The organism is Pseudomonas sp. GW821-FHT09H03, assembly GCF_059415945.1.
The window spans coordinates 115,343-173,013 of the sequence record NZ_JBWKOF010000006.1; the positions used below are offsets into that span (position 1 = coordinate 115,343).

The window sequence follows — 57,671 nt, forward strand, 5'->3', positions numbered from 1 at the left end:
CGTGCGCCCACTAAACAAATCCACCCCCTGACGACCCACCACAAAGTCGCCCCTATTATGCGGTACAACTGTAGGAGCGAGCATGCTCGCGAAGGTCATCAGGGCGCCACGCTTACCCAGCCAATCCTCAAAATCGTTAGCGTAGTCCATCACCAAAACCTAAAAATTATCCCCCAACATGATAACAACGCCATAGTGAAAGGGTCTGTCAGCCATTGCTCGAGTAATATGGGATGCGCATTTAAGCGAACTCTTTCCGGTCGACTTTATGCCATGGGTTCGTTGAGGAATTGTTTGCGGCGTAAATGCAAAAGGATCAAATTCTTTTGCCACTTTAAGGCTCGTGGAAAACTCGAATGCCTCGTTCGCGCTTTGATAAGAAAAACTGTGTTTTGCCTGCGTTGAAAGTTTTCCCCTGGCAAAAGCTGGAATCTCCTCGCGCAGCACAAACGAAAGGTAGTCCCAGGGCCTAATGACATACTTTTCATCAAGCCCATTGACGTCCCAACTGGCAGCGGTGAGCCTGAAGGTCTCTGCGCTAGCGTTGCAAATATAGAACATGACGTGACTGTGTGAAGTCACCTGCATTACCTTTTTCCATACTCCCTCCTCTTCTTCCGTTGCCTCATCGATAGCTGCTTGAAAATCTCCGCTATTGTTATCGCCCGTATCGTCCATGATATTTTCTCTGGGGTTATTGGTTTACCTGAAAATAGTACACCCTCGACTTTCAAGACATAGTGCATGTGTAATGACTTATTGCGCATGCGTCGTTCATGGGGGCGCGGGATCGGTAATGCATTGTTTTAGTCGATGGGAATCTGTGCCACTGCCTTCGCTGCGATCAATGTGACCGTTGGCATCCAGGTAAATATGCGTATTTGGCCACTTGGGTGTAATGTTAACGCAGTGTCGAAGAGTGCCATCGTCCCACCAGGAAATTTCCATGAAAAACTTCTCATCTGGAAAAAGAAAACCATAATCGCGCGTACCGCCTCCCGGCTGCATACGCCCCTTGAAAACCCGGTCCTGTACATTCCATATATATTTAAGTTCGCCCTTAGCATCTTCGGGATAGTAAATATTCACAGTCGGCAATGCAATATCCCAGTTAGTGATCACCAGAAACACAACTGGAACCCAAACCCAACGCCTATACCATTTTTTGTATTTAGTTGCACTCATGGACACGGACCCCCTCCCCCCATTTAGCTGGCGCAATGGCAAGCACTTCATCCATGATCATCATCGCAGTGATCCGCCCTTGAGGGTGCTGCATATAAAGTTTAATACCAATGCTTATTGAAACTCTATCAGCTACATCATCCCAAGACCGCAGCTTCGTCCAAGGGCTTGCTGTAGCTCGAGGACCGGGAAGTTCTCTCTCCTCGTTTGGGTTTAACAGATCAACGACCTTCCTCGCGGAGTCCGATACAATCTGCTCGGCTCCAGCGCCATCCAATAGGACACTTTCTGAAAGTCCACCCGAAACACCAACGTATCCATAGTGAATATTCGACCATATATCATAGTAATATTCATATTCCCCTTGCTTGTGCCTGACCGCACCGTTGTACATCGCCCGAAGTTTCGGCTTATGATCCCACTCCATGTTCTGCCCCACCTGCTTCGTCCAGAGCGCCATCGCCTCAAGCTTCTTCGCCCAGGCGATGGCTTTGAAATCCGGTGGCCCCGCCAGCCTCGCATACCACGGCAGCTCCCAAAACTTCTTGGCAGCCGCTTCACCGTCGTAGCTAATTAGTTCTTTCATTTTCAATACAGATGGGTGCCTGATGTTCCGATTCATCTCGCCAGCAATATAGCTGGCCAACTCTTCCATTTGATCTGGATGGTTACAGACTTTGCTTCCACCAAGGTCGCCGAACGGGCCAGGGACTTTATCTGCCAGCTTCTGATCAATCGCCTGGCGCGTGGTTGTAAAGCTGTTAGCCACCGGGGTCGCCGATGAACTTGCGACCCTGGTGGCCGGCTGCGCGGAGCCCTCCCTGCTTTGATAGGTGGCCGTGAGCACCGAGGGGATCAAGCGGGCTTTACATGGGCAATTACTGTAACTATCCAGCGTGCCAGCCATGGCCTTGCCATGACTGATCATGTGCGAGATGCCACCGACGATCCGATAGGTCTTCCCGTCTTTTCCGCAGGTAACTCGATCACCATCGCGGGCGTGGGCAATGCCATACATCATGAGCCGGGTGTCACCATCGAGAACCTTGCCATCACAGGTGGTTCGGTCATCCAAACCGATGAAATGTCCTTCTCTCATTGAATTTCTTCTCCATGACTTCCGGCCGAGCCCAGAAGGTTTACGAGCTTGGGTTGTGATCGTCAGCTGCCCGATCAATCAAGTGGGTACCGCCAGACTTCATCGCTCAGTCCGCAATAGATGGCAGAAAATCTTCGGCGATCGACACGCCTTCACGCGCAATAAACGAGAAGCCGTCTTGCAGGGTATTGATGATCTCGTCGCCATTGCTGAGCAGGCTGCCGACCAGCGCCACATCATTGTTGCCTTGGCCGGCGCCCGTGATGATCTGTGCCGTACTGCCATCGGCATACAGGACGTAGTCGCCTTTGCGTGCTCCACGCACCGACCGCCCATCTTCCAGGTTGAATTCCAGCGGCCCTGTCCCTTGCTCGATCACCCCGCCGTTACGAGTGTGGCTGCCTTCTGTGGCGCATCGGAAAATGGCGATAGCGGGATGAGTGTCGATATAAGTCTGCTGCTCACAAACAACCGCCCGGGCTTGTTCATTGAATTGCGCAATTTGCTGCTCAGTGAAATGAGGTTTGTCCAGACTGCGCAGATACTCTGGGGAAACATCGTTGGTATACGAAGGATGCAAGGGTGCATTCATTTCAACTCCTTATTTTTTGCAAGGGTGTTAAGAAATAATGCGACGGACGCTAACAGCGACGCGACCCTCACGGCAGGGTCAAAAGAACGAATAAGAAGTTTCGCCATCAGAAACAATCCTTTTCCTACAAGAGTGTTTCCAAGACAGAGTTATTCGGTAAGAAAAGTCTAAAAGGCTCACAAACAAAAACGCCCCGACCAAAGTCGGGGCGTTTTCAGGTACCGCTAGTGCTTAGCGCGGGAACGCTGGCGGGTTTACACCGGCCATGTCTTCCATCACGCGAACGACCTGGCAGCTGTAGCCAAACTCGTTGTCGTACCACACGTACAGAACAACGCGGTTGTCCTGGGTGATGGTCGCTTCTGCGTCCACCACGCCTGCGTGGCGCGAGCCAACGAAGTCGGTGGAAACCACTTCCTGCGAGTTGACGTAGTCGATCTGCTTGTGCAGATCCGAGTGCATGGCCATCTGGCGCAGGTACTCGTTGATCTCTTCGCGGGTGGTGGCTTTCTCAAGGTTCAGGTTGAGAATGGCCATCGACACGTTTGGCGTCGGAACGCGGATCGCGTTACCGGTCAGCTTGCCCTTGAGCACTGGCAGTGCCTTGGCGGCTGCGGTGGCGGCACCGGTCTCGGTGATTACCATGTTCAGCGGCGCGGCGCGGCCACGACGGCTGCCCTTGTGGAAGTTGTCGATCAGGTTCTGGTCGTTGGTGAACGAGTGAACGGTTTCGACGTGGCCGTTGACGATGCCGAACTTGTCATTCACAGCTTTCAGCACCGGCACAATGGCGTTGGTGGTGCAGGAGGCCGCCGAGATGATCTTGTCGTCAGGGCTGATGTCGCCATGGTTGATGCCGTGAACGATGTTCTTCAGCGCGCCCTTGCCAGGTGCGGTGAGGATCACGCGGGCAGCGCCCGGGCAGTTCAGGTGCTGGCCCAGACCGTCGGCGTCACGCCATACACCGGTGTTGTCGACGATCAGAGCGTTTTCGATGCCGTACTGGGTGTAGTCGACTTCGGCCGGGCTCTTGGCGTAGATAACCTGGATCAGGTTGCCGTTGGCAGTGATGGTGTTGTTGGCTTCATCAATGGTGATGGTGCCATCGAACGGACCGTGTACGGAGTCACGACGCAGCAGGCTTGCACGCTTGACCAGATCGTTTTCGGCGCCCTTGCGGACAACGATGGCGCGCAGACGCAGGCCGTCGCCACCACCGGTTTTCTCGATCAGGATGCGCGCCAGCAGACGGCCGATACGACCGAAGCCGTACAGGACAACGTCGGTGCCTTTGCGGGCGCAAGCGTTCTGCTGGCCAACCACGTCAGCCAGTTCTTCACGGACGAACTGCTCGGCAGTACGGCCATTGGCTTCGGCCTTGAATTTGGCTGCCAGCTTGCCCAGGTCTACCGAAGCAGAGCCCAGTTTGAGCTCGCTCATTGCCTTGAGCAGCGGGAATGTTTCGTGGACGGACAGCTCACTGTCGTCGGACTGACGGTGACGAGCAAAGCGGTGAGCTTTGAGAATCGCAATGACTGAACGGTTGATCAGGCTGCGGCCATAGATCGAGCTCACCACGTTGTTATTGCGGTAGAGCTGACCGATAAGCGGAATCATCGCTTCTGCGAGTGCTTCACGGTCGATCCATTCACCAAGACACTGGTCGGGCTTCTGAGTCACGGGAACCTTCCACATGTAGGGGCAGAAAAAAGGGGCTACATTATGCCGCCGAGTGACGCGTGTAGCAATGCGCGCCTGTCGTGCGATCCGTAACATTTTCCCGTCCAAAAAATTTTCGCAGCGCTAAGGCCCAATAAAACCGGGGCTTTCAGAAGAGTCAATTTTTTGGAGGCGCTGCTACCTTGTCCGTAACCCTCCGTAACACCCGTTGGTTTTATCACTACATAATCGGTTTTTATTGTTAAAAAACCGGGTTTATTTGTCTTTACCACTACATTTCGCCAAACCTGTGGATTAGACACAGTCTGCAACTGACAGGCGGCACTCCGGGCCGCTACACTTACCGACTTTGTCGCAACGCTTGGAGCTCAACCTTCCGTGCCCGTTCTGCGTCTACCGCTTCTCCCTGCCGCGGCAGGTAAACAGCACTGGGGCAACCTGCCCGGTGCCGCCCTGAGCCTGGCCATTGCCGAGGCCGCCAGCGCTGCCAAGCGCTTTACCCTGCTGCTGACCGCCGACAGCCAAAGTGCCGAACGGCTGGAACAGGAGCTGAGTTTCTTCGCCCCGGATTTGCCGGTACTGCATTTCCCCGACTGGGAAACCCTGCCCTACGATCTGTTCTCGCCGCACCAGGACATCATCTCCCAGCGCATCGCCAGCCTTTACCGGCTGCCGGAGCTTGCGCACGGCGTGCTGGTGGTGCCGATCACCACGGCCCTGCACCGCCTGGCGCCGACCAAATTCCTGCTCGGCAGCAGCCTGGTACTGGATGTGGGCCAGAAGCTCGATGTCGAACAGATGCGTACCCGCCTCGAGGCCACCGGCTATCGCTATGTCGATACGGTGTACGAGCATGGGGAGTTCACCGTTCGCGGCTCGCTGATCGACCTGTTCCCGATGGGCAGCAAGCTGCCCTACCGGATCGACCTGTTCGACGACGAAATCGAAACCCTGCGCACCTTCGACCCGGAGAACCAGCGCTCCATCGACAAGGTCGATTCGGTCAAGCTGTTGCCGGCGCGGGAATTCCCGCTGCAAAAAGATGCGGTCACCCGCTTCAAGGCACGCTTTCGCGAGCGTTTCGATGTCGATTTCCGTCGCTGCCCGATATTTCAGGACCTGAGCAGCGGAATCACCCCGGCCGGTATCGAGTACTACCTGCCGCTGTTCTTCGACGAAACCTCGACGCTGTTTGATTACCTGCCCCAGGACACCCAGGTGTTCTCCTTGCCGGGCATCGAACAGGCGGCGGAAAATTTCTGGAACGACGTGCGCAATCGCTACGAAGAGCGTCGCGTCGACCCGTCCCGTCCTTTATTGCCACCGGACGAACTGTTCCTGCCGGTAGAGGATTGCTTCGCCCGCCTGAAAAGCTGGCCGCGAGTGGTCGCCAGCCAGCAGGATGTCGAACCCGGTGTTGGCCGCGAGCGCTTCCCGGCCCGGTCGCTGCCGGACCTGGCCATCGAAGCCAAGGCCACCCAGCCGATGGCGGCGCTGGCTGGTTTCCTCGATCAATTCCCTGGGCGCGTACTGTTCACCGCCGAGTCTGCGGGCCGGCGCGAAGTGCTGCTGGAGCTGCTGGAACGCTTGAAGCTGCGACCGAAAACCGTCGATAGCTGGCCTGACTTTGTCGCCGGCAAAGAGCGCCTGGCGATCACCATCGCACCGCTCGATGAAGGCCTGCTACTGGACGATCCGGGCCTGGCCCTGGTCGCCGAAAGCCCATTGTTCGGCCAACGGGTGATGCAGCGTCGGCGTCGCGAAAAACGTGCCGACGCCAACAACGATGCGGTCATCAAGAACCTTACCGAGCTGCGCGAAGGCGCGCCGGTGGTACACATTGATCACGGCGTAGGCCGCTACCTCGGATTGGCGACGCTGGAAATCGACGATCAGGCCGCTGAGTTCCTGACCCTGCAATACGCCGAAGGCGCCAAGCTCTACGTGCCGGTCGCCAACCTGCACCTGATCGCCCGGTATACCGGCAGTGACGACGCCTTGGCTCCATTGCACCGTCTCGGCTCGGAAACCTGGCAGAAAGCCAAACGCAAAGCCGCCGAACAGGTGCGCGACGTGGCTGCCGAATTGCTCGATATCTATGCCCGTCGCGCCGCCCGCGAAGGTTACGCCTTTGCCGACCCGAAAGCCGACTACGCCACCTTCAGCGCCGGCTTCCCGTTCGAGGAAACACCGGACCAGCAAACCACCATCGAAGCCGTTCGCGAAGACATGCTCGCACCGAAACCGATGGACCGCCTGGTGTGCGGTGACGTCGGCTTCGGCAAGACCGAAGTGGCCATGCGCGCGGCGTTCATCGCCGTGCATGGCGGCCGGCAAGTGGCGATCCTGGTGCCGACCACCCTGCTCGCCCAGCAACACTACAACAGCTTCCGCGACCGCTTCGCCGACTGGCCAGTGACCGTGGAAGTGATGAGTCGCTTCAAGTCGGCCAAGGAAGTCAACGCCGCGGTCGCCGACCTCGCCGAAGGCAAGATCGACATCGTCATTGGCACGCACAAGTTGCTGTCCGACGATGTAAAAATCAAAAACCTGGGGCTGGTGATCATCGACGAAGAGCACCGCTTCGGTGTCCGCCAGAAAGAACAGCTCAAGGCCCTGCGCAGCGAAGTCGACATCCTCACCCTGACTGCCACGCCGATTCCGCGCACGCTGAACATGGCGGTGTCGGGCATGCGCGACCTGTCGATCATCGCCACACCGCCGGCCCGGCGCCTGTCGGTACGCACCTTCGTCATGGAGCAGAACAAAAGCACGGTCAAGGAAGCCCTGCTGCGCGAGCTGCTGCGCGGCGGCCAGGTCTACTACCTGCACAACGACGTGAAGACCATCGAGAAATGCGCCGCCGACCTCGCCGAACTGGTGCCGGAGGCACGGATCGGCATCGGTCACGGGCAGATGCGCGAACGCGAACTCGAACAGGTGATGAGCGACTTCTACCACAAGCGTTTCAACGTGCTGATCGCCTCGACCATCATCGAGACCGGCATCGACGTGCCGAGCGCCAACACCATCATCATCGAGCGCGCCGACAAGTTCGGCCTGGCACAATTGCACCAGCTGCGCGGCCGGGTCGGACGCAGCCACCACCAGGCCTATGCCTATCTGCTGACGCCGCCGCGCCAGCAAATCACCCCGGATGCGGAAAAGCGTCTGGAAGCGATCGCCAACACCCAGGACCTCGGTGCTGGCTTCGTGCTCGCCACCAACGACCTGGAAATCCGCGGCGCCGGCGAGCTGCTCGGCGATGGCCAGAGCGGGCAGATTCAGGCAGTCGGCTTTACCCTGTACATGGAGATGCTCGAGCGCGCGGTGAAGTCGATCCGCAAGGGCGAACAACCGAACCTCGATCAACCGTTGGGGGGCGGCCCGGAGGTCAACCTGCGTGTTCCGGCGCTGATTCCCGAGGACTACCTGCCGGATGTTCACGCCCGTCTGATTCTCTACAAGCGCATTGCCTCGGCCACCGACGAGGAAGGGCTCAAGGATCTGCAGGTGGAAATGATCGACCGCTTCGGCCTGCTGCCGGAGCCGACCAAGAACCTGATGCGCATCACTGCGTTGAAATTGCAGGCCGAGCTATTGGGCATCAAGAAGGTCGATGGCGGTCCGCAAGGCGGTCGCGTCGAATTCGCGGCGCAAACCCCGGTCGACCCGCTGACCCTGATCAAACTGATCCAGAGCCAGCCAAAACGCTACAAATTCGAAGGGGCCACGGTATTTAAGTTCATGGTTCCAATGGAGCGCCCGGAAGAGCGCTTTAATACTGTAGAGGCGCTGTTCGAGCGCCTCGTTCCGAAAACTGCTTGAAGGACGCCACATGCGCCTGTTTCGTTCACTGACCCTGTTGATGACCTTGGTCACCCCAACGGCATTTGCCGATGACCTGTATCAGGTCGAAATGATTCTGGTACGGCAAAACGCCGTGCCGGCCATTGTCAGCCGCGCCGCGCCAGAGGACTGGGCCGCCGGTGCCAAGCCGATCGGCGCTGACAGCCTGCGCACACCGAGCCTCAACGGCGAGGTGGAAAAACTCACCGCCAGCAACGAATACACGGTGCTGCTGCACAAGGCCTGGCAACAGAACCTCGGTGAAAACGCCAGCAAAGTCGCGATCAGCGACGGTCAGGAACAATACGGTCAATTCCCGATCGAGGGCACGCTGAGCCTGAAACTGGGACGCTTCACCGACGTCGATGCAGACTTCTGGGTCAATCAGATCGACACCAATGGCATGGTGACTGCCAGCGAGCGCCTGAAACAGGAAAGCCACACCAAGAACGGCCAGCTGAACTTCCTCGATAACGGCCACCTGGGCCTGCTGATCAAGATCACCTCGCTGACCGCGCCTGCACCCCGGCCAGCCCCCGATGAAATTCCGGACTGATTGAAGTCCTTATGTCCGCAACCCTGAGCAAACCCCTGGCACCTTCCTGGGTCAGCCGATTCAAGGAACAGAGCCTGGAGCGTGGCCGCCGCTACGCACTGGAGAACCGCGTAAGGATTGTTGAGGCGGGCGACGCCACTATCATCGCTGCCTGCGAAGGCTCTGGCAGTAACGTTTACCGCCAGACCATTCGCCTGCGCGAATCGGCCAAGGGCACCTTGCTGATGGTCGACGCCACCTGCAGCTGCCCCGTGCACAGTAACTGCAAACATTGCGCGGCGGTTCTGCTGCAAGTACAGGAAACCCTCGATTTCCCGGCCGCCGCCAAAGATGCCAACCTGTTGGAAAAGCTTCAGGCCGTACTGGAGAACCGCGGCCCGAAAGCGCCGCCGCAAGTGCTGGTGGACAACGTGCAACCAGTGCCGCGCCTATGGCTGGCAAGCATCGAATTCAGCGCCTTCGAGCCACGCAATGGCAGGATGCAGCGCTATATACAGCATCGCGCGGCGCTGTCCTTCAGTTACCTGGACGAGTACGTTTCAGGCCAGAAAAACACTGACATCCTGATTCGCCAGGAGACACAGACGCTGCGGATCAAACGTCATCCTGATGTCGAACAGTCCTACCGGGAGCAATTGCGAATCCTCGGTTTCAGGATCGCCACCCGGCAAAGCAAAGCGCTTCCTGAAAGCGCCGGCGAATTGTTCGAGATGGTCAACGACAGCGCCTGGCTGACCTTCACCCTCAATGAACTGCCGAAGCTGCGCGACCACGGCTGGGAACTGCTGATCGACGACGACTTCGGCTTCGACCTGACCGCCGTGGACGACTGGTACGCCACCGTCGACCAGGCTCCGGAACGCGACTGGTTCGACCTGGAACTGGGGATCATCGTCAACGGCGAGCGCCTGAGCCTGCTGCCGATCCTGCTCAACCTGATGCGTTCGCACACCGAAATCCTCAACCCGGAACGCCTGGCCCGACGCCGCGATGACGAACTGATTCTGGTGAACATCCCCAATCGCCCGAATTCCGAGCACGGGCCGCTGCAAGTCGCCCTGCCCTTTGGCCGCTTGAAGCCGGTACTGGCGACCCTCGGCGAGTTTTATCTGCAGGAACCCAGCGAGACCGCCCTGCGCCTGAGCAAGGCCGATGCCATCCGCCTCAATCCCCTCGAGGACATGCCATTACTGTGGGAAGGCGGCGAACAGATTCGCACCTTTGCCCAGCGCCTGCGCGACATCAAGGACTACACCGCCGCCGCCCCGCAAGGTTTGAATGCGACCCTTCGCCCCTACCAGCTCGAAGGCTTGAGCTGGATGCAGTCGCTGCGTCAGCTTGAGGTGGGCGGGATTCTCGCGGATGACATGGGCCTGGGCAAAACCCTGCAAACCCTGGCGCATATTCTTAGCGAAAAAATCGCCGGGCGCCTGGACCGGCCGTGCATGGTGGTGATGCCCACCAGCCTGATTCCCAACTGGCTCGACGAAGCAGCGCATTTCACACCACAGCTCAAAGTGCTGGCGCTGTACGGCGCCAGCCGCAAGAAGCATTTTGACAAGCTGGCCGAGTACGACCTGATCCTCACCACCTATGCACTGCTGCCCAAGGATGTCGAACGCCTGGCCGCGCAGCCGTTGCACGTACTGGTGCTGGATGAGGCGCAGTACATCAAGAACCCCAACAGCAAGGCGGCGCAGGCAGCCCGCCAATTGAATGCGCGGCAGCGCCTGTGCCTGAGCGGCACACCGCTGGAAAACCACCTGGGCGAACTGTGGTCGCTGTTCCACTTCCTGTTGCCCGGCTGGCTGGGCGACGTCAAAAGCTTCAACCGCGACTACCGCGTTCCAATTGAGAAACGCGCCAGCGAAGTACGCCTGCAACACCTCAACGGCCGGATCAAACCATTCCTGCTGCGCCGCACCAAGGAACAGGTGGCCACTGAACTGCCGCCGAAAACCGAGATCGTTCACTGGGTCGAGCTCAACGAAGCCCAGCGCGACGTGTATGAAACCATGCGCCTGGCCATGGACAAGAAAGTCCGCGACGAGATCACCCGCAAAGGTGTCGCGCGCAGTCAGATCATCATTCTCGAAGCGCTGCTCAAGCTACGCCAGGTGTGCTGCGATTTGCGCCTGGTCAATGACGCGCCTCTGCCCAGCCGTGGCAGCACGTCGGGCAAACTCGACAGCCTGATGGAAATGCTCGAAGAGCTGTTCGAGGAAGGACGGCGCATCCTGCTGTTTTCGCAGTTCACCTCAATGTTGTCGCTGATCGAAGACGAATTGAAGAAACGCGGGGTCGCCTACGCGCTGCTGACCGGCCAGACCCGCGACCGACGTGCGCCGGTGAAGGAGTTCCAGAGCGGCAAGCGTCAGATCTTTCTGATCAGCCTGAAGGCCGGTGGTGTTGGCCTGAACCTGACCGAAGCGGACACGGTGATTCATTACGACCCCTGGTGGAACCCGGCGACAGAGAACCAGGCGACCGACCGCGCGTACCGGATCGGCCAGGAGAAGCCGGTGTTCGTATACAAGTTGATTGCCCGAGGCACAGTGGAGGAGAAGATTCAGCACCTGCAGAAAGAAAAATCCGACCTGGCGGCCGGCGTGCTCGATGGGCGCAAGACCGGGGATTGGAAACTGCAGAGCGATGACATCGAAGCGCTGTTTGCGCCGTTGCCGGACAAGCTCGAGAAGCGCTGAAATACACGGCGCCTGTTAGGTCGAATTCGCGAGCAAGCCCGCTCCCACAGTGACCGCGTCGAACACTAATATTTTGAACGACACTGAACCTGTGGGAGCGGGCTTGCTCGCGAAGGGGTCAACTCGGTGTTGTGCCTGGCTCAGCCCCTGAGAACCCGCGCCAATGTCGACTTCACCTTGCCCATCCCATCATGCAACGCCTGCTCGATCTCGGCCATGGTGATTACCGCCGTCGACTTGCCCGCCGCCGGGTTCACCACCAGTGCCAGACAGGCGTAATCCAGCTCCAGCTCACGGGCCAGCGCCGCTTCCGGCATGCCGGTCATGCCAACGATGTCGCAGCCATCACGCTCTAGCCGGGTGATTTCAGCGACGGTTTCCAGCCTTGGCCCCTGGGTGCAGGCATACACGCCGTGGCTGCTGTAGCCAACGCCTTCTGCAGCCAGCGCCGCGATCAATTGCTGACGCAGCGGTTCGCTGTAGGGGTAGCTGAAATCGATGTGGGTAACCTGCTCCAGATCATCGGCGAAGTACGTGTGCTGGCGACCGCTGGTGTAGTCGATCAACTGATGCGGCACGCAGAAATGCCCGGTGCCCATGGCGGCATGAATACCGCCCACGGCATTGACCGCAAGAACCGCGTCGGCCCCGGCCTGCTTCAGCGCCCAGAGGTTGGCGCGATAATTCACCTGATGTGGCGGCAAACGATGGGGATGGCCGTGACGGGCGAGGAACAGCACTTCCCTGCCGGCATATTCGCCGATCTGCACTTCAGCAGAAGGCACACCGTAAGGCGTATCCACCGCCAATGACTGACGAATGCTCAGGCCTTCGAGCTGAGTCAGGCCGGTGCCACCAATAATCGCGTAAACCGTCATAACGAACAGTCCTTAATCTATCAATTGAGCTTCTTTGAGCGCACCGACGGCTGCCAGCCAGCGCGGGTCCTGACGGTATTCGGTGCTGGCGAACGAACGGCCGCGCATCCGCGCAATGCGCCCGGATGGTTTGACCTTCAGACGCTGGGCCGCGCTCAGGGCGAGCTCCGCCGCCGCGCGATCATTGCACACCAGGCCCATGTCGCAACCAGCGGTCAGTGCCGCCTCGATGCGACTGGCAGCATCACCGACCACGTGCGCACCGGCCATGGACAGGTCGTCGCTGAAAATCACCCCGTCAAATTGCAGCTCACCGCGCAGGATGTCCTGCAGCCAGCGCCGGGAGAAACCGGCAGGCTGGGAGTCGACTTGCGGATAGATCACATGGGCCGGCATGACCGCGGCCAACTGCTTGCTCAACCGGGCGAACGGCACCAGGTCGTTGGCACGAATCTCTTCCAGGCTGCGCTCGTCGTTCGGGATCGCGACGTGGGAATCCGCCTCGGCCCAACCGTGACCGGGGAAGTGCTTGCCGGTGGCCGCCATGCCGGCGCTGTTCATGCCGCGAATGAATGCACCCGCCAACAATGCCGCGCGCTCAGGGTCACCCTCGAACGACCGGGTGCCGACCACGGCGCTGCGCTGGTAGTCGAGGTCCAGCACCGGAGCGAAACTCAGGTCCAGGCCAACGGCCAGCACTTCGGTGGCCATGATCCAGCCACATTGCTCGGCCAGGTATTCGGCATTCGGGTTATCGGCAATCGCACGCATGGCCGGCAACCGCACAAAGCCCTGGCGCAGACGCTGCACCCGGCCACCCTCCTGGTCCACCGCCAGCAGCAGATCGGGACGAATGGCACGGATTGCCGCACTCAATTCACGCACCTGGCGTGGATGCTCGATGTTGCGCGCGAAAATAATCAGGCCGCCCACCTCGGGCTGGCGCAACAATTGGCGATCTTCGGCCGTCAGCCAGGTACCGGCGACGTCCACCATCAACGAGCCTTGCAGGCCAGCAGTCATAGCAATTCCTTGGTTACGAGGAACCCGGCCCGCGCGAATTCGCCGCCATGGGCAATGCCCGGCAGGTCGGCGATATCAATGGGGGAAGGATTCAAAACGAGAGTCGGCATGGGCGGCTAGCTTAACGGATGTCAGCTGCCGCGCCCACCCGTGCGCGGTCAAACCTTGGCGGCAACCGTCGAGGACTTGCTGCGCGGACGCAACTGCGCAGTAGCCATGGCCGTATCAGTCACCCCGGTTTCGGCGCGCATGCCGGCGGCCAGGAACGGCACCATCAGGCGCATGACCTGCTCTATCGAAGTGTTCACACCAAAGTCGGTCTCGGCAATCGCCCGCAAGGCCTTGATCCCGGACATGCTGAACGCCGCCGCACCCAGCATGAAGTGCACACGCCAGAACAGTTCGATCGGCGGGATCCGCGGCGCCGCTTCATTGACCAGCATCATGTAGCGGCGAAATACCTTGCCGTACATATCTTCCAGGTAACGCCGCAAATGCCCCTGGCTCTGACTGAAGGCCAGGCCCAGAAGGCGCATGAAAATAGATAGATCGTTACCGCTGCGTGGCTGCACCACCAGGGCCTGCTCGACGAGGATCTCCAGCAGTTCTTCGAGTGTCGGCTTGATTTCGGGCTTGGCCTGGCGCCGCTCCAGCTCTTTATCGAGGCTGATGCAAAACGGTCCGAGGAAACGCGAGAAGACGGCCTGGATCAGGGCCTTCTTGGAGCCGAAGTGATAGTTCACCGCTGCCAGGTTGACCCCGGCCTTGCTGGTGATCAGGCGCAATGAGGTTTCGGCGAAACCTTTTTCCGCGAACAACTGCTCGGCAGCATCGAGAATGCGTTCAACGGTTTCCGACTGGGCCATGGCTACTCCGCCTGACAAACACTTGTTTGAAACATACGTTTCAAACCCCGCCTTGTCAAGCATGGCCACGCGTTTCGCCGCGTGCGTCCCTACATTTAACCATAGATCAGTAAAGCTTCCATCCGTACGTTGACACACCGTCCGGCGCCCTGTGAAAAAACGAGCATTGCCAAGATCGCGCCACTGTATATAATCCCAGTCACTGTATAAAAAAACAGAGCGATCAATATGCTAAAGCTGACGCCACGCCAAGCCGAAATTCTGGCCTTCATCAAACGCTGCCTGGAAGACAACGGCTATCCGCCCACTCGCGCGGAAATCGCTCAGGAACTGGGGTTCAAGTCACCCAATGCCGCGGAAGAACACCTCAAGGCACTGGCCCGCAAGGGTGCAATCGAGATGACCCCCGGCGCGTCCCGCGGCATTCGCATCCCCGGCTTCGAAGCCAAGGCGGACGACTCCACCCTGCCGATCATTGGCCGGGTTGCAGCAGGCGCCCCGATTCTTGCGCAGCAACACATCGAAGAGTCGTGCAACATCAATCCTGCCTTCTTCCATCCACGCGCGGACTACCTGCTTCGCGTCCACGGCATGAGCATGAAGGATGTCGGCATTTTCGACGGCGACCTGCTGGCGGTACATACCACCCGCGAGGCCCGTAACGGCCAGATCGTGGTTGCCCGGATCGGCGACGAAGTCACCGTCAAGCGCTTCAAGCGTGACGGCAGCAAAGTCTGGCTGATCGCCGAGAATCCCGAGTTCGCCCCGATCGAAGTGAACCTTCAGGACCAGGAACTGGTGATCGAAGGCTTGAGTGTCGGCGTGATACGCCGCTAAAGGAGGCATCATGCAGTTTCCACAGACATCGCCACAGCAAGCCCAACTATCGCTGTTCGAAGCGTTCATGGCCCAGCCATTGGCGCCGATCCTGAAAGACGTGGTCGAAGCGCCCTGGAGCGCCGAGCCTGAAGTTTTCAGTGAGCTGTCACTGCGCGGTGCAGCCGGAAACTGCCTGAACCTTCTGGCGCCGATTCTTCGGGAATTGAGCCAGGACCAGGATGCGCGCTGGCTGACACTGATAGCCCCGCCCGCCAGCCTGACCCAGGCCTGGCTACGCGATGCCGGCCTCAACCGCGAACGCATTCTGCTGCTGCAACCACGGGGCAGCCAAAGTGCCCAGCAACTGACCTGTGAAGCCCTGCGCCTGGGCCGCAGCCATACGGTGGTCAGTTGGCTCAACCCGTTGAATGCCCAATCTCGGCAACAACTGATCAGCGCCGCACGCACCGGGGACGCTCAGAGCCTGAATATTCGACTGGGTTAAACGGCAGGCAAGACGCGTTTTGATCCGCGTAAGGCTTCTCCAAGGGACGGAGAAGCCGATATGTGGCGATACAGGATAATGCGACGGACGGGGATCAGTGCAGAACCCGCGATCCCTCTTCCTTTTCGAATTCGCCCTCGACAAGGCGACCCGCCATCTGCACGCCGACGCTCAGCATCGCCTTGGCGACCTCTACGTGCTGGCCTTGCAGAAACACCTTGGCATCCTCGGAGAAATCCAAAGTAACCAGAGAACCTTCGTCCTCGGCCCTGCGCAGCTCGATTCGGCCGTCTGGTAACTCGACAATTTCTAGAAAGGACGTTGGCATAAAGGACTGTTCTCCACGAAAGGCGGGCATTATATAGGCATCGTTCAGGCTTCGCTTGGTATCTTGACCAGCTGTCATTGCCTGGACGCTTCTTTCAGCACTCGTTCAGGCCTTCGCGAAACCTGATCGCCAACCCTTTCAGGTTTTGACGCCAGCTCTCCAGCTCTTCCCGACCAAGCTCCTCGACTGCCTCCTCTTCGTCCAGGTTTACCGCCAGGATCAACGGTTGCGTCACATCGCCTTTTGGCTTGCGCGGCGCTCTTGGCGGCTGGAACAGCGCAGCATGGGCCGCCAACAGCTTGGCCAGCCAGGTTTGCGGATTGTGGGCCAGCTCGACCATCTCGGCCATTTCCGGAATGGCGATGGTTTCCAGCACTTCTCGAGTCAGCAACAGCTCTGCACGGGGCGCATTGGCTTGTGGCAGACGATAGAAGCCGGCGATTTCATGGCACAGCCCCAGTAAGGCGCCATACAGGTGAAACAATGCCGACTCGCGTCCGGCCTGGATCAGCGCCAGGGAGTTCATTGCCCGCCCCTCCTCCGCCCGCGCGAGCGCCTCAAGCGACAGGCCGGCGAAATAAATCTTCTGATTGGTACGGGTATAGAGTTCGTGGGCCATGACGGCAGCCTCCACAACGAATAAGGGCTTCTAGCAGGTCAGACAGTGTCGTGGATCGGCCGATGCGACTGCAAGCCCTACCATACAAGCGAGCCTGCTCCGGGCGGCGTTCCGACGATGGACGTCAACGATAACGCGAGCTTTCTGGATAAATGCGTCGCCCTTGCGTTTTTTCGCGAGCATGCTCGCTCCTACAGAAAGAGACAGCAGACAACCAACAAAAAGGCCGCATGAACACCCTAAGGTGCTCATGCGGCCTTTTTGCTACCGCAGGCCGTTAAGCCTTGGCGGCCGGACGCTTGTCTTCAACCTTCCACTTGCCACCGTCATAGAACGCTTTCCAGCCAGTCGGCTTACCGTCGACTTCGGTCTGCACGTACTGTTCCTTGGTCTTGCGGCTATAGCGGATTACCGCTGGCAGGCCATCCGGGTCCTTCTTCGGCGCTTCGCAGAGGAAGTGATACTTGGGATCGATCTCATCCTTGTGCGGGATGATTTCCAGCACCAGAGGAGCACGGGTCTCACGGTTTTTCGGGAACTGGCTGGCCGCCAGGAACAGTCCGGATGCACCATCGCGCAGGATGTAGGTGTCGTTGACCTTTTCGCATTTCAGCTCGGGCATCTTCACCGGGTCCATCTTCGGCGGCGCCGCATCACCACTTTTCAGCAGTTTGCGGGTGTTCTTGCAGGTCGCATTGGTGCAACCGAAGAACTTGCCGAAACGGCCGGTCTTGAGCTGCATCTCGCTGCCACACTTGTCGCATTCCAGGCTCGGGCCTTCATAGCCTTTGATGCGGTAGGTGCCTTCCTCGATTTCGTAGCCATTGCAATCGGGGTTGTTACCGCAGATGTGCAGCTTGCGCTTCTCATCCAGCAGGTAGGCGTCCATCGCCGTGCTGCAGATCGGGCAGCGATGCTTGCCACGCAACACCAGCGACTCCGACTCACCCTCGTCGTCCGCGGCGATTTCATCGCCCGGCACCAGGTTAACGGTGGCCTTGCAGCGCTCTTTCGGCGGCAGGCTGTAGCCCGAGCAACCGAGGAACACGCCGGTCGAAGCAGTACGAATCTGCATCGGACGACCGCAGGTGGTGCACGGAATGTCGGTCATTACCGGCTGGTTGGCACGCATGCCGTTGTCCGGGCTTTCGGCAACTTCCAGTTTCTTTTTGAAGTCGCCGTAGAACTCGTCCAGCACGTTTTTCCAGTCGCGTTCGCCCTGGGCCACGTCATCGAGGTGCTCTTCCATGCCGGCGGTGAAGCCGTAGTCCATCAGGTTGGAGAAGCTTTCGGACAGGCGCTCGGTAACGATGTCTCCCATCTTTTCCGAGTAGAAGCGGCGGTTATGCAGCGCCACGTAGCCACGGTCCTGGATGGTCGAAATGATCGCCGCATAGGTCGAAGGACGACCAATACCGCGCTTTTCCATTTCCTTGACCAGGCTGGCTTCCGAATAACGCGCCGGCGGCTTGGTGAAATGCTGGGTCGGATCAAGCTTGATCAGCTTCATCGCATCGCCCTGGGCCATGTCCGGCAATACATCGTCGTCGCCTGGCTTGGCAATTTGCGGCATGACACGGGTGTAACCGTCGAACTTGAGGATGCGGCCCTTGGCGCGCAGCTCGAAGTCGCCGGCACCGACGGTGACGGTAGTCGACAGGTATTGCGCCGGCAGCATCTGGCAAGCGAGGAACTGGCGCCAGATCAGCTCGTAGAGCCGCTCAGCGTCACGCTCCATGCCCGACAGCTTGCTTGGCTCGGTATTGGCGTCGGAAGGACGAATCGCTTCGTGAGCCTCCTGTGCGCCTTCCTTGCTGCTGTAGACGTTCGGCGTTTCCGGCAGGTACTTCTTGCCGAACTCGCCTTCAATATAGGTACGCGCCATCGCCACGGCGTCAGCCGAGAGGTTGGTGGAGTCGGTACGCATGTAAGTGATGTAGCCGGCTTCATACAGACGCTGGGCCATCATCATGGTCTTCTTCACGCCGAAGCCCAGGCGGTTGCTCGCGGCCTGTTGCAGGGTGGAGGTGATGAATGGCGCCGACGGCTTGCTGCTGGTCGGCTTGTCTTCGCGCTTGACGATGCTGTAGCTGGAAGCCTTGAGCTTTTCCAGCGCGGCCATGGCCTGGGCTTCATTGAGCGGCTTGAAGGCTTCGCCTTTCTCGCGAGCCACGTCGAAACGCACGTTCGCGCCCTTGGCGGTGCCGAGGTCAGCGTGGATTTCCCAATACTCTTCAGGGTTGAAGGCACGGATTTCGCGCTCACGCTCAACAACCAGCTTTACCGCTACCGACTGCACGCGACCGGCGGACAGGCCGCGAGCGATCTTGGCCCACAGCAGCGGCGAAACCATGTAACCCACTACGCGATCGAGGAAGCGACGCGCCTGCTGAGCGTTGACACGATCGATGTCCAGTTCGCCCGGCTGGGAGAAGGCTTCCTGAATCGCCTTCTTGGTGATTTCGTTGAACACCACGCGCTTGTAGCGGCTGTCGTCACCACCGATGGCTTCGCGCAGGTGCCAGGCAATGGCTTCCCCCTCGCGATCCAAGTCGGTTGCGAGATAGATGGTGTCAGCATCCTTGGCGAGCCGGCGCAGCTCTTCGATGACTTTCTCTTTGCCCGGGAGGATCTCGTACTTGGCTTTCCAGCCATGATCCGGATCGACACCCATGCGCGCGACCAGCTGCTTGCGCGCCTTTTCTTTCGGCGAGAGCACCGGACCTTCACCTGCGGCGGCCTTGCCACGCTTGGCAGCTGGCTCTTTGCTGGCGCTAGCCGAACCGCTGGTGGGCAGGTCTCGGATATGGCCGATGCTCGACTTCACCACGTATTGGTTACCCAGATACTTGTTGATGGTCTTGGCCTTAGCCGGGGATTCCACAATGACCAGCGATTTGCCCATGGATCAGAAAATTCCTGAATTCGAGAAGTGAAAGGCGATTGGCGCCTGACGCGGCACCGCTATATATAGTGGCAACAAGGTGAGGTCAAGCGCAGGGTTTTGCGCGCCCTCGGCTTATGGCCTGTTAAAAAGGCTTTCTTCGGCCTGCACCAGAGCAAAGCGCGGCACCTGTTCGCCGTCAACCTCGACGGACTCCAGGAACATGCTCAAGGGACGTACCCAAAAGCCGTAATCGCCATACAGGGCTTGGTAGAAGACCACTTCTTCTTCGCTTTCCGAATGCCGCGCGACACTGAATACGCGGTACTGCGGACCTTTGTAATGTTGGTAGAGCCCAGGTTGTATCAGCATGCTTTGGCCCTCACTCAAATTTTTTCAAAATAAAAACAAAAATAAATCCGGAAAAACAAAAACCGGGGCACTTGGCCCCGGCTTCCATCAACGAGACGCTTAAACGCGTTCGAAGACGGTGGAGATGCCTTGGCCGAGACCAATGCACATGGTGGCTACCCCAAAGGTGCCGCCATTTTGCTTCATCACGTTGAGCAAAGTGCCCGAGATACGCGCACCGGAGCAACCGAACGGGTGACCCAGGGCAATCGCGCCGCCGTGCAGGTTAACCTTCTCGTTCATCTTGTCGAGTACTTTCAGATCTTTCAGCACTGGCAGGGCCTGTGCGGCGAAAGCTTCGTTGAGCTCGAAGAAGTCGATATCGGAAATACCAAGACCCGCACGCTTCAATGCTTTTTGTGTGGCCGGTACTGGACCATAGCCCATGATCGCCGGGTCCACACCTGCCACTGCCATCGAGCGAATCACCGCCATAGGCTGGATGCCCAGGTCCTGTGCACGCTGCGCCGACATCACGATCATGCACGAGGCACCATCAGTGATCTGCGACGAAGTACCGGCTGTCACGGTGCCGCCCTTTGGATTGAACGCTGGCTTCAACGCTGCCAGGCTTTCCAGAGTGGTCTCCGGACGAATGGTTTCGTCGTAGTCGAAGGTTTTCAGGAAACCGTTCTCGTCGTAACCCTGCATCGGGATGATTTCGTCTTTGAATTTGCCTTCCACGGTCGCCTTGTGGGCGAGTTGGTGGGAGCGCAAACCGAAAGCGTCCTGTTGCTCGCGGGTGATGCCGTGCATCTTGCCGAGCATTTCCGCGGTCAGGCCCATCATGCCCGAGGCTTTCGCCGCGTGCAGCGACATGTGCGGGTTCGGATCGACACCGTGCATCATGCTCACGTGGCCCATGTGCTCGACGCCGCCGACAACGAACACGTCACCGTTGCCGGTCATGATCGCTTGCGCGGCAGTGTGCAGGGCACTCATGGACGAACCACACAGGCGGCTGACGGTCTGGCCGGCCGAGGTGTGCGGGATCTGGGTCATCAGGGACGCCATGCGGGCGATGTTCCAGCCCTGCTCCAGGGTCTGGTTCACGCAGCCCCAGATCACGTCTTCGACTTCGTTCGGGTCGACCTTGACGTTGCGTTCCAGCAATTTGCTGATCAGGTGCGCCGACATGTCTTCGGCGCGGGTGTTGCGGTGCATGCCGCCCTTGGAGCGGCCCATCGGAGTACGACCGAAGTCGACAATCACGACGTCTCTAGGATTCAAGCTCATAAGTTCACTCTCACTCTGGTTGGGGGCACTTAACCGAAGAAGCTCTGGCCGTTCTTGGCCATTTCACGCAGCTTCGCGGTCGGGTGGTACAGCGCGCCCAAATCAGCGTACTGGTCAGCCAGGGCAACGAACTGGGCAACACCGATCGAATCGATGTAGCGCAGCGCACCGCCACGGAATGGAGGGAAACCAATACCGTAGACCAGACCCATGTCGGCTTCGGCAGCGGTTTCGACAATGCCGTCTTCAAGGCAACGCACGGTTTCCAGGCACAGCGGGATCATCATCCAGTTGATGATGTCTTCGTCAGTGACTTCGCGCTGCTCGTAGACGATTGGCTTGAGCACTTCCAGTACCGCCGGGTCGGCGACTTTCTTCTGCTTGCCTTTCTTGTCGGTCTCGTAGGCGTAGAAGCCCTTGCCGTTCTTCTGGCCCAAACGCTTGGCTTCGTAGAGCACGTCGATGGCCGTACGACGGTCATCTTTCATGCGATCAGGGAAACCTTCAGCCATTACGTCACGGCCGTGGTGGCCGGTGTCGATGCCGACCACGTCCATCAGGTAGGCCGGGCCCATCGGCCAGCCGAATTTTTCCATGACCTTGTCGATACGCACGAAGTCCACACCGGCGCTGACCAGCTTGGCGAAACCGCCGAAGTACGGGAACAGGACGCGGTTGACCAGGAAGCCCGGGCAGTCGTTGACGACGATCGGGTTCTTGCCCATTTTCTTGGCGTAGGCAACGGTGGTGGCAATCGCCAGCTCGCTGGACTTCTCGCCACGGATGACCTCAACCAGCGGCATCATGTGCACCGGGTTGAAGAAGTGCATGCCGACGAAGTTTTCCGGACGCTTGAGGTTTTTGGCCAGCAAGGTGATGGAAATGGTCGAGGTGTTCGAGGCGAGGATGGTGTCCTCTTTGACCTGGTCTTCGACTTCGGCCAGAACGGCTTGCTTGACCTTTGGGTTCTCGACGACAGCTTCAACCACCAGGTCGACGTGACCGAAATCACCGTAGGACAAGGTAGGACGAATGCCATTGAGTACTTCGGCCATTTTTGCAGCGGTCATGCGGCCTTTTTCAACGCGGCCAACCAGCAGTTTGGCGGCTTCGGCCAGCCCCTGCTCGATACCGTGCTCGTTGATGTCCTTCATCAGGATCGGCGTGCCTTTGGAAGCCGACTGGTAGGCGATGCCGCCACCCATGATGCCGGCGCCCAGTACGGCGGCCTGCTTCACGTCCTTGGCGATTTCGTCGTAGGCCTTGGCCTTTTTCTTCAGCTCCTGGTCGTTCAGGAACAGGCCGACCAGGCTTTGTGCAGCAGAGGTCTTGGCCAGTTTGACGAAACCGGCAGCTTCGACTTCCAGCGCCTTGTCACGACCGAAGTTCGCAGCTTTCTGGATGGTCTTGATCGCTTCAACCGGCGCCGGGTAGTTCGGGCCAGCCTGACCGGCCACGAAACCTTTGGCGGTTTCGAAGGCCATCATTTGTTCGATAGCGTTCAGCTTGAGTTTCTCAAGCTTGGGCTGACGCTTGGCCTTGAAGTCAAACTCACCGGAAATGGCGCGCTTGATCAGTTCCAGGGCAGCATCTTGCAATTTCTCAGGAGCAACCACTGCATCGACGGCACCGACTTTCAGCGCGTCTTCAGGACGGTTTTCCTTGCCAGCGGCAATCCACTCGATGGCGTTGTCGGCACCGATCAGGCGCGGCAGACGCACGGTACCGCCGAAGCCCGGGTAGATGCCCAGCTTGACTTCCGGCAGACCGATCTTGGCCTTGGTGGACATGACGCGGTAGTCCGCCGCCAGGCACATTTCCAGGCCGCCACCCAACGCGATGCCGTTGATGGCCGCTACGGTCGGCACGTTGAGGTCTTCGAAATCGCTGAAAATCTTGTTGGCTTCGAGGTTGCCAGCAACCAGCTCTGCATCCGGCAGCTTGAAGTTGTCGACAAATTCAGTGATGTCGGCACCGACGATGAACACGTCCTTGCCGCTGCTGACGATCACACCCTTGATCGAATTATCTGCCTTGATGGCGTCCACGGCCTGACGCAGTTCGTTCAGGGTTAGACGGTTGAACTTGTTGACGGACTCACCCTTGAGGTCGAACTTCAGTTCGACGATGCCACTTTCAAGAGCCTTAACCGTGATGGCTTTACCTTCGTAAATCATCAACTGATCTCCACGATATGGAAGCTGAACAGTACACGTCGGACGCAGGCGAATGGTTCGGCAGGGACGGTTTCCGTCGATGCCACGCCCATTCCCCCGACACACCCGCCAACGCGATATTCGGGATTCTGTAGGAGCGCTCTGTAAAACAAACGCTCAATTCATACGCCCGTTTGATTTGGGTACGTCACCTTCACGGAATTTCCGACAATTGTCAATCGCCTGAAACAGGGGATGGAGCGCGACTTTACGGTCATTTCCGTACTACGAGGCCTTAAACACGCCGAAGCATGTGAACGCATTCATAGGATCAATTGTTAGAAAAGTCGCCCTAATTCCCTGCAGGCCGCGTTTAACGAGCTACGCTGGCGAAAAGCGGGATAAACATGAATGCTTTTTGGCAATGCCTGATGCAAATTCAGCCCGAACCGATTTACCGGCCTGCCTGGCCAAACCGGCCCGATGATACTGTCGGGCTTTTTTTTGCCCGACTCCTGCAGGAGCCAGCATGCTGGTGATGGTGGTCAACGATGACGCGGCAAACCTGACGCTCCGAGGCGTTCTCTGGTTTTTCGCGAGCATGCTCGCGCCTACGCCAGCGTGAGCAGGAGGGAGTTCAGGCGAGCGCCTTCAAGGTGGCGTCGATCTGTTGCAATACCTCGGCTTCACCCTTCTCGCCCCAGTACAAAGCGATCATCTGCCTGTCCGCCTCGACCTTGTAGACATTGCCTGGCAATTTTTCGAAATGATTGAGTAACGCCGGATCTTCGCAGATTTCCTGCCACTGATTGACCCAGACACCTGGCGATTTCTGCCAGTAACTCCAGCACGCAGGCTGACTGCCCCGGCGCGGGCGATGGTACTGCGCACACGGGCTTGGCGGCTCCTGGCTGAGCCAGTGCGGCCACTCCTGAGGCGCCAATTGCATGGCCAGGCCGATGCGTCGGGCCTCCATGCGCAGGGCTATCCGGCCACTCTGGGCACGGGACGGGCGCAACCATGCCAGTGGACTCAGCACCACCAGCAGGATTGACAGCACTATCCAGACCGTCATATCTGTACTCCCGATTCTTGATGGGCACATTGGGTCACTTTGGAACCAATGCGCTTGAAACCAGCCATACTTACCAATATTGCAATCCCTCAGGAGGAGCATCTCATGCCCTACAACCACATTCTGGTCGCTGTAGATCTAACCGAAGAGTGCGATCCTGTAATCCACCGCGCTCGCGAACTGTCGGTAAGTAGCGGTGCGAAGCTGTCGCTGGTGCACATTGTCGAGCCGATGGCCATGGCCTTTGGCGGTGATGTGCCAATGGACCTGTCACAACTGCAACAACAGCAGTTCGATCAGGCCAAAGAGCGCCTTGACCGGCTGATCGTGAAGTATCCGGAGCTTACCCGGGAATACAGCCACCTGACCTACGGCCAGCCACGCCAGGAGATTCACCATCTGGCCAAGGAACAGACCTGTGACCTGATCGTGGTGGGCAGCCATGGCCGGCATGGCCTGGCACTGCTGCTGGGCTCCACCGCCAACGACGTGTTGCATGGCGCCCCTTGCGATGTGCTCGCTGTACGCCTGCAAAACAAAAGCTGACAATACAAATCATTGTGGGGGCGGGCTTGCTCGCGAAAGCGGTGTGACAGTCGACACATTCGTTGAATGTTAAACCGCCTTCGCGAGCAAGCCCGCTCCCACATGGAATCTGCGATAATCCGCAGATCGCATTGCATATGAAAAGCCCGGCATTCATCACTGAACGCCGGGCTTTTTTATTGCCGGATCAATCAGGCATCCAGCTCGGCCCAGCGCTCGACCATCACGTCCAGTTCAGCCTGCAACTGTTCCAGCTGAGCGATCACCGCAGCCGTCTCGGCAGCCGGACGCAGGTAGAAACCGGCATCGGCCATCTGCGCCTCAACGGCGGCAATCTGCTGTTCCATGGCTTCGATCTGCCCCGGCAGCGCTTCCAGTTCACGCTGCAACTTGTAGCTGAGCTTCTTCTTCGCCACGGGTGTCTCGACTGCCGCCGCGACTGGCGCAGGCTCGGCCTTGACCACTGCCGAATTGAGGTCGGCCTTGCCGGACTTGCTTTCGGTCACACCCAGCAGGCGTGGTGAACCGCCCTGACGCAGCCAGTCCTGATAGCCACCGACATATTCGCGAACCTTGCCTTCACCTTCGAAGACCAGGGTGCTGGTAACCACGTTGTCGAGGAATGCCCGGTCGTGGCTGACCATCAGCACGGTGCCGTTGAAGGTCAGCAGGACTTCTTCGAGCAGCTCCAGGGTTTCAACGTCGAGGTCGTTGGTCGGTTCGTCGAGCACCAGCAGGTTCGCCGGCTTGCTGAACAGCTTGGCCAGCAGCAGACGAGCGCGTTCACCACCAGACAGCGCCTTGACCGGCGTGCGCGCACGCTGCGGGCTGAACAGGAAGTCGCCGAGGTAGCTCAGCACATGGCGGCTCTGGCCGTCGATATCGATGAAGTCGCGACCTTCGGCGACGTTGTCGATCACGGTCTTTTCCAGATCCAGCTGGTGGCGCAACTGGTCGAAGTAGGCCACATCGATCTTCGTGCCCTCTTCCACCTTGCCGCTGGTTGGCTGCAGGCCGCTGAGCATCAGCTTGAGCAGCGTGGTCTTGCCGGTACCGTTGGCGCCGAGCAGGCCGATACGGTCACCGCGCTGCAGCACCATCGAGAAATCCTTGATCAGGAACGGGCCACCCGGGTGAGCGAAGCTCACATTCTCGAGGACCATCACCTGCTTGCCGGACTTGTCGGCGGTTTCCAGCTGGATATTGGCCTTGCCGGTACGCTCACGACGCTCGCTGCGCTCCACGCGCAAGGCTTTGAGGGCACGCACGCGGCCCTCGTTACGGGTGCGACGGGCCTTGATGCCCTGGCGAATCCACACTTCTTCCTGGGCCAGGCGCTTGTCGAACAGGGCATTGGCGGTGGCTTCCGCCGCCAGTTCGGCTTCTTTGTGCACGAGGAAACTGGCGTAATCGCCATTCCAGTCGATCAGGCCGCCGCGATCCAGTTCGAGGATGCGGGTCGCCAGGTTCTGCAGGAAAGAACGGTCGTGCGTGATGAACAGCACGGCGCCCTGGAAATCCTTCAGTGCTTCTTCAAGCCAGGCGATTGCACCGATGTCCAGGTGGTTGGTCGGCTCATCGAGCAACAGCAGGTCCGGCTCGGACACCAGGGCCTGGGCCAGCAGCACGCGACGACGCCAGCCGCCGGACAATTCGGCGAGGGTCTTGTCCGCAGGCAACTGCAGGCGGCTCAGGGTGCTGTCGACCAGGGTCTGCAAGCGCCAGCCATCACGGGCTTCGAGGTCGTGCTGAACGTGCATCAGCTTGTCCAGGTCGGCATCGGTGACGCAGTTCTGGCTCAGGTGGTGATATTCGGCAAGCAAGGCACCGACGCCGTCCAGGCCTTCGGCAACCACGTCGAACACTGTCCGCTCGTCGGCCACCGGCAATTCTTGCGGCAATTCGCCGATCTTGAGCCCGGGTGCACGCCAGACAGAGCCGTCATCGGGCTTCTGGTCGCCCTTGACGAGCTTCATCATGCTGGACTTGCCAGTGCCGTTGCGGCCGATGATGCACACCCGCTCACCACGGGCGATCTGCCAGGACACCTTGTCCAACAACGGCATAGCGCCGAAAGCAAGGGACACATCGCTGAATTTGAGCAGGGTCATGAGCTTCTCCAAAAACCGGGCGCGCATTCTACCTGACTTGGGGCGTCAGAAGGCCGGCAATTTCATTCTCGTAGCACTCTGCATGACAAATGTTGCTAACTGATGCCGTGACGCCGGCAAAGCTTTCGCGCGTTGCTGGCAAAAGGCTAAGCTACAGATAATTCAGTGGGGGCCTGACCCGCACTTGTCATGATTTCTCTGCCCGGATGTCTCATGCGCAGTCGCCTTTTCAGTCTCTTATCCTGCTTTGTTCTTTCTGCCGCTGCCGTTCAATCCGTACAGGCCGTGGATATTTCCACCCAACGCCAGTATTACGATGAAGCCAAGCGCGCCCTGGCCAAGGGCGACTCCGGCCCGTACTTTCGCTACAACCAGGCCCTGGCCGATTATCCGCTGGAGCCCTATCTGGCCTATGACGAGCTGACCGCGCGCCTGAAAACCGCGAGCAACGCCGAAATCGAGAAATTCCTCGCCGAACATGGCGATCTGCCGCAAGCCAACTGGATGAAGCTGCGCTGGTTGCGCTGGCTGGCCGACCGTGGCGACTGGGCGACCTTCGTCAAGTATTACGACCCGAAAATGAACTTCACCGAACTGGACTGCCTGAATGCGCAGTACCAGATCAGCCATAACCTCAAGTCCGAAGGTTACGCCAACGCCAACAAGCTCTGGCTGACAGGCAAATCGCAGCCCGAGGCCTGCGACACGCTGTTCGCCATGTGGGCTGCCGACGGCCAGTTGACCGAGCAAAAACGCTGGGAGCGCCTCAAGCTCGCCGCCCAGGCACGCAACTATCCGCTGGCAAACAGCCTGACCAACGGCTTGACCACCCTCGCCCCGCGCGGTCGCTTGCTGATCGACGTGGCGCAGAAACCGGAAATGCTCAACCAGCCTTCGCGTTTCACTCCGGCCGATGAACCCATGTCTGACGTGGTCAGCCTCGGCCTGCGCCGCCTGGCCCGCCAGGATCCGGACCGGGCCATGAACCTGCTCGACGGCTATGCCAGCAGCATGCATTTCTCCCGGGATGAAAAAGTCGCGATCGCCCGGGAAATCGGGCTGACCCTCGCCAAACGGTTCGACGGTCGGGCACTGAACCTCATGACCCAGTACGATCCGGAACTGCGCGACAACACGGTGTCCGAGTGGCGCTTGCGCCTGCTGCTGCGCCTGGCGCGCTGGGACGAGGCCTATCAGTTGACGCGCCGCGTGCCGCAAGACCTGGCCACCGCCAACCGCTGGCGCTACTGGCAGGCCCGCAGCCTGGAGCTGGCGCAGCCACAGAGCCCGGAACCCCAGAGCCTGTACAAGAACCTGGCCCGCGAGCGCGACTTTTATGGCTTCATGGCGGCCGATCGTTCGCAATCGCCCTACTCGCTGCTCAACAAGCCGCTGGCACTCAGCCAGGCCACCATCAATAAAGTACGCAACACACCCGGCATCCGCCGGGCCCTGGAGTTCCACGCCCGCGGCCAGATCGTCGACGGTCGCCGTGAGTGGTACCACGTCAGCCGCCATTTCAGCCGTGATGAAATGGTCGCCCAGGCCAAACTGGGCTACGACCTGGGATGGTATTTCCCGGCGATCCGCACCATCAGCCAGGCGCAATACTGGGATGACCTGGACATCCGTTTCCCCATGGCCCATCGCGAAACCCTGGTGCGTGAAGCGAAGAATCGCGGCCTGCATCCGAGCTGGGCGTTTGCCATCACCCGTCAGGAAAGCGCCTTCATGGACGATGCTCGCTCCGGCGTCGGTGCAACGGGCCTGATGCAGCTGATGCCCGCGACCGCCAAGGAAACCGCACGCAAGTTCAGCATTCCTTATTCCTCGCCACAGCAGTTGCTCGACCCGGACAAGAACATCCAGCTCGGTGCCGCCTTTTTGAGCCAGGTACACAGCCAGTTCAACGGCAACCGCGTCCTCGCCTCCGCCGCCTACAACGCCGGCCCCGGCCGCGTGCGTCAGTGGCTGCGCGGCGCAGACCACCTGAGCTTCGACGTGTGGGTGGAGAGCATCCCGTTCGACGAAACCCGCCAGTACGTGCAAAACGTGCTCTCGTATTCGGTGATCTACGGCCAGAAACTCAACTCACCGCAACCGATCGTGGATTGGCATGAGCGGTATTTCGACGATCAGTAAGAGCTGCAGCAGCAAATTTTAAGCCACAAGCTGCGAGCAGTTCTCCCTAGCCGTAAAAATGCCCGCATTTGAAAGATGCGGGCATTTTTTATTGATCCATTTGGTCGCTACTTAGTCGTTTACTGGATCGAATACTTCCTGGCCATCATTGAACTGCAACGCCGCCAACCGCGCATACAGCGCATTACTGGCGATCAGCTCCAGGTGCGTGCCCACCGCTACCAGTTTCCCTTGGTCCATCACCGCGATCCGGTCGGCGTTTTTCACGGTGGCCAGGCGGTGGGCGATGACCAGGGTGGTGCGGTTTTTCATCAGGCTTGGCAGGGCTTGCTGAATCAGGTGTTCACTCTGGGCATCGAGGGCGCTGGTGGCTTCGTCGAGCAACAGGATCGGTGCATCCACTAACAAAGCCCGGGCGATGGCCAGGCGCTGGCGCTGGCCGCCGGACAAACCCAGACCGCCGTCGCCCAGGTGCGTCTGGTAGCCATTGGACATGGCCTCGATGAAGTCATGGGCATAGGCGATTTTCGCCGCTTCCCGGACCTGCTCCGGGGTTGCTGCCGGATTACCGTAACGAATGTTTTCTTCGATGCTGCCGAAAAATAGCGCCGGGTTTTGCGAGACCAGGGCGAAGCAGCGGCGCAAGTCCAATGGGTCGAGCTGTACCAGCGGCACGCCATCGAGCAGGATGCACCCCTCGGCGGGGTCGTAGAAACGCAGCAGCAGATCGTACACCGTGGACTTGCCGGCGCCGGAGGGACCAACCAGTGCGAGGGTTTCGCCGGCATTGATCGAAAGGCTCAAACCATCGACGGCATAGCTTTCAGGACGTGACGGGTAAGAAAAGCGCACCGCTTGCAGCTGCAGATTGCCCCGGACTCGCTCCGGTAGCGCCACTGCCCCGGTAGCTGGCGGCTGGATGATGTTTTCCGAGCGCAGCAACTCGGCGATCCGCTCGGCGGCCCCGGCCGCACGCTGCAATTCCCCTATCACCTCGCTCAATGTGCCGAATGCACTGCCGACGATCAGGCTATAGAAGACAAACGCGGCCAACTCGCCTGCGGAAATCCGCCCGGCGATCACGTCCATGCCGCCGACCCAGAGCATCACCCCGACCGCACCGAGCACCAGCACGATCACCAGGGTGATCAGCCAGGCGCGCTGAAAGATGCGTTTGCGCGCGGTGTCGAACGCATCTTCCACAGTTCTGGCGAAGCGCCGCTCGTCCTGCGCCTGATGGTTGTAGGCCTGCACGGTTTTGATCTGGCCCAGGGTTTCCGAGACGTAACTGCCGATGTCGGCAATCCGGTCCTGGCTCAGGCGCGACAGGTTGCGCACCCGGCGCCCGAAAATCAGGATCGGCGCGATCACCAATGGCAAAGCCACCACCACGATACTGGTGAGCTTGGGGTTGGTCACAAACAGCAGCACTATCCCGCCCAGCACCATCAGCAGATTGCGCAGGAACAGCGACAACGAAGAACCGATAACCGATTGCAGCAGCGTGGTATCGGCGGTCAAGCGTGACTGGATCTCCGAGCTGCGGTTGTCTTCATAAAAACCCGGGTGCAGGTAGATCAAATGGTTGAACACCTGGCGCCGGATGTCAGCGACGCAACGCTCGCCGATCCACGACACCAGGTAAAAACGCGCAAAGGTGCCGACCGCCAGCCCCATCACCAGCAACAGGAACAGACCGATGGACTGATTGAGCAGGTGTGGCGACTGGGTCATGAAACCCTGGTCCACCAACAGGCGAATCCCCTGCCCCATGGACAAGGTGATTGCAGCGGTGACGATCAACGCGAGCAAGGCACCCAGGGCCTGCCAGCGGTACGGGACGATGAAACGACTGGCCAGGCGAATCGCACGGCGTTGACGGGCAGAGAGCATCGCAATCATCCACGGAGGTCATTAAGGTCAGCCTACACGCTCGTTGGCCGAGGAACTTTGTAAATCACAATGCGTCAGGTTAATTATGACCGGCAAGACTAGTGACTAGACGCTAATGGTCTAAAGTTCGAGTAGCCAGATGATGGCATTTCTGGTGGACTGGTAACGCCGTTTCGGAAAGACCGCAGGGAGTTGTCATAGCCCGGTCACCTGACGGCTTTAAAGTAGGCACACACCTGAAGAGGAGACAGGCCATGTCCTTGCAAAACAGCAGCGATGACAAGATTCAAGTGATCCGCACGCAGCCAGACCAGTCTCTGGGTTGCTCGATTATCGACGAACAGGGCCGCGAGGTACCGATCACTGAAGCAATGATCCAGTGCGCCTGCCGCGAACTGGAAGACCGATTGGTCAAGCCTGCCGAACAAAAGTGATGTAGCCACCGTCTTCTTGACCCGGCCCGTTGTTGGCCGGGTTTTTTATGCCCAGTGGTGTATCAGACCGCTGTTGAGCCAAGGGCTGCCACTATTTGCCGCAACGCCGCTGAGTCGCCCTCGATACGCACCTGCAATCCGTCGATCTCACGACGCGGCGGATAGTTCTTGCGCAGCACATCGAATGCCGCACGCTGCTCGCTGACACTGCCGACAAGGCTGCGACGAAAATCCGCATCGTCGCGGCGCGGGTCGTACACACCACGGCACAACGTCGCCAGGGCCCAGGCCGGATCGGTTTGTGCGTTCAGGGTCACGTGCGCCAGCCAGGGTGCCGGCAATAAATCGCTCAAGCTGACCACGGCCGGTTGTCCGAGAAACTGGCAATACGCCTGATAGATCTGCGCAGTCCCGCGCTGCTTGCCATCGAGGCTGTAACCGGCAATGTGCGGTGTCGCCAGCACGCACAGATCAGCCAGGGCAACATCGACTTCCGGTTCGCCTTCCCAGACATCCAGCACCGCCTGGAGGTCTTCGCGCTCCAGCAGCACTTCGCGCAGCGCTGCGTTGTTCACCACCGGACCACGACTGGCGTTGATCAGCCAGGCGCCTGGCTTGAGCTGCTTCAGGCGTTTTTCGTCAAACAGATGCCAGGTCGGCTGCGCGCCTCGCTTGCTCAACGGCGTGTGCAGGCTGATGACGTCGCATTCTTCAATAATCCGCTCGAGGCTGACGTAATCGCCACCTTCAGCAACTTGCCGGGGCGGGTCGCAGACCAGCACCTTCCAGCCCAGGCCTTGCAGGACGTTGACCAGCCGCCCGCCCACTTGTCCGGCACCGACCACGCCGTAGGTGCGTTGTGTCAGGTCGGCGCCCTCTATCTCGGCCAGGGTCAGCAGGCTGCCGAGCACGTAGTCAACCACCCCGCGGGCATTGCAGCCCGGGGCGCTGGACCAGGTGATGCCGGCCTGATGGAAGTACTCCAGGTCCAGGTGGTCGGTGCCGATGGTGCAGGTGCCGACAAAACGCACCTTGCTGCCTTCGAGCAATGCGCGGTTGACGTTGGTGACCGAACGCACCAGCAGTACATCGGCCTGTTCGACGGTAGCACGATCGATGGAGCGACCCGGTACCCGGCGGATTTCACCGAAGCCTTCAAAGAAGGCATCGAGCAGGGGGATGTTTTCGTCGGCAACAATCAGCATGGCAGGCTCCTTGGGCGGATCGGCAGTGTAGGCGTAGATACCTTCCAGCGCCTATCCCTCTGTGCTGCGGCTGGAATTTCGGGAGATTACAAATAGGTAACACTGTCTTTTCCTGACTAATGCGTCAAGGCGTAGAATGCGCGACTGTACTTAGCACCCCTTGGACGTTTCGCCTTTGAATTCCGTGACTGACCGCCCTGCCGCCCTCTCCCTTTCTCGCCCGGCCCGGGTCCGCCTTGAGCTGAAGAATCTGCTCGGCCTGGCCCTGCCGATCATGATCGCGCAACTGGCGACCACCGCCATGGGCTTCGTCGATGCGGTGATGGCCGGCCGGGTTGGGCCACGTGACCTCGCTGCCGTGGCCCTGGGCAACTCGATCTGGGTGCCGGTGTTCCTGCTGATGACCGGCACCTTGCTGGCGACCACACCAAAAGTTGCCCAGCGCTTCGGTGCCGGCACCCACAGTGAAATCGGCCCGATCGTACGTCAGGCGCTGTGGCTGGCACTGGTCGTCGGACTGCTGGCGACCGGCGCGCTGTTCAGCGCCGAACCGATCCTGCACGTCATGAAGGTCGATCCCGAACTGATCGGCCCATGCATGCAATACCTGCATGGCATTGCCAGTGGCTTGCCTGCCGTCGCGTTCTATCATGTGCTGCGCTGTTTCAGTGACGGCCTGGGCCGCACCCGGCCGGCGATGGTGCTGGGCCTGTGCGGCCTGGCCTTGAACATTCCCCTCAATTACATCTTCATCTACGGCCACTTCGGCGTCCCGGCCATGGGCGGCGTTGGCTGCGGTTGGGCCACCGCCATCGTGATGTGGGTGATGGCCCTGGGCATGGCCGGCTGGGAGCGCTGGGCACCGGCCTACCAGTCGAGCCAATTGTTCAGCCGCTTCGACTGGCCGCAATGGTCGGTGATCAAGCGCCTGCTGGGGATCGGCTTGCCGATCGGGATTGCGGTGTTTGCCGAGTCGAGCATCTTCGCCGTGATTGCCCTGCTGATCGGCAGCCTTGGTGCCACTGTGGTCGCAGGACACCAGATCGCCCTGAACTTCAGCTCGCTGGTGTTCATGATCCCCTACTCCCTGGGCATGGCAGTCACCGTTCGGGTCGGCCAGGCCCTGGGCCGTCAGCAACCGCGCGAAGCACGCTTCGCCGCCGGGGTCGGCATGGGCACGGCGCTGGCGTATGCCTGCCTGTCCGCGAGCCTGATGCTGTTGCTGCGCGAGCACATCGCCGCGATCTACACCGCCGATCCAACGGTGATCCAGGTGGCGGCGATGCTGATCGTGTATTCGGCGCTGTTCCAGTTTTCCGATGCGATCCAGGTGACAGCCGCCGGCGCACTGCGTGGTTATCAGGACACGCGGGTGACCATGATCCTGACGCTGTTTGCCTACTGGGGGATCGGCTTGCCGGTGGGTTACGCCCTGGGCTTGACCGACTGGTTCGGCGCACCGAGCGGCCCGAGCGGACTGTGGCAGGGACTGATCGTGGGCTTGAGTTGCGCGGCGCTGATGCTGTCTATTCGCCTGACGCGCAGTGCACGCAAACGGATCCGCATCAGCCATTCGGCGGGTTAAGCGCACAAAAAAGGCCTGCAAATGCAGGCCTTTTTTTGGCTTCTTGTTACCCAGACTTCTTGCGAATCCAGTAGAGGTAGGTGCCTGCCTCTTCATGCTGCGCGATCAGCTCGTGGTCGAGAAAAACGCAGAACTTGGGGATATCGCGACGGGTCGACGGATCGGTGGCGATCACCTTGAGCAGGCCGCCGGGCACCAGGTCACGGATGTGCTGGTGCAGCATCATCACCGGCTCAGGGCAGTTGAGGCCGGTGGCGTCGAGGGTGCCGTCTACCGGCGTATCAAGCATTTCACTCATGATTTACTCCTGAAACTTGCCGGCATTGTCGCGCATAGCCGGGTGTTCGGTCATCGGTATCGTGGCTAGGGGGCTTGTCGGAACGCCACATCGCCCCGTTGGACTACGCAGTAGTCCCATCGCAGTTTTGGACCCATAACAGTTTTGGGGCCGCTTCGCGGCCCAACGGGGGCAAGCCCCCTCGCCACAAAGGCTCTCCCACAGGGAGCCGTGTGAATCAGCGGGATTTGGGCTTCTTCACGTCCAGGCGGCGCAAGTGGCAGGTCACTTCTTCACGGTCGTGATACAGCTGCTTGCAGCCGATCTCGACCCGGATGCCCCGTGCCTTGAAGCCGTCGGCAATCCGTTCCAGCAAGCGTTTCACTTCGGCATAGCGCTGCTTCATCGGCAGCTTCAGGTTGACCACGGCCTCGCGGCAATGCCCATCGCCAATCCACTCTTCCAGCATCGCCGCGTTACGCGCAGGTTTTTCGACGATGTCACAAACCATCCAGTCCACCGGCTGCTTGGGCTTGAAGGTAAAACCATCAGCCATCAAGTGTTGCACCAGCCCGGTGTCCATCAGGCTTTCGGCCATCGGGCCGTTGTCGATGGCGGTCACCAGCATGCCGCGATTGACCAGTTGCCAGGTCCAGCCACCGGGGGCGGCACCCAGGTCGACGCCGGTCATGTCGCCGTGCAGGCGCTCGTCCCACTGATCCCGTGGAATGAAGTGGTGCCAGGCTTCCTCCAGTTTCAGGGTCGAGCGGCTTGGTGCCTCACGGGGAAATTTCAGGCGCGGGATGCCCATCGGCCACATCGCCGAGTTGTTCGACTCGGCCAGGCCCATGAACACTTCACGGCCGCTTTTGAAGGTCAGCAGCAGCCGCGGTTTGTGCGCATCTTCCACCAGTTTGCCGGCGGCCATCAGCGCCTTGCGCAGGTGAACTTCGAACTTCTTGCAGAAGTTCGACAGTTCCTTGCCGTCGTTGGTATCGACCATTTCCAGCCACAGGCTGCCGCACAGCGGGAAGTCCGCCATGTGCGCAAGGATTACACTGATACGGTCGGTTTCCGGCAGATCGATGAAAATCCCCCGGGCCCATTGGCGCGGGAAGATCAGCTCGGCGAAACGCTGACCGCGCATCAGGCGCTCGGCGCCGTCTTCTTCGGTGCAGACAAATTCGGCGCAGGCGCTGGCAGTCTTGGCCTTGGCATACCCGGCCACATTCAGCCGTGCGGCCAGGTCGGAAATCTCGGAACAGACTTCGCCTTCGAAGCCCGGCCGGCAATGCATAAAGAGGGTGTTCATTCTTACTCCTGGGCAGATGGCGATAAATTACGCCGCTGCGCGATGCCCAGACGTTGCGTTGAAGCAAAGCCTGTCACGAAAACCCGCGCATGATAGCCGACTTCGCAACCCCGGACTTGTCGATAGAGTCCAGTTATTAGCCAGCTAATGAAAACAGGGCTAGGTTTAATGCTCTGTCCGTCCCCTCAGTCCGTAGCCGTGCGGACTCAAAGGAGTGATCGTAATGCCGTCCCTCGATAGCCTGAACACCCTTGAAACCCTGCAAGTCGATGACAAGACTTACCACTATTTCAGCCTGCCGCAAGCTGCCAGGAGCCTTGGTGACCTGGACAAGCTGCCGATGTCCTTGAAAGTGCTGCTGGAAAACCTGCTGCGCTGGGAGGACGAAAAAACCGTCACCGGCGCCGACCTCAAAGCCATCGCCGCATGGCTCAAGGAGCGTCGCTCCGACCGCGAGATCCAGTACCGCCCGGCGCGGGTCCTGATGCAAGACTTTACCGGCGTCCCGGCCGTGGTCGATCTGGCCGCCATGCGTGCAGCAATGGCCAAGGCCGGCGGTGATCCGCAGCGCATCAACCCGCTGTCGCCGGTGGACCTGGTGATCGACCACTCGGTGATGGTCGACAAGTTCGCCAGCAGCAGCGCCTTCGAGCAGAACGTTGACATTGAGATGCAGCGCAATGGCGAACGTTATGCCTTTCTGCGCTGGGGCCAGAGCGCCTTCGACAACTTCAGTGTGGTGCCACCGGGCACCGGGATCTGCCACCAGGTCAATCTGGAATACCTCGGCCGCACGGTCTGGACCAAGGACGAGGACGGCCGCACCTATGCCTTCCCCGACACCCTGGTCGGCACCGACTCCCACACCACCATGATCAACGGCCTCGGCGTACTCGGCTGGGGCGTCGGCGGCATCGAAGCGGAAGCGGCCATGCTCGGGCAACCGGTATCGATGCTGATTCCGGAAGTCATCGGCTTCAAGCTCAGCGGCAAACTCAGGGAAGGCATCACGGCCACCGACCTGGTGCTGACTGTTACCCAGATGTTGCGCAAGAAAGGTGTGGTGGGCAAATTCGTCGAATTCTACGGCGACGGCCTTGCCGACCTGCCGCTGGCCGACCGCGCGACCATCGCCAACATGGCGCCGGAATACGGTGCAACCTGCGGTTTCTTCCCGGTGGACGACATCACACTGGAGTACCTGCGTCTGTCCGGCCGCCCAATCGAGACCGTGAAACTGGTCGAGGCCTACAGTAAGGCTCAGGGCCTGTGGCGCCTGCCGGGCAAGGAACCGGTGTTCACCGACAGCCTGGAACTGGACATGGGCAGCGTAGAGGCCAGCCTCGCCGGACCGAAACGCCCGCAGGACCGTGTGGCGCTACCGAATGTCGCACAAGCGTTCAGCGACTTCCTCGGCGTCCAGCTCAAACCCACCAGCAAGGAAGAAGGTCGCCTGGAAAGCGAAGGCGGTGGCGGCGTGGCAGTGGGCAATGCGGACATGGCGGGCGAGGCGGACTACGAATTTGAAGGCCAGACCCACCGGCTGAAAAACGGCGCCGTGGTGATTGCCGCGATCACCTCCTGCACCAACACGTCCAACCCGAGCGTGATGATGGCGGCCGGGCTGGTGGCCAAAAAAGCAGTGGAAAAAGGCCTGCAACGCAAACCCTGGGTGAAAAGCTCCCTGGCCCCGGGCTCGAAAGTGGTCACCGACTACTACAAGGCGGCCGGGCTGACGCAATACCTCGACCAGCTTGGTTTCGCGCTGGTGGGTTACGGCTGTACCACCTGCATCGGCAACTCCGGCCCCCTGTCGGAGCCGATCGAAAAAGCCATCCAGCAAGCCGACCTGACAGTGGCCTCAGTGCTGTCGGGAAACCGCAACTTCGAAGGCCGGGTGCATCCCCTGGTAAAAACCAACTGGCTGGCTTCCCCGCCACTGGTGGTTGCCTATGCGTTGGCGGGCACTGTGCGCATCGACCTCAGCAGCGAGCCGCTGGGTACCGACCAGAACGGCAAGCTGGTTTATTTGCGCGACATATGGCCGAGCAGCCAGGAAATCGCCGAGGCGGTGGCACGCGTCAACACAGCGATGTTCCACAAGGAGTACGCCGAAGTGTTTGCCGGTGACGAGCAGTGGCAGGCGATCGTAGTGCCGCAAGCCGCCACTTACGTCTGGCAGGCGGATTCGACTTACATCCAGCATCCGCCCTTCTTCGATGACATCGGTGGCCCGCCACCAGTGGTCAAGGATGTAGCCGGTGCCCGCGTCCTCGCCCTGCTGGGAGATTCGGTGACCACTGACCATATCTCTCCGGCCGGCAACATCAAGGCCGACAGCCCGGCGGGCCACTATCTGCGCGACAAAGGCGTGGAACCACGGGACTTCAACTCCTACGGCTCCCGGCGCGGCAACCATGAAGTGATGATGCGCGGCACCTTTGCCAACATACGCATTCGTAACGAAATGCTCGGTGGCGAGGAAGGCGGCAACACCTTTTATATTCCCACCATGGAAAAAATGCCGATCTACGATGCCGCCATGCGTTATCAGGCGGCAGGCACACCGCTGGTGGTGATCGCCGGGCAGGAATACGGCACCGGATCGAGCCGCGACTGGGCCGCCAAAGGCACTAACCTGCTCGGTGTAAAGGCAGTCATTGCCGAAAGTTTTGAACGTATCCACCGCTCCAATCTGGTGGGCATGGGCGTGCTGCCGTTGCAGTTCAAGCTGGATCAGAATCGCAAGAGCCTGAACCTGACCGGCAAGGAGACCCTGGATATCCTCGGGTTAAGCGGTGTCGAGCTGACGCCACGAATGAACCTGACGCTGGTCATCAAACGCGTAGATGGCAGCCTCGAGAAAATCGAGGTCCTGTGCCGGATCGATACGCTCAATGAAGTGGAGTACTTCAAGGCGGGAGGGATTTTGCACTACGTGTTGCGTCAGTTGATTGCGTCCTGACCCTGCACTGACACAAACACCGCCTTCGGGCGGTGTTTTTGTTGGGGTGGGCCGCTCTATAATCGCGCCTTTGCTGGGCAAGCGAAGATTCACCAAACCCGGTGAGATCAACTCGACCGCAGTTTTTGACCCAAGGACTTTGAATGATTGCCCTGCCATGGACCTGCCTGACCCTGCTCTCCCTCGGCTATGGCATGGCCCTGGCGTACGGCCATCTCGGCTGGCTGGCGGCGATTTCCGTGGTTTTGCTGTTGGTCGCAGGCTTTGCCGTGCGCCAACAACAACTTCAGTTCGGCCGCTGGCTCGGCCATGGCCTGTTCATCTTTCTGGCCTTGGCCCTGGCGATGCACTGGCTGCCCGGTTTCTACAATGGTCGCGTCATTCCTGCCCAGCGCTTCACCGACAATGCCGTGCCGTTTTCCATGTACCTGAACCTGGACAAACCCCTGATCGGCTTCTGGCTGTTGCTGGCCTGCCCATGGATTATCAGTCGCCGCTCGCTACGACGCGGCTTGTATGCCAGCGCGCTGGCCCTGACCTTGAGCGCCGTGCTGGCTCTGGGTGGCGCGCTGTTGCTGGGCGTCATCGAATGGGCACCAAAATGGCCGGAGCACGCCTGGTTGTGGCTGCTCAACAATCTGTTGCTGGTGACCCTGGTTGAAGAGGCTCTGTTTCGTGGCTATATCCAGGGCGGCCTGACTCGATGCTTTAAAGATTTGGCCTACGGCGAGAACCTCGCCCTGCTTCTTGCATCCCTGCTGTTCGGCCTGGTGCATGCGGGAGCGGGCTGGCATTGGGTGCTGTTGGCGAGTCTGGCGGGAGTCGGCTATGGCCTGGCCTACCGTTTCGGCGGCCTGGCGGCGGCCGTCGCCACTCATTTCGGCTTGAATGTGTTGCACTTCGCACTGTTCACCTATCCGATGCTCGCGAGCTGACGCAAGGGTCGTTTTGCGACGCACCACTGATTTTCGAAAAAAATCTCATTAAATCGCCGAGGTTGCCGATACAGCACTTGAAAGCCTTGCGGACTAATAAACCATGCGTAACAACCAGCCCATTACCCAGCGCGAGCGGACTTTCCCGGCTCAGCAACGGTTGATTTCCACCACTGATGCCAAGGGCGTGATCAGCTACTGCAACGACGCCTTTGTCGAAATCAGCGGCTTCTCCCGGGAAGAACTGATGCGTGCACCGCACAACCTGGTTCGTCATCCCGACGTGCCGGCCGCGGTCTTCACGCACATGTGGGGCACCCTCAAACAAGGCTTGCCATGGATGGGCATTGTCAAGAATCGCTGCAAGAACGGTGACCACTACTGGGTTAACGCCTACGTCACACCGATCTTCGAAGGCAATCAGGTGATCGGTTACGAGTCGGTGCGGGTCAAGCCCACCGCCGAACAGATCCGCCGTGCCGAAGCGCTCTACCAACGCATCAACCAGGGCAAGTCGGCTATTCCTTCCAGCGATAAATGGCTGCCGATCCTGCAAGACTGGCTGCCGTTCATTCTGGTCAGCCAACTGAGCTTCATGATCGGTGCGTCACTCAATTCCCATTGGGGCTTTGCACTGGCTGCCGGCCTTTCGGTGCCATTGGGTTTGCTGGGTTTGAGCTGGCAACAGCGTGGTCTCAAGCGCTTGCTGCACCTGGCCGAACAAACCACCTCCGACCCGCTGATCGCCCGGATGTACACCGACAGCCGTGGCGCCCAGGCGCGCCTGGAGATGTCGATCCTCAGTCAGGAAGCCCGTCTGAAAACTTGCCTGACCCGCCTGCAGGACACCGCCGAACACCTGAACGACCAGGCCAGACAGTCCGACGCCCTGGCGCACAACAGTTCCACCGGCCTTGAGCGTCAACGGGTGGAGACCGAGCAAGTGGCCACCGCCGTCAACCAGATGGCCGCGACCACCCAGGAAGTCGCCAGCCACGTGCAACGCACGGCCGATGCAACGCAGGAAGCCAATCGCCTGACCGGTCGTGGTCGCGAAATTGCCGGGGAAACCCGCGAAGCCATCCAGCGCCTGTCGGTGGTGGTCGGTGAAACTGGCGTGACCGTGACCCAGTTGGCCAAGGACAGCAATGAAATCGGCGGCGTGGTCGACGTGATCAAGGGCATCGCTGACCAGACCAACCTGTTGGCACTGAACGCGGCCATCGAAGCGGCCCGTGCCGGCGAGATGGGACGCGGTTTTGCCGTGGTGGCCGATGAAGTCCGCCAGCTGGCGCAACGCACCAGCGAGTCGACCGGGCAGATTCACGCCCTGATCGCCAAGCTCCAGCAAACCGCCGGCACCGCCGTACAGACCATGGAAGCCGGGCATCGCCAGGCGGAAGAAGGCGTAGCGCGGGTACTGGAAGCGGACCAGGCGCTGGTGGGGATCAGCGAAGCGGTGGCCAACATCACCGACATGACCACCCAGATTGCCGCCGCGACCGAAGAGCAAAGTGCCGTGGCCGAGGAAATCAGCCGCAACATCAGCAACATTTCCGACCTCGCGGACCAGACCTCGGAGCAGGCACAGAACTCGGCGTTGTTGAGTGAAGAGCTGACCAAGACGGCGAACACCCAGTATTCGCTGGTGGAGCGGTTTAACCGCTGATAGGTCTGAAGGGACAAAGAACCCGGATGGCGCAAGCTTCCGGGTTTTTTGTTGTCGCTCTGAAGGGCGTGTCGCCAACACGGAACTCTTCGCCGACAAACCAGCCCCACACATATTGGGGTGTGAATACGATCTACTATCGCATTCAAAATCCCTCCCCCTCACCCCAACCCTCTCCCCCAAGGGGGGCGAGGGGAAAGGGAGCCGATCTTCATGCTGTTCAAAATTTGAGTACGACTCGAGATCCCAGGTCGAGGTAACCCGAGTAATCACCTCGGTCAGTCCCCTCTCCCACAGCAGGAATGGAAAGGGAGCCGATCTCCATGCCATTCAAATCCGGAGTTCAATTCAATATCTCAGGTCGATGTAACCCGAGTAATCGCCTCGGTCAGTCCCCTCTCCCACTGGGAGAGGGCTAGGGTGAGGGCTACACCTGAAGGAACGCAGCAACCCGCCCCGCCGCAGTCGCCAAATGCTGCTCATGACTAAACCCCGAAGCCTTCAACGGCTTCAAATCATGATCCCCCGCCACCAGCCACATCACCTCGATACTTGGCGATAACGAATAACCCCCGACCGCCTCCCGATTGCCCAGCGCATCCCGTTCGCCCTGCACAATCAACGTCCGCGTCTGCAACCCGGCCAGATGCTCGACCCGCGGCTTCTCCGGCTTGCCCACTGCATAAAACGGATACCCCAGGCACACCAGCGCATCAGCGCCCAACTCATCCGCCAGCAAACTGGCCATCCGCCCGCCCATGGACTTGCCGCCAATGGCCAGACGCCCGGCGACATGACGTCGCACCTGGGCATACACCTCGCGCCAGCACTCCAGCAGTTTCGCTGCCGGGTTCGGCGGGCGTTTACCGCCATCGCCACGCCGCTGAGCCATGTAGGGAAACTCGAAGCGCAACACGTTGACGCCATGCGCGGCAAGGCGCGCAGCCATGTCGCTCATCCAGTCACTGTCCATCGGTGCGCCGGCGCCATGGGCGAGAATAAGCGTAGCCGAGGCCGGCGCTGCAGCGGCATTCCACAACCATCCATGATCCCGCACGCACTGCGCCCATTGATCCCCGTCAATACTGGCCTTGTGCTCTTTGTCCATGCTTGCCTCGCTTTTAGTCTGCCTATAACTCCAGGCGAAGGGTGCACTGCATTGCGCGAGCGCGATCACTTCGGCTGAACCGTGGATGGGGAACCATGAACACTTCTATCAGTACCGCCTACAACTACAAGGTGGTCCGCCAATTCGCCATTATGACGGTGGTGTGGGGCATCGTCGGCATGGGGCTCGGAGTTTTTCTCGCCGCCCAGTTGGTCTGGCCCGAACTCAACTTCAATCTGCCATGGACCAGCTTCGGCCGTTTGCGCCCGCTGCACACCAACGCGGTGATCTTCGCGTTCGGCGGTTGCGCGCTGTTCGCCAGTTCATTCTATTCGGTACAGCGCACATGCCAGGCGCAACTGTTCGCGCCAAAAATCGCTGCGTTCTGCTTCTGGGGCTGGCAGCTGGTCATCCTGTTGGCGGCGATCACCCTGCCGCTCGGTTACACCACGTCCAAGGAATACGCCGAGCTGGAATGGCCGATCGATATCCTCATCACCATTGTCTGGGTCGCCTACGCGATCGTGTTCTTCGGCACGATCATGCAGCGCAAGACCAACCACATCTATGTGGGCAACTGGTTCTTCGGCGCGTTCATCGTCACCGTGGCAATCCTGCACATCGTCAACAATATTGAGTTGCCGGTGAGTTTCACCAAGTCTTACTCGGTATACGCCGGTGCCACCGACGCCATGGTGCAATGGTGGTACGGACACAACGCCGTGGGCTTTTTCCTCACTGCCGGTTTCCTCGGGATGATGTATTACTTCGTGCCGAAACAGGCCGAACGCCCGGTGTATTCCTATCGCCTGTCGATCGTGCACTTCTGGGCACTGATCACCCTGTACATCTGGGCAGGTCCCCACCACCTGCACTACACCGCGCTGCCGGACTGGGCGCAATCGCTGGGCATGGTGATGTCGCTGATCCTGCTGGCTCCAAGCTGGGGCGGCATGATCAACGGCATGATGACCCTGTCGGGTGCCTGGCATAAGTTGCGCAGCGACCCGATCCTGCGCTTCCTCGTGGTATCGCTGGCGTTCTACGGCATGTCGACCTTCGAAGGGCCGATGATGGCGATCAAGACCGTCAACGCCCTCTCCCACTACACCGACTGGACCATCGGCCACGTACACGCCGGCGCCTTGGGCTGGGTAGCGATGATTTCCATCGGCGCGCTGTACCACATGATCCCGAAAGTCTTCGGCCGCACGCAGATGCACAGCACCGGCCTGATCAACGCGCACTTCTGGCTCGCGACCATCGGCACTGTGCTGTACATCGCCTCGATGTGGGTCAACGGCATTGCCCAGGGCCTGATGTGGCGTGCGGTGAACGAGGACGGCACGCTGACCTACTCCTTCGTCGAAACCCTGGTGGCCAGCCACCCAGGCTTCGTCGTGCGGCTGGTGGGCGGCGCGATCTTCCTCAGCGGCATGTTCCTGATGGCCTACAACACCTGGCGCACCGTGCGGGCCTCGCAGCCTGCCGACGTCGCCGCTGCCGCGCAGATGGCCTGAGGAGTCCGCCATGAAACACGAAACAATCGAGAAAAACATCGGCCTGATGCTGCTGATGATGATCCTGGCCGTGAGCATCGGCGGCCTGACCCAGATCGTCCCGCTGTTCTTCCAGGACGTGACCAATAAACCGGTGGAAGGCATGAAGCCCTATACCGCGCTGCAACTGGAAGGGCGTGACATCTACATCCGCGAAGGCTGCGTCGGTTGCCACTCGCAGATGATCCGGCCGTTCCGCGCCGAGACCGAACGCTACGGGCATTACTCAGTGGCCGGTGAAAGCGTGTGGGATCACCCGTTCCTGTGGGGTTCCAAACGTACCGGTCCGGACCTGGCCCGGGTCGGCGCTCGCTACTCGGACGACTGGCACCGTGCGCACTTGTACAACCCGCGCAACGTGGTGCCGGAATCGAAGATGCCGGCCTATCCGTGGCTGGTGGCCAATCCGGTCGACAGCAGTCAGACCGCAACCAAGCTCAAAACCATGCGCACCCTCGGCGTGCCGTACACCGACGAGGACATTGCCGGTGCGGCCGAGTCGCTCAAGGGCAAGTCGGAAATGGACGCGTTGGTCGCCTACCTGCAAGTGCTCGGCACTGCGATCAAGAGCAAGAGGTGAGCCATGTTCTTTGAGTTAAGCATTGGAATGATCCGCGGCCTGGGTACGGTCGTGGTGTTCGTGGCCTTCGTCGGCCTGACGCTGTGGGTGTTCAACAGCAAGCGCAATCCGCAGTTCGCCGAAGCGCGCCTGCTGCCATTCGCCGATGAGCCACAACCCGACATCACCCACGATCGCGCAACAAGGAGTACCCGGCCATGACCACCTTCTGGAGTATCTGGATCTGCGTACTGACCATCGGCAGCCTGATCGGCCTGACCTGGCTGTTGATCGCCACCCGCAAGAGCGAAACCAAGGGCAGCGTCGACCAGACCATGGGCCATAGCTTCGATGGCATCGAGGAGTACGACAACCCGTTGCCAAAATGGTGGTTCATGCTGTTCGTCGCCACCCTGGTGTTTGCCGTCGGCTACCTGATCCTCTATCCGGGACTGGGTAACTGGAAAGGCATCCTGCCCGGCTACGAAAACGGCTGGACCGGCGTACATGAATGGGAAAAGGAGATGGACAAGGCTGACGCCAGGTTCGGACCGATCTTCGCCAAATTCGCCGCCATGCCCGTGGAAGAAGTAGCGAAGGACCCACAAGCACTGAAAATGGGCAGTCGCCTGTTTGCGTCCAACTGCTCGGTGTGCCACGGTTCCGATGCCAAGGGTGCCTTCGGCTTTCCCAACCTGGCGGACAGCGACTGGCGCTGGGGCGGCACCGCGGAAACTATCAAGACCACCATCATGGGTGGCCGGGTGGCGGCGATGCCGGCCTGGGGTGAAATCCTCGGCGAAGAGGGCGTGAAGAACGTCGCCGCCTATGTCCGTCATGATCTGGCCGGCCTGCCACTGCCGGCCGACAGCACAGCGGATCTGCAAGCCGGACAGCAGGCGTTCAACAGCACCTGCGTGGCTTGCCACGGGGCAAACGGCCAGGGCACCGAAGCCATGGGCGCACCAAACCTGACGCACCCGGCCGGGTTTATCTACGGTACGAGCCTGGCGCAGCTGCAACAAACCATCCGCCATGGTCGCCAGGGCCATATGCCGGCGCAGAACGAATTGCTCGGCAACGATAAGGTGCAACTGCTTGCAGCCTACGTGTATAGCCTTTCGAGAAGTGATGAGCAGTTGAGCGAAAAGTTTCAAGCTACCAGCAGCAAGTAAAGGCAAAGCAAAAGCCGCAAGTACGGGCTCTAACCTGGAGCTTGTAGCTTGCGGCTCGCCGTTACGGCAAAGCTGCTTCTTTTTGTCGCACCCTCCCAGCGTCTTCCTTTCGGTTCCCCGGATTCGGGTCTAAGCTTGCCCGATGCGGACCGGCAAGCAGCGGGTCCAGGTCGACCTTGACTGATGTGTTCGACGATTTCGTCCGAGGACAGGCCGCAAAGGCCGGTAAAACCGGCTGTCGCGCCAATTGCCTTTGGTCGCTCGATCGTTGCGTTTGAACACACCCCGTTACATCCGACCTGAACCCCTCGCCTTTTGATTGCACCGGGACATTTTGCCCTTGGGCTATTTTGTCCTTACGCGGCGCATGGAAAGGCCGCAGAATCAGCATTTGAAAGCATTGACCAAGGTCATGGCGCGTTGCAATGACCCCCTGCTTTCTCCATACTTGCGGCCGATTTTTAATCCTAATAAAACACCCAAACCGTGGAACCTTAGAATGAGCACAGCAATCAGTCCGACTGCTTATAACTATAAGGTAGTCCGCCAGTTCGCCATCATGACGGTGGTCTGGGGGATCCTTGGCATGGGGCTCGGTGTCTTCATCGCCTCGCAACTGGTCTGGCCGGAGTTGAACTTCGGTCTGCCATGGACGAGCTTTGGACGCCTGCGCCCGTTGCACACCAACCTGGTGATTTTCGCCTTCGGTGGATGTGCACTGTTTGCCACCTCTTATTACGTCGTCCAGCGAACCTGCCAGACGCGACTGATTTCCGACAGCCTCGCGGCCTTCACCTTCTGGGGATGGCAAGCGGTGATCGTCGGTGCCGGCATTACCTTGCCTTTGGGTTTGACCACCAGCAAGGAATACGCCGAACTGGAATGGCCCCTGGCTATTCTGCTGGCCATTGTCTGGGTCACCTACGCTGTGGTGTTCTTCGGCACCATCGTCAAGCGCAAGACCAAGCACATCTATGTCGGTAACTGGTTCTACGGTGCCTTCATCCTGGTGACGGCGATGCTGCACATCGTCAACCACATGTCGCTGCCGGTCAGCCTGTTCAAGTCCTACTCGGCCTACGCCGGTGCGACTGACGCGATGATCCAGTGGTGGTACGGCCACAACGCCGTGGGCTTCTTCCTGACCACCGGCTTCCTGGGGATGATGTACTACTTCGTGCCGAAGCAGGCCGAGCGTCCGATCTACTCCTATCGCCTGTCGATCGTGCACTTCTGGGCACTGATCACCCTGTACATCTGGGCCGGTCCCCACCACTTGCACTACACCGCTTTGCCGGACTGGGCTCAGTCCCTGGGCATGGCAATGTCGATCATCCTGCTGGCGCCAAGCTGGGGCGGCATGATCAACGGCATGATGACCCTGTCGGGCGCCTGGCATAAGCTGCGCACCGACCCGATCCTGCGCTTCCTGGTGGTGTCCCTGGCGTTCTACGGCATGTCGACCTTCGAAGGTCCGATGATGGCGATCAAGACCGTGAACTCCCTGTCGCACTACACCGACTGGACCATCGGCCATGTACACGCCGGTGCCTTGGGCTGGGTTGCAATGATCTCGATCGGCGCGGTCTACCACATGATCCCGAAACTGTTCGGTCGTGCGCAGATGCACAGCACTGGCCTGATCAACACCCACTTCTGGCTCGCGACCATCGGTACCGTGCTCTACATCGCTTCGATGTGGGTCAACGGCATCACCCAGGGCCTGATGTGGCGTGCAATCAACGATGACGGCACCCTCACCTACTCGTTCGTCGAAGCGCTGCAAGCCAGCCACCCGGGCTTCATCGTCCGCGCCCTGGGCGGTGCGTTCTTTGCTGCCGGCATGCTGTTCATGGCTTACAACGTATTCCGTACCGTACGTGCCTCGAACCCGGCAGAAGCCGAAGCCGCCGAACAGATTGCCGTAGTTGGAGCTCACTGATGAAGCATGAAGCAGTCGAGAAGAACATTGGCCTGCTGGCCTTCTTCATGGTCATCGCCGTCAGCATCGGCGGCCTGACCCAGATCGTTCCGCTGTTTTTCCAGGATGTCACCAACAAGCCGGTCGAGGGCATGAAGCCCCGCTCCGCCCTTGAACTGGAAGGCCGGGACGTTTACATCGCCAACGGTTGTGTCGGCTGCCACTCGCAGATGATCCGTCCGTTCCGTGCTGAAACCGAACGCTATGGCCACTACTCCGTTGCCGGTGAAAGCGTCTGGGACCACCCGTTCCTGTGGGGCTCCAAACGTACCGGTCCAGACCTGGCCCGTGTCGGCGGTCGTTACTCCGATGACTGGCAGCGTGCGCACTTGTACAACCCGCGCAACGTCGTGCCTGAGTCGAAAATGCCGGCCTACCCGTTCCTCGTGGAAAACAAGCTCGACGGCAAGGACACCGCGAAGAAAATGGAAGTCTTGCGCACGCTCGGCGTCCCTTACACCGACGAAGACATCGCCGGTGCAAAAGACGCCGTGAAGGGCAAAACCGAAATGGACGCGCTGGTGGCCTATCTGCAAGGCCTGGGCACCATCATCAAAAGCAAACGGTGATCTAAATGGATATCGGGATGATTCGTGGCCTGGGCACCGTTGTTGTGATGGTGGCCTTCATTGGACTGGCACTGTGGGTGTTCAGCCCCAAGCGCAAGTCGGAGTTTGAAGACGCGACCTTGCTGCCTTTCGCGGATGATCCCGAAGCCATCAAGCACGTCGAGCAAGCTTCTAGGAGTAACAAAGAATGACTACATTCTGGAGTCTGTACGTCACAGTCCTCAGTCTCGGTACGATCTTCGCCCTGACCTGGCTGTTGCTGTCGACCCGCAAGGGCCAGCGCAACGAGCAGACGGACGAGACGGTTGGGCACTCCTTCGACGGGATCGAGGAGTACGACAACCCGCTGCCGAAATGGTGGTTCATGCTGTTCGTGGGCACCATCATTTTCGCCCTGGGCTACCTGGCGCTGTACCCGGGCCTGGGCAACTGGAAAGGCCTGCTGCCAGGTTACAACTACCTGGATAACGAAAAGCAGACCGCGTTCGCCAACGGCCAGACCGGCTGGACCGGCGTTCACGAGTGGGAAAAGGAAATGGCCAAATCGGACGCCAAGTTCGGTCCTATCTTCGCCAAGTTCGCTTCCATGCCGATCGAAGAAGTCGCCAAAGACCCGCAAGCCCTGAAGATGGGTGGCCGCCTGTTCGCCTCCAACTGCTCGGTTTGCCACGGCTCCGACGCCAAGGGCGCTTATGGCTTCCCTAACCTGACCGACGCCGACTGGCGCTGGGGTGGCGAACCGGAAGTCATCAAGACCACCATCATGGGCGGCCGTCATGCCGTCATGCCGGCGTGGGCTGAAGTAATCGGCGAGCAAGGCGTTGCCGACGTCGCGGCTTTCGTCGTGACCAACCTCGATGGCCGCAAGCTGCCGGAAGACACCAAGGCTGACCCGGTTGCCGGACAGAAACTGTTCGCCGCCAACTGCGTGGCTTGCCACGGTCCGCAAGGCAAAGGCACCCCAGCGATGGGCGCGCCTGACCTGACCCACCCGGGTGCGTTCATCTATGGATCGAGCTTCGCGCAACTGCAACAGACCATCCGTTACGGCCGTCAGGGCCAGATGCCTGCGCAAGAGCAAATGCAAGGTAACGACAAGGTTCACCTGCTGGCCGCTTACGTCTACAGCTTGTCTCATGGTGAGAAGGCTCCGGCGGAAGATGCCCAGTAAGGCAAACGCTTGAAGCAATAAAAAACGGCCCCTTCAGTGACTGACGGGGCCGTTTTGTTTTGTGCAGCAAACAACGCTAATACTGAACCTCGACGACCGCCTCAAGCTGGCGACCCGGCCAGTAATTGCCCTCCACCCGATTGACCGTCAGTGCTTGCCTGTCCGCGGAAATAGATGCGATCAGATAAGTCTGCCGGATTGCCGAACCGCTGAGAAACACCGGCACATTGCCGAACCGGTCGGACGCATTCCAGTACCGTCCCGAGTGCCAGTGGTAGTGTCCGGCAAACACCGCTGTCACCTTGTAAGCCTGGATCATGGTTCTGAAACGCTCGATCTGCTGCTCACTGCCCATCCAGCCCCGCACCTTGTGCATATTCAGAATGATGATCCGGCCTTGTTGCCGGGCTTTTCGCAGGTCCCTTTCCAGCCAGTCAAGCGCGTCTGTGATCCGCACTTCCAACGGACTGATCAAAGGTGTCCCGGAAAAAAACGTCACGCTGTAAGTCGGCTCATTATTCAACTGCACCAGATGCACGTCACCTATGGTCCTGGAGTACGCCAGACTGCCGTAATAAACATCGGTACGACCTGACACACGCACACCAAAGTCCATGCTGTCTACTTTGCCCCAGTACCGCCCTTTGAAATGCTCGATACTGGTTGCGGCGCAACTATTCAAAAAGCAATTAGCCAAATTCTTTTCATAGTCGCGCTTACCCAACCCATAGTCATAAACGCCCTCCAGTTTCTCCTGCAGAATCGGCATTACCACCGAACGCTGCCAGCCACGACCGTACATTGTAAGGTCGCCATTGATCATGACTGGCACTTGGTCAGGGCCACCAGAATTCCTCCTGAAGTCGGCGATATCCGAATACTGGGCTTCGATCAGAAACTTTGAGCGCTTTTCTCTCTCCGAGTCGGATTCGACCCGCCCGCTCTCAGTGGCGTCGGTCCGAGGGTATTGCGGGTTGGAGGAAAAGACCAAGTGCAGTGGGGAATCATTCTTTTGCGCAGAGTGCGACAGGAACGGCACGATCCAGAGCAGCACCCCCAGCAGCAGGCTGGTTTTTTTATTTGACCACATAGAAATCCATTTCCATTCAAACCAGCAAATAACTACCCATTACGGTGCCAGACCATCTGGAATAACGTGCACTCAGGGTAATAAAACTAACGCAAAAACCCAGCAGCGACCAACCCATCGACGCCCAAAATAATAAGCACAAATTACGATATGAACGGCCTATTACAACTTACAAATTGAAATCAATCCTTATTCGACGAAATCAACAGTAGAAGCTAACTTAAAAGATGGGTCACTGAACAATCCATACCAAATTTACGACCCAAAACTCATTCAATTGAACAAGGAAGTTTGACCATGTCCGAGCAAAACATTACCGATATCGAATCCGATCATATCGAACAGCAAACTGAAACCGAAAACCCACCTTGCGCGCAAGCTGACAAATCCACGACTCCAACGCGCAAGCCCAGGTCCATTATCGACAGGGCTAACAGCGCTCCCAGCCAGGGCGGGAACCACACAGGTGGAATAGACTCCCTGGGCGGCGGTCGCCTGCCTTGAGCATCTCCAACCCTGGAGATTGAGTCGCGCGCATCCGGATTGCAGTACCCACGTACTGCAATCCCTGGCAAGGCCAGGCCATTAGGGCGCAAGATCAATCGTCTATAGTCAATTGACCTGCATCATGATTTGTTACATTTGCTACACCATCCAGGTTTTTTCCCCAACGCGACCAAAGGTCGCACCCGCAGGCTAGAGCGACAGGCGTATCATTGCGCCACTGCAATACCCCTTTTTGACCGCGGTCGGCACGTATCGACCGAGGCATTTTTCCACTGCCGTGGGATGCAATGATGAGCAACCAGATTCCGGTACACGACGTCACGCCCCCCACCAGGAACGCCAACAACAGCGTCGACCTATACGCCTCTCGAGAAAAAATCTACACCCGCGCCTTCACAGGGCTGTTCCGCAACCTGCGGATGGCTGGCGGTGCCGCGCTGTTCCTGCTGTATTTCGGTACGGTATGGATCAATTGGGGCGGACACCAGGCCGTCTGGTGGAACGTACCGGAACGCAAGTTCTTCATTTTCGGCGCCACCTTCTGGCCCCAGGACTTCATACTTCTGTCCGGCATGTTGATCATCGCCGCCTTCGGCCTGTTCTTCATCACCGTCTACGCCGGACGGGTCTGGTGTGGCTATACCTGCCCGCAAAGCGTATGGACATGGATTTTCATGTGGTGCGAAAAGGTCACCGAAGGCGACCGCAACCAGCGCATCAAGCTCGACAAGGCGCCGATGAGTGCCAACAAATTCCTGCGCAAGTTCAGCAAACACAGTCTTTGGTTGCTGATTGGCTTTGTCACCGGCATGACCTTCGTCGGTTACTTCTCGCCGATCCGTGAACTGGTGATCGACTTCTTCACCGGCCAGGCCGATGGCTGGTCGTATTTCTGGGTCGGGTTCTTCACCCTCGCCACCTACGGCAATGCCGGCTGGCTGCGCGAACAGGTGTGCATCTACATGTGTCCGTACGCACGCTTCCAGAGCGTGATGTTCGACAAGGACACCCTGATCGTTTCCTACGATCCGCGCCGTGGCGAAGGCCGTGGGCCGCGCAAGAAAGGCGTCGACTACAAGGCCCAGGGCCTGGGTGATTGCATCGACTGCACCATGTGCGTCCAGGTCTGCCCGACCGGCATCGATATCCGCGATGGCCTGCAAATCGAATGCATCGGCTGCGCTGCCTGCATCGATGCCTGCGACGCCATCATGGACAAGATGGACTACCCGCGGGGGCTGATCAGCTACACCACGGAGCACAACCTCTCCGGGCAGAAAACCCATAAACTGCGCCCGCGCCTGATCGGTTATGCCCTGGTGCTGCTGGCGATGATCAGCTTGCTGGTGACCGCGTTCTTCATGCGTTCGCTGGTGGGTTTCGACGTCAGCAAGGACCGCGTGTTGTATCGCGAGAACGCCGAAGGCCGGATCGAAAACGTCTACAGTCTGAAAATCATGAACAAGGACCAGCGCGATCACAGGTACGTGCTGGAAGCCACCGGCCTGCCGGATCTCAGGCTGCAGGGTCGACGCGAGATCAAGGTCGCGGCCGGCGAGATCGTCAGCCAGCCGGCGGAGCTGTCCGTCGCGCCGGAAAAACTGCCGTCGAGCACCAACGAGGTGAAATTCATCCTCAAGGATGCCGATGACGACAGTGTTCAAGTTGAAGCCAAGAGCCGGTTCATCGGCCCACAAATTCGTTGAGAGAATTGATCATGCCCGCAGCAAACGCCGCAAGCCCCTGGTACAAGCACCTCTGGCCGTGGATCATCATCGGGATCCTGGCCTGCTCGGTGGCTCTGACCTTGTCCATGGTGACCATTGCGGTGAAAAATCCGGACAACCTGGTCAACGACAACTATTACGAGGCAGGGAAAGGCATCAACCGCTCCCTGGACCGCGAACTGCTGGCCCAGACCCTGCAGATGCGCGCCAGCATTCATCTGGATGACGTCACCGGCGAAGTGGATTTGCGCCTGAGCGGCATCAGCCAGCCCAAGACCCTGGAACTGAACCTGATTTCGCCGACCCAGCCGGAGAAGGATCGCAAGATCACCCTGGCCCGCAGCGACAGCGAGCAGGGCCGCTACATTGGGCAACTGAGCGACAAGATCGAAGGTCGACGTTTTGTCGAATTGCTCGGCACTCAGGACGACCACATCTGGCGCATGTTCGAGGAAGAACTGGTCAGCCATGACAAGGATCTGTTGCTGGGCGACGAGCCGTTGCAGGGCGCGGAAGACCTGAAGAAATAAAGCCGCGCTTCGCGCATCGCGAGCAAGCCCGCTCCCACAGTTGATCAATGTCGTGCAAAGATTTTGCATACGCCCATGATCCCTGTGGGAGCGGGCTTGGTCCGGGCGGCGTTCCGACGAAGAGGCCTTACTTGACGACAGAGATCCTGCGGCATTAATGAAAACCCCATGACCACCCCACTCCCCTGCTACCACTGCGCTCTGCCCGTCCCGTCCGGCAGCCGCTTCACCGCCGTCGTGCTCGGGGACACCCGCGAATTCTGCTGCCCGGGATGCCAGGCCGTGGCCCAAGCCATTGTCGCCGGTGGGCTGGAAAGCTATTACCAGCATCGCAGCGAAGCCTCGGCCAATCCCGAAGCGTTACCGGTGCAACTGGTGGACGAACTGGCGCTGTACGACCGCGCCGACGTGCAGCAACCCTTTGTCCGCCACGAAGGCGAACTGGCCGAAACCACGCTGCTGATGGAAGGCATCAGTTGCGCCGCCTGTGGCTGGTTGATCGAAAAACACTTGCGCGCCCTGCCGGCGGTGGCCGAGGCGCGCCTGAACCTGTCCAACCATCGCCTGCATGTGCGCTGGGCCGACGCGCAATTGCCCCTGAGCCAGGTGCTCAGCGAACTGCGTCACATCGGTTACGCCGCGCACCCCTACCAGGCCGACCGCGCCAGCGAACAACTTGCCAGCGAAAACCGCCTGGCCCTGCGTCAACTCGGCGTTGCCGGGTTGCTGTGGTTCCAGGCGATGATGGCGACCATGGCGACCTGGCCGGAATTCAACATCGACCTCAGCCCGGAACTGCACACCATCCTGCGCTGGGTCGCACTGTTTCTCACCACCCCGATCGTTTTCTACAGTTGCGCCCCCTTCTTCAAAGGCGCCATGCGTGATCTGCGTACCCGCCACCTGACCATGGATGTCTCGGTGTCGCTGGCCATCGGCAGCGCCTACATCGCCGGGATCTGGACCTCGATCACCGGGGTCGGCGAACTGTATTTCGACGCCGTCGGCATGTTTGCCCTGTTCCTGCTCGCCGGGCGCTATCTGGAGCGCCGGGCCCGGGAACGCACGGCCGCCGCCACCGCGCAGTTGGTCAATCTTTTGCCCGCCTCGTGCCTGCGCCTGACGCCCGATGGCCAGAGCGAACGCATTCTGCTCAGCGAACTGCGCGTCGGCGATCAGGTGCTGGTTCATCCGGGCGCCATTCTTCCCGCTGACGGCAAGATCCTCGACGGCCAGTCAAGCGTCGACGAATCGCTGCTGACGGGCGAATACCTGCCGCAACCGCGAACCCTCGGCGATGCCGTTACCGCCGGCACCCTCAATGTCGAAGGCGCACTGACGGTCGAGGTCCAGGCCCTCGGCCAGGACACCCGCCTCTCGGCGATCGTGCGCCTGCTCGATCGCGCACAGGCCGAAAAACCACGCCTGGCGGAAATTGCCGATCGCGCCGCGCAATGGTTCCTGTTGCTGTCGTTGGTCGCTGCCGCCGCCATCGGCCTGCTGTGGTGGCAGCTCGACCCGTCCCGGGCCTTCTGGATAGTGCTGGCGATGCTCGTGGCGACCTGCCCCTGTGCCTTGTCCCTGGCCACTCCGACCGCCCTGACTGCAGCGACCGGCACCCTGCACAAACTCGGCCTGCTGCTGACCCGCGGCCATGTGCTGGAAGGCTTGAACCAGATCGACACGGTGATTTTCGACAAGACCGGCACCCTCACCGAAGGTCGCCTGGCATTACGTTCGATTCGCCCTCTCGGTGCGCTGGACAGCGATCAATGCCTGAGCCTCGCCGCCGCGCTGGAAAACCGCTCCGAACACCCGATCGCCCGAGCCTTCGGACGCGCGCCTCAGGCCGCCGACGAGGTTCACAGCACCCCGGGCCTTGGCCTGGAAGGGGTGGTCGGCTTGCAACGCCTGCGTATTGGCCAGCCCGGTTTTGTCTGCCAGCTCAGTGGCGCCGAAATACCCGTTATGCCTGATGAACCCGGGCAATGGCTGCTGCTCGGCGACAGTCAGGGGCCGCTGGCCTGGCTGGTGCTCGACGACCGCTTGCGCGCTGATGCACCGGCGCTGCTGGCGGCTTGCAAGGCCCGAGGCTGGCGGACGCTGTTGCTGTCCGGCGACAGCTCGCCGATGGTCGCCAGTGTCGCCGCGCAACTGGGCATCGATGAAACACAGGGCGGCTTGCGCCCTGACGATAAGCTGCAGGTCCTGCAACAACTGCATAAAGAAGGTCGCAAAGTGCTGATGCTGGGGGACGGAGTCAACGATGTGCCAGTACTGGCCGCCGCCGACATCAGCGTCGCCATGGGTTCGGCCACCGACCTGGCGAAAACCAGCGCCGACGCCGTGTTGCTGTCCAATCGACTCGACGCACTGGTGCAGGCCTTCAGCCTGGCGCGCCGCACCCGTCGGGTGATTATCGAGAACCTGCTGTGGGCTGCGCTGTACAATGGCCTCATGTTGCCGTTCGCCGCGCTCGGCTGGATCACCCCGGTGTGGGCTGCTGTCGGTATGTCCATCAGTTCGTTGACCGTGGTGTTGAACGCCCTGCGCCTGACCCGCCTGCCCGGCGCGCCGGATGCCCACGCCACGCCAGAAACCCGCCCGCTGCCGGCCTGAGCCGCGCGAGCATGGAGTCCAGATGCCAGCTCTCTACGTGATGATCCCGGCCGCCCTGCTGCTCGTAGCCATCGCCGTCTACATTTTCTTCTGGGCGGTGGACAGCGGCCAGTACGACGACCTTGACGGCCCGGCCCACAGCATCCTCTTCGACGATCAGGACCCGAAGCACACCGCAGCCGTCGACGAGGCCAGCGGCCATCCGGCCAAACCGGACGACAAGGCGCCACCCCATGCTTGAACTGGCGCCACTGCTGGTGTCTGCGGTAATTCTCGGCCTGCTCGGCGGCGGGCATTGCCTGGGTATGTGTGGCGGCCTGATGGGCGCGTTGACCCTGGCGATTCCCAAGGAACAGCGCAGCCGCCGCTTTCGCCTGTTGCTGGCCTACAACCTGGGGCGAATCCTCAGTTATGCCTGCGCCGGATTGCTCATCGGCCTGGCCGGCTGGGCGGTGGCCAACAGCCCGGCAGCGTTGATAATGCGCGTGCTCGCCGGCCTGCTGCTGATCGCCATGGGCCTGTATCTGGCCGGCTGGTGGAGCGGCCTGACCCGCATCGAAAGCCTCGGTCGCGGCCTGTGGCGACATATCCAGCCCGTGGCGAACAAACTGCTGCCGGTGTCGAGCGTACCCCGTGCGTTATTGCTGGGCGCTCTCTGGGGCTGGCTGCCTTGCGGCCTGGTTTACAGCACATTGCTGTGGTCAGCCAGCCAGGGCAATGCCCTGGACAGCGCATTGTTGATGCTCGCCTTCGGGCTGGGTACCTGGCCGGTGTTGCTCGCCACCGGCCTGGCCGCCGAACGCGTCACGGCGCTGTTGCGCAAACGCAGCGTGCGCATGGCCGGCGGGTTGCTGGTGATGCTGTTCGGCATCTGGACCTTGCCGGGGCCGCATCAGCATTGGTTGATGGGGCATTAAAGGGCAAGATCTTTTGACGTTTAGACTTTGATGCAAGTCAAGATGCCCAACCGCTCCGCCCACTAGACTAGCCGAAAAATGCCAGTCCACCCGGGGGGAACGCCCGCATGATGCTCGACGCCATTCGTTGGGACACCGATCTGATCCACCGCTATGACCTTGCGGGACCGCGCTACACCTCCTACCCGACCGCCATGCAATTCAACCCTCAGGTGGGCAGCTTCGACCTGTTCCATGCGCTGCGTGAGAGCCGCAAGGCCCAGCGACCTCTGTCGCTGTACGTACACGTGCCGTTTTGCGCGAACATCTGCTACTACTGCGGCTGCAACAAAGTCATCACCAAGGACCGCGGCCGTGCGGCCCCCTATTTGCGCCGCCTGGAGCAGGAAATCCAGCTGATCGCCCGCCATCTGGACCCCACGCAAAAAGTCGAGCAACTGCATTTCGGCGGTGGCACTCCGACCTTTCTCAGCCACGACGAACTGCGCCAGCTGATGACGCATCTGCGCAAACACTTCAACCTGCTCGATGACGACTCTGGCGACTACGGCATCGAAATCGACCCTCGCGAGGCCGATTGGTCGACCATGGGCCTGCTGCGCGAGTTGGGCTTCAATCG

Annotated in this window: 49 protein-coding genes (1 of these 49 cut by a window edge); 27 read left to right on the forward strand and 22 right to left on the reverse strand. The window is 59.8% G+C overall.

All coding sequences use genetic code 11. The features are described from left to right. Positions 1-159: 159 nt before the first annotated feature. The 5 genes from AC07OG_RS10400 to AC07OG_RS10420 form a co-directional block, all read right to left on the reverse strand. Positions 160-678, reverse strand: a complete 519-nt coding sequence (locus AC07OG_RS10400) for a hypothetical protein (RefSeq protein ID WP_495066970.1) — start codon at positions 676-678, stop codon at positions 160-162. Between the two features lie 96 nt (positions 679-774). Beyond that, on the reverse strand, positions 775-1,185 hold the full coding sequence (locus AC07OG_RS10405) for a hypothetical protein (protein WP_495066971.1): 411 nt from the start codon (positions 1,183-1,185) through the stop codon (positions 775-777). Beyond that, entirely contained in the window at positions 1,172-2,284 is a 1,113-nt protein-coding gene (locus tag AC07OG_RS10410) for a polymorphic toxin type 44 domain-containing protein (protein WP_495066972.1), read from the reverse strand. The genes AC07OG_RS10405 and AC07OG_RS10410 overlap by 14 nt, the downstream gene beginning before the upstream one ends. Positions 2,285-2,390: 106 nt before the next feature. Then, positions 2,391-2,876 (reverse strand): hypothetical protein, encoded by a 486-nt coding sequence (locus AC07OG_RS10415; protein WP_495066973.1) that lies wholly within the window; start codon positions 2,874-2,876, stop codon positions 2,391-2,393. Between the two features lie 231 nt (positions 2,877-3,107). Beyond that, positions 3,108-4,571: a glyceraldehyde-3-phosphate dehydrogenase gene (locus tag AC07OG_RS10420; protein WP_060540141.1), complete on the reverse strand. Its 1,464-nt coding sequence runs from the start codon at positions 4,569-4,571 to the stop codon at positions 3,108-3,110. Between the two features lie 363 nt (positions 4,572-4,934). Here AC07OG_RS10420 and mfd point away from each other — a divergent pair, with 363 nt between their 5' ends. From mfd to AC07OG_RS10435, 3 genes are read left to right on the forward strand one after another with little or no spacing between them, the layout of a single operon-like run. Continuing rightward, positions 4,935-8,384 carry a transcription-repair coupling factor gene (mfd, locus tag AC07OG_RS10425; protein WP_060540142.1) on the forward strand — a complete coding sequence of 1,150 codons (3,450 nt, stop codon included), beginning with the start codon at positions 4,935-4,937 and terminating at the stop codon, positions 8,382-8,384. Between the two features lie 10 nt (positions 8,385-8,394). Further along, positions 8,395-8,961 carry a CsiV family protein gene (locus AC07OG_RS10430; protein WP_495066974.1) on the forward strand — a complete coding sequence of 189 codons (567 nt, stop codon included), beginning with the start codon at positions 8,395-8,397 and terminating at the stop codon, positions 8,959-8,961. Between the two features lie 11 nt (positions 8,962-8,972). Further along, positions 8,973-11,666, forward strand: a complete 2,694-nt coding sequence (locus AC07OG_RS10435) for an SNF2-related protein (RefSeq protein WP_495066975.1) — start codon at positions 8,973-8,975, stop codon at positions 11,664-11,666. A gap of 140 nt (positions 11,667-11,806) precedes the next feature. Here AC07OG_RS10435 and AC07OG_RS10440 read toward each other — a convergent pair whose 3' ends face one another. The 3 genes from AC07OG_RS10440 to AC07OG_RS10450 form a co-directional block, all read right to left on the reverse strand. Continuing rightward, positions 11,807-12,544, reverse strand: coding sequence for an S-methyl-5'-thioinosine phosphorylase (locus tag AC07OG_RS10440; RefSeq protein ID WP_495066976.1), 738 nt, complete (start codon positions 12,542-12,544; stop codon positions 11,807-11,809). A 12-nt stretch (positions 12,545-12,556) separates the two neighbouring features. Then, positions 12,557-13,555, reverse strand: a complete 999-nt coding sequence (nagZ, locus tag AC07OG_RS10445; RefSeq protein ID WP_177336947.1) for a beta-N-acetylhexosaminidase — start codon at positions 13,553-13,555, stop codon at positions 12,557-12,559. Between the two features lie 170 nt (positions 13,556-13,725). Beyond that, a complete protein-coding gene (locus AC07OG_RS10450; protein WP_060540147.1) occupies positions 13,726-14,433 on the reverse strand; it encodes a TetR/AcrR family transcriptional regulator in 708 nt (235 codons plus the stop codon). Between the two features lie 228 nt (positions 14,434-14,661). Here AC07OG_RS10450 and lexA point away from each other — a divergent pair, with 228 nt between their 5' ends. Continuing rightward, positions 14,662-15,270 (forward strand): transcriptional repressor LexA, encoded by a 609-nt coding sequence (lexA, locus tag AC07OG_RS10455; RefSeq protein WP_007974043.1) that lies wholly within the window; start codon positions 14,662-14,664, stop codon positions 15,268-15,270. A gap of 10 nt (positions 15,271-15,280) precedes the next feature. After that, a complete protein-coding gene (sulA, locus tag AC07OG_RS10460; RefSeq protein WP_060540148.1) occupies positions 15,281-15,757 on the forward strand; it encodes an SOS-induced cell division inhibitor SulA in 477 nt (158 codons plus the stop codon). 94 nt (positions 15,758-15,851) lie between these two features. On the opposite strand, the gene AC07OG_RS10465 is transcribed toward sulA, so the two are convergent. From AC07OG_RS10465 to AC07OG_RS10495, 7 genes are all read right to left on the reverse strand, one after another. Beyond that, positions 15,852-16,085 carry a hypothetical protein gene (locus AC07OG_RS10465; protein WP_060540174.1) on the reverse strand — a complete coding sequence of 78 codons (234 nt, stop codon included), beginning with the start codon at positions 16,083-16,085 and terminating at the stop codon, positions 15,852-15,854. A gap of 94 nt (positions 16,086-16,179) precedes the next feature. After that, positions 16,180-16,704, reverse strand: a complete 525-nt coding sequence (locus tag AC07OG_RS10470; RefSeq protein WP_218424487.1) for a DUF6586 family protein — start codon at positions 16,702-16,704, stop codon at positions 16,180-16,182. A gap of 277 nt (positions 16,705-16,981) precedes the next feature. Further along, entirely contained in the window at positions 16,982-19,609 is a 2,628-nt protein-coding gene (topA, locus tag AC07OG_RS10475) for a type I DNA topoisomerase (RefSeq protein ID WP_060540150.1), read from the reverse strand. 114 nt (positions 19,610-19,723) lie between these two features. Beyond that, entirely contained in the window at positions 19,724-19,960 is a 237-nt protein-coding gene (locus AC07OG_RS10480) for a DUF1653 domain-containing protein (RefSeq protein WP_495066977.1), read from the reverse strand. 99 nt (positions 19,961-20,059) lie between these two features. Next, on the reverse strand, positions 20,060-21,235 hold the full coding sequence (gene fadA / locus AC07OG_RS10485) for an acetyl-CoA C-acyltransferase FadA (protein WP_060540152.1): 1,176 nt from the start codon (positions 21,233-21,235) through the stop codon (positions 20,060-20,062). Between the two features lie 29 nt (positions 21,236-21,264). Beyond that, on the reverse strand, positions 21,265-23,412 hold the full coding sequence (fadB, locus tag AC07OG_RS10490; RefSeq protein ID WP_060540153.1) for a fatty acid oxidation complex subunit alpha FadB: 2,148 nt from the start codon (positions 23,410-23,412) through the stop codon (positions 21,265-21,267). Between the two features lie 616 nt (positions 23,413-24,028). Beyond that, a complete protein-coding gene (locus AC07OG_RS10495) occupies positions 24,029-24,466 on the reverse strand; it encodes a hypothetical protein (protein ID WP_060540154.1) in 438 nt (145 codons plus the stop codon). A 105-nt stretch (positions 24,467-24,571) separates the two neighbouring features. On the opposite strand from AC07OG_RS10495, the gene AC07OG_RS10500 reads away from it, so the two are divergent. Continuing rightward, positions 24,572-25,012, forward strand: coding sequence for a universal stress protein (locus AC07OG_RS10500; protein WP_060540155.1), 441 nt, complete (start codon positions 24,572-24,574; stop codon positions 25,010-25,012). 191 nt (positions 25,013-25,203) lie between these two features. Here the strand turns inward: AC07OG_RS10500 and AC07OG_RS10505 are convergent, their stop codons facing one another. Next, entirely contained in the window at positions 25,204-27,123 is a 1,920-nt protein-coding gene (locus tag AC07OG_RS10505; protein ID WP_495066978.1) for an ATP-binding cassette domain-containing protein, read from the reverse strand. Between the two features lie 213 nt (positions 27,124-27,336). Between AC07OG_RS10505 and AC07OG_RS10510 the strand changes: the two genes are divergently transcribed. Further along, positions 27,337-29,265, forward strand: a complete 1,929-nt coding sequence (locus tag AC07OG_RS10510; RefSeq protein ID WP_495066979.1) for a transglycosylase SLT domain-containing protein — start codon at positions 27,337-27,339, stop codon at positions 29,263-29,265. Between the two features lie 111 nt (positions 29,266-29,376). Here the strand turns inward: AC07OG_RS10510 and AC07OG_RS10515 are convergent, their stop codons facing one another. Continuing rightward, positions 29,377-31,167: an ABC transporter transmembrane domain-containing protein gene (locus tag AC07OG_RS10515; RefSeq protein WP_495066980.1), complete on the reverse strand. Its 1,791-nt coding sequence runs from the start codon at positions 31,165-31,167 to the stop codon at positions 29,377-29,379. Positions 31,168-31,412: 245 nt separating this feature from the next. On the opposite strand from AC07OG_RS10515, the gene AC07OG_RS10520 reads away from it, so the two are divergent. Continuing rightward, a complete protein-coding gene (locus AC07OG_RS10520) occupies positions 31,413-31,592 on the forward strand; it encodes a PA1571 family protein (RefSeq protein WP_060540158.1) in 180 nt (59 codons plus the stop codon). A 62-nt stretch (positions 31,593-31,654) separates the two neighbouring features. Here AC07OG_RS10520 and pdxB read toward each other — a convergent pair whose 3' ends face one another. Then, on the reverse strand, positions 31,655-32,797 hold the full coding sequence (gene pdxB / locus AC07OG_RS10525; protein WP_218424491.1) for a 4-phosphoerythronate dehydrogenase PdxB: 1,143 nt from the start codon (positions 32,795-32,797) through the stop codon (positions 31,655-31,657). Positions 32,798-32,972: 175 nt separating this feature from the next. Between pdxB and AC07OG_RS10530 the strand changes: the two genes are divergently transcribed. Then, positions 32,973-34,382 (forward strand): MATE family efflux transporter, encoded by a 1,410-nt coding sequence (locus tag AC07OG_RS10530; RefSeq protein ID WP_218424492.1) that lies wholly within the window; start codon positions 32,973-32,975, stop codon positions 34,380-34,382. A gap of 46 nt (positions 34,383-34,428) precedes the next feature. On the opposite strand, the gene tusA is transcribed toward AC07OG_RS10530, so the two are convergent. Together tusA and rlmM are read right to left on the reverse strand one after the other, a co-directional pair. Further along, positions 34,429-34,680, reverse strand: a complete 252-nt coding sequence (gene tusA / locus AC07OG_RS10535; protein ID WP_060539761.1) for a sulfurtransferase TusA — start codon at positions 34,678-34,680, stop codon at positions 34,429-34,431. Positions 34,681-34,897: 217 nt separating this feature from the next. Beyond that, positions 34,898-35,971: a 23S rRNA (cytidine(2498)-2'-O)-methyltransferase RlmM gene (rlmM, locus tag AC07OG_RS10540; protein ID WP_218424493.1), complete on the reverse strand. Its 1,074-nt coding sequence runs from the start codon at positions 35,969-35,971 to the stop codon at positions 34,898-34,900. A gap of 223 nt (positions 35,972-36,194) precedes the next feature. Here rlmM and acnA point away from each other — a divergent pair, with 223 nt between their 5' ends. From acnA to AC07OG_RS10555, 3 genes are all read left to right on the forward strand, one after another. After that, complete coding sequence (acnA, locus tag AC07OG_RS10545) at positions 36,195-38,936, forward strand: aconitate hydratase AcnA (RefSeq protein WP_495066981.1); 2,742 nt, start codon at positions 36,195-36,197, stop codon at positions 38,934-38,936. 143 nt (positions 38,937-39,079) lie between these two features. Continuing rightward, complete coding sequence (locus tag AC07OG_RS10550) at positions 39,080-39,871, forward strand: CPBP family glutamic-type intramembrane protease (RefSeq protein ID WP_495066982.1); 792 nt, start codon at positions 39,080-39,082, stop codon at positions 39,869-39,871. A 103-nt stretch (positions 39,872-39,974) separates the two neighbouring features. Further along, positions 39,975-41,540: a methyl-accepting chemotaxis protein gene (locus AC07OG_RS10555; protein ID WP_060539765.1), complete on the forward strand. Its 1,566-nt coding sequence runs from the start codon at positions 39,975-39,977 to the stop codon at positions 41,538-41,540. Positions 41,541-41,967: 427 nt separating this feature from the next. Here the strand turns inward: AC07OG_RS10555 and AC07OG_RS10560 are convergent, their stop codons facing one another. Next, positions 41,968-42,648, reverse strand: a complete 681-nt coding sequence (locus AC07OG_RS10560) for an alpha/beta family hydrolase (RefSeq protein WP_495066983.1) — start codon at positions 42,646-42,648, stop codon at positions 41,968-41,970. Positions 42,649-42,743: 95 nt separating this feature from the next. Between AC07OG_RS10560 and ccoN (AC07OG_RS10565) the strand changes: the two genes are divergently transcribed. The 8 genes from ccoN (AC07OG_RS10565) to ccoP (AC07OG_RS10600) all read left to right on the forward strand — a co-directional run bounded on the left by ccoN (AC07OG_RS10565) (position 42,744) and on the right by ccoP (AC07OG_RS10600) (position 49,662). After that, the gene (ccoN, locus tag AC07OG_RS10565; protein ID WP_495066984.1) at positions 42,744-44,168 is read left to right on the forward strand and encodes a cytochrome-c oxidase, cbb3-type subunit I; all 1,425 of its coding nucleotides are present in this window, start codon (positions 42,744-42,746) and stop codon (positions 44,166-44,168) included. A 10-nt stretch (positions 44,169-44,178) separates the two neighbouring features. Further along, entirely contained in the window at positions 44,179-44,787 is a 609-nt protein-coding gene (gene ccoO, locus AC07OG_RS10570) for a cytochrome-c oxidase, cbb3-type subunit II (RefSeq protein WP_218424498.1), read from the forward strand. A gap of 3 nt (positions 44,788-44,790) precedes the next feature. Then, positions 44,791-44,988, forward strand: coding sequence for a cbb3-type cytochrome oxidase subunit 3 (locus AC07OG_RS10575; RefSeq protein WP_060539769.1), 198 nt, complete (start codon positions 44,791-44,793; stop codon positions 44,986-44,988). Then, positions 44,985-45,941 (forward strand): cytochrome-c oxidase, cbb3-type subunit III, encoded by a 957-nt coding sequence (gene ccoP, locus AC07OG_RS10580; protein ID WP_495066985.1) that lies wholly within the window; start codon positions 44,985-44,987, stop codon positions 45,939-45,941. The genes AC07OG_RS10575 and ccoP (AC07OG_RS10580) overlap by 4 nt, the downstream gene beginning before the upstream one ends. A 499-nt stretch (positions 45,942-46,440) precedes the next feature. Then, the gene (gene ccoN / locus AC07OG_RS10585; protein WP_060539771.1) at positions 46,441-47,883 is read left to right on the forward strand and encodes a cytochrome-c oxidase, cbb3-type subunit I; all 1,443 of its coding nucleotides are present in this window, start codon (positions 46,441-46,443) and stop codon (positions 47,881-47,883) included. Continuing rightward, positions 47,883-48,491 (forward strand): cytochrome-c oxidase, cbb3-type subunit II, encoded by a 609-nt coding sequence (ccoO, locus tag AC07OG_RS10590; protein WP_024164411.1) that lies wholly within the window; start codon positions 47,883-47,885, stop codon positions 48,489-48,491. Before ccoN (AC07OG_RS10585) ends, ccoO (AC07OG_RS10590) begins: the two co-directional genes overlap by 1 nt. A 5-nt stretch (positions 48,492-48,496) precedes the next feature. Next, positions 48,497-48,682, forward strand: a complete 186-nt coding sequence (locus AC07OG_RS10595; RefSeq protein WP_003175465.1) for a CcoQ/FixQ family Cbb3-type cytochrome c oxidase assembly chaperone — start codon at positions 48,497-48,499, stop codon at positions 48,680-48,682. Continuing rightward, positions 48,679-49,662: a cytochrome-c oxidase, cbb3-type subunit III gene (gene ccoP, locus AC07OG_RS10600; protein ID WP_495066986.1), complete on the forward strand. Its 984-nt coding sequence runs from the start codon at positions 48,679-48,681 to the stop codon at positions 49,660-49,662. The genes AC07OG_RS10595 and ccoP (AC07OG_RS10600) overlap by 4 nt, the downstream gene beginning before the upstream one ends. A 76-nt stretch (positions 49,663-49,738) precedes the next feature. On the opposite strand, the gene AC07OG_RS10605 is transcribed toward ccoP (AC07OG_RS10600), so the two are convergent. Next, entirely contained in the window at positions 49,739-50,752 is a 1,014-nt protein-coding gene (locus tag AC07OG_RS10605; protein WP_495066987.1) for a metallophosphoesterase family protein, read from the reverse strand. A gap of 297 nt (positions 50,753-51,049) precedes the next feature. On the opposite strand from AC07OG_RS10605, the gene AC07OG_RS10610 reads away from it, so the two are divergent. From AC07OG_RS10610 to hemN, 7 genes are all read left to right on the forward strand, one after another. Beyond that, on the forward strand, positions 51,050-51,256 hold the full coding sequence (locus AC07OG_RS10610) for a hypothetical protein (protein ID WP_060539774.1): 207 nt from the start codon (positions 51,050-51,052) through the stop codon (positions 51,254-51,256). A gap of 293 nt (positions 51,257-51,549) precedes the next feature. Continuing rightward, a complete protein-coding gene (gene ccoG / locus AC07OG_RS10615) occupies positions 51,550-52,965 on the forward strand; it encodes a cytochrome c oxidase accessory protein CcoG (protein WP_218424503.1) in 1,416 nt (471 codons plus the stop codon). 11 nt (positions 52,966-52,976) lie between these two features. Beyond that, a complete protein-coding gene (locus tag AC07OG_RS10620) occupies positions 52,977-53,516 on the forward strand; it encodes a FixH family protein (RefSeq protein WP_060539776.1) in 540 nt (179 codons plus the stop codon). A gap of 168 nt (positions 53,517-53,684) precedes the next feature. After that, positions 53,685-56,135 (forward strand): heavy metal translocating P-type ATPase, encoded by a 2,451-nt coding sequence (locus tag AC07OG_RS10625; protein WP_495066988.1) that lies wholly within the window; start codon positions 53,685-53,687, stop codon positions 56,133-56,135. A gap of 22 nt (positions 56,136-56,157) precedes the next feature. Further along, a complete protein-coding gene (gene ccoS / locus AC07OG_RS10630; protein WP_060539778.1) occupies positions 56,158-56,376 on the forward strand; it encodes a cbb3-type cytochrome oxidase assembly protein CcoS in 219 nt (72 codons plus the stop codon). Continuing rightward, positions 56,369-57,052 carry a sulfite exporter TauE/SafE family protein gene (locus AC07OG_RS10635; protein ID WP_060539779.1) on the forward strand — a complete coding sequence of 228 codons (684 nt, stop codon included), beginning with the start codon at positions 56,369-56,371 and terminating at the stop codon, positions 57,050-57,052. Before ccoS ends, AC07OG_RS10635 begins: the two co-directional genes overlap by 8 nt. A 110-nt stretch (positions 57,053-57,162) precedes the next feature. Further along, positions 57,163-57,671: the 5' end (the start) of an oxygen-independent coproporphyrinogen III oxidase gene (gene hemN / locus AC07OG_RS10640; protein ID WP_495067069.1), read on the forward strand. Its footprint extends 874 nt past the window's final position; the window shows 509 of its 1,383 coding nt (coding positions 1-509); the start codon lies at positions 57,163-57,165; its stop codon lies off the right edge, out of view.

Excerpts from the sequence above, each read along its gene's own strand:
- rlmM (WP_218424493.1), bottom strand. The coding sequence starts at position 35,971 with ATGAACACCCTCTTTATGCATTGCCGGCCGGGCTTCGAAGGCGAAGTC.
- ccoO (WP_024164411.1), top strand. The coding sequence starts at position 47,883 with ATGAAGCATGAAGCAGTCGAGAAGAACATTGGCCTGCTGGCCTTCTTC.
- pdxB (WP_218424491.1), bottom strand. The coding sequence starts at position 32,797 with ATGCTGATTGTTGCCGACGAAAACATCCCCCTGCTCGATGCCTTCTTT.
- AC07OG_RS10605 (WP_495066987.1), bottom strand. The coding sequence starts at position 50,752 with ATGTGGTCAAATAAAAAAACCAGCCTGCTGCTGGGGGTGCTGCTCTGG.
- ccoP (WP_495066985.1), top strand. The coding sequence starts at position 44,985 with ATGACCACCTTCTGGAGTATCTGGATCTGCGTACTGACCATCGGCAGC.
- AC07OG_RS10620 (WP_060539776.1), top strand. The coding sequence starts at position 52,977 with ATGCCCGCAGCAAACGCCGCAAGCCCCTGGTACAAGCACCTCTGGCCG.
- AC07OG_RS10415 (WP_495066973.1), bottom strand. The coding sequence starts at position 2,876 with ATGAATGCACCCTTGCATCCTTCGTATACCAACGATGTTTCCCCAGAG.
- AC07OG_RS10595 (WP_003175465.1), top strand. The coding sequence starts at position 48,497 with ATGGATATCGGGATGATTCGTGGCCTGGGCACCGTTGTTGTGATGGTG.
- ccoS (WP_060539778.1), top strand. The coding sequence starts at position 56,158 with ATGCCAGCTCTCTACGTGATGATCCCGGCCGCCCTGCTGCTCGTAGCC.
- acnA (WP_495066981.1), top strand. The coding sequence starts at position 36,195 with ATGCCGTCCCTCGATAGCCTGAACACCCTTGAAACCCTGCAAGTCGAT.
- AC07OG_RS10520 (WP_060540158.1), top strand. The coding sequence starts at position 31,413 with ATGTCCTTGCAAAACAGCAGCGATGACAAGATTCAAGTGATCCGCACG.
- AC07OG_RS10465 (WP_060540174.1), bottom strand. The coding sequence starts at position 16,085 with ATGCCAACGTCCTTTCTAGAAATTGTCGAGTTACCAGACGGCCGAATC.
- AC07OG_RS10515 (WP_495066980.1), bottom strand. The coding sequence starts at position 31,167 with ATGATTGCGATGCTCTCTGCCCGTCAACGCCGTGCGATTCGCCTGGCC.
- AC07OG_RS10450 (WP_060540147.1), bottom strand. The coding sequence starts at position 14,433 with ATGGCCCAGTCGGAAACCGTTGAACGCATTCTCGATGCTGCCGAGCAG.
- ccoN (WP_495066984.1), top strand. The coding sequence starts at position 42,744 with ATGAACACTTCTATCAGTACCGCCTACAACTACAAGGTGGTCCGCCAA.
- ccoN (WP_060539771.1), top strand. The coding sequence starts at position 46,441 with ATGAGCACAGCAATCAGTCCGACTGCTTATAACTATAAGGTAGTCCGC.
- lexA (WP_007974043.1), top strand. The coding sequence starts at position 14,662 with ATGCTAAAGCTGACGCCACGCCAAGCCGAAATTCTGGCCTTCATCAAA.
- AC07OG_RS10495 (WP_060540154.1), bottom strand. The coding sequence starts at position 24,466 with ATGACGGTCTGGATAGTGCTGTCAATCCTGCTGGTGGTGCTGAGTCCA.
- tusA (WP_060539761.1), bottom strand. The coding sequence starts at position 34,680 with ATGAGTGAAATGCTTGATACGCCGGTAGACGGCACCCTCGACGCCACC.
- fadA (WP_060540152.1), bottom strand. The coding sequence starts at position 21,235 with ATGAGCTTGAATCCTAGAGACGTCGTGATTGTCGACTTCGGTCGTACT.
- AC07OG_RS10625 (WP_495066988.1), top strand. The coding sequence starts at position 53,685 with ATGACCACCCCACTCCCCTGCTACCACTGCGCTCTGCCCGTCCCGTCC.
- AC07OG_RS10500 (WP_060540155.1), top strand. The coding sequence starts at position 24,572 with ATGCCCTACAACCACATTCTGGTCGCTGTAGATCTAACCGAAGAGTGC.
- AC07OG_RS10635 (WP_060539779.1), top strand. The coding sequence starts at position 56,369 with ATGCTTGAACTGGCGCCACTGCTGGTGTCTGCGGTAATTCTCGGCCTG.
- AC07OG_RS10410 (WP_495066972.1), bottom strand. The coding sequence starts at position 2,284 with ATGAGAGAAGGACATTTCATCGGTTTGGATGACCGAACCACCTGTGAT.
- AC07OG_RS10420 (WP_060540141.1), bottom strand. The coding sequence starts at position 4,571 with ATGTGGAAGGTTCCCGTGACTCAGAAGCCCGACCAGTGTCTTGGTGAA.
- ccoG (WP_218424503.1), top strand. The coding sequence starts at position 51,550 with ATGAGCAACCAGATTCCGGTACACGACGTCACGCCCCCCACCAGGAAC.
- ccoO (WP_218424498.1), top strand. The coding sequence starts at position 44,179 with ATGAAACACGAAACAATCGAGAAAAACATCGGCCTGATGCTGCTGATG.
- sulA (WP_060540148.1), top strand. The coding sequence starts at position 15,281 with ATGCAGTTTCCACAGACATCGCCACAGCAAGCCCAACTATCGCTGTTC.
- AC07OG_RS10550 (WP_495066982.1), top strand. The coding sequence starts at position 39,080 with ATGATTGCCCTGCCATGGACCTGCCTGACCCTGCTCTCCCTCGGCTAT.
- AC07OG_RS10430 (WP_495066974.1), top strand. The coding sequence starts at position 8,395 with ATGCGCCTGTTTCGTTCACTGACCCTGTTGATGACCTTGGTCACCCCA.
- AC07OG_RS10505 (WP_495066978.1), bottom strand. The coding sequence starts at position 27,123 with ATGACCCTGCTCAAATTCAGCGATGTGTCCCTTGCTTTCGGCGCTATG.
- AC07OG_RS10480 (WP_495066977.1), bottom strand. The coding sequence starts at position 19,960 with ATGCTGATACAACCTGGGCTCTACCAACATTACAAAGGTCCGCAGTAC.
- AC07OG_RS10555 (WP_060539765.1), top strand. The coding sequence starts at position 39,975 with ATGCGTAACAACCAGCCCATTACCCAGCGCGAGCGGACTTTCCCGGCT.
- ccoP (WP_495066986.1), top strand. The coding sequence starts at position 48,679 with ATGACTACATTCTGGAGTCTGTACGTCACAGTCCTCAGTCTCGGTACG.
- AC07OG_RS10400 (WP_495066970.1), bottom strand. The coding sequence starts at position 678 with ATGGACGATACGGGCGATAACAATAGCGGAGATTTTCAAGCAGCTATC.
- AC07OG_RS10435 (WP_495066975.1), top strand. The coding sequence starts at position 8,973 with ATGTCCGCAACCCTGAGCAAACCCCTGGCACCTTCCTGGGTCAGCCGA.
- fadB (WP_060540153.1), bottom strand. The coding sequence starts at position 23,412 with ATGATTTACGAAGGTAAAGCCATCACGGTTAAGGCTCTTGAAAGTGGC.
- AC07OG_RS10470 (WP_218424487.1), bottom strand. The coding sequence starts at position 16,704 with ATGGCCCACGAACTCTATACCCGTACCAATCAGAAGATTTATTTCGCC.
- AC07OG_RS10560 (WP_495066983.1), bottom strand. The coding sequence starts at position 42,648 with ATGGACAAAGAGCACAAGGCCAGTATTGACGGGGATCAATGGGCGCAG.
- AC07OG_RS10575 (WP_060539769.1), top strand. The coding sequence starts at position 44,791 with ATGTTCTTTGAGTTAAGCATTGGAATGATCCGCGGCCTGGGTACGGTC.
- AC07OG_RS10610 (WP_060539774.1), top strand. The coding sequence starts at position 51,050 with ATGTCCGAGCAAAACATTACCGATATCGAATCCGATCATATCGAACAG.
- AC07OG_RS10405 (WP_495066971.1), bottom strand. The coding sequence starts at position 1,185 with ATGAGTGCAACTAAATACAAAAAATGGTATAGGCGTTGGGTTTGGGTT.
- AC07OG_RS10510 (WP_495066979.1), top strand. The coding sequence starts at position 27,337 with ATGCGCAGTCGCCTTTTCAGTCTCTTATCCTGCTTTGTTCTTTCTGCC.
- topA (WP_060540150.1), bottom strand. The coding sequence starts at position 19,609 with ATGGGCAAATCGCTGGTCATTGTGGAATCCCCGGCTAAGGCCAAGACC.
- AC07OG_RS10440 (WP_495066976.1), bottom strand. The coding sequence starts at position 12,544 with ATGACGGTTTACGCGATTATTGGTGGCACCGGCCTGACTCAGCTCGAA.